41 protein-coding genes and 1 pseudogene are annotated in these 49452 nt (G+C 42.9%); 17 read left to right on the plus strand and 25 right to left on the minus strand.

The window, feature by feature from the left end:
* The first annotated feature begins 101 nt into the window (after positions 1-101).
* Positions 102-1637, plus strand: a complete 1536-nt coding sequence (locus AAEZ02_RS13395) for an MFS transporter (protein ID WP_124014033.1) — start codon at positions 102-104, stop codon at positions 1635-1637.
* Between the two features lie 372 nt (positions 1638-2009).
* On the plus strand, positions 2010-2240 hold the full coding sequence (locus AAEZ02_RS13400) for a hypothetical protein (RefSeq protein WP_351123559.1): 231 nt from the start codon (positions 2010-2012) through the stop codon (positions 2238-2240).
* An 80-nt stretch (positions 2241-2320) separates the two neighbouring features.
* On the opposite strand, the gene AAEZ02_RS13405 is transcribed toward AAEZ02_RS13400, so the two are convergent.
* The 4 genes from AAEZ02_RS13405 to AAEZ02_RS13420 all read right to left on the minus strand — a co-directional run bounded on the left by AAEZ02_RS13405 (position 2321) and on the right by AAEZ02_RS13420 (position 9565).
* Positions 2321-4714 (minus strand): OmcA/MtrC family decaheme c-type cytochrome, encoded by a 2394-nt coding sequence (locus AAEZ02_RS13405; RefSeq protein ID WP_351123562.1) that lies wholly within the window; start codon positions 4712-4714, stop codon positions 2321-2323.
* A 421-nt stretch (positions 4715-5135) separates the two neighbouring features.
* A complete protein-coding gene (locus AAEZ02_RS13410; protein WP_351123565.1) occupies positions 5136-7493 on the minus strand; it encodes an OmcA/MtrC family decaheme c-type cytochrome in 2358 nt (785 codons plus the stop codon).
* Between the two features lie 337 nt (positions 7494-7830).
* Positions 7831-8787 (minus strand): LysR family transcriptional regulator, encoded by a 957-nt coding sequence (locus tag AAEZ02_RS13415; protein ID WP_124014030.1) that lies wholly within the window; start codon positions 8785-8787, stop codon positions 7831-7833.
* Between the two features lie 70 nt (positions 8788-8857).
* Positions 8858-9565 carry a 16S rRNA pseudouridine(516) synthase gene (locus AAEZ02_RS13420; protein ID WP_351076934.1) on the minus strand — a complete coding sequence of 236 codons (708 nt, stop codon included), beginning with the start codon at positions 9563-9565 and terminating at the stop codon, positions 8858-8860.
* 81 nt (positions 9566-9646) lie between these two features.
* Here AAEZ02_RS13420 and glnD point away from each other — a divergent pair, with 81 nt between their 5' ends.
* On the plus strand, positions 9647-12298 hold the full coding sequence (gene glnD, locus AAEZ02_RS13425) for a [protein-PII] uridylyltransferase (RefSeq protein WP_351123568.1): 2652 nt from the start codon (positions 9647-9649) through the stop codon (positions 12296-12298).
* 523 nt (positions 12299-12821) lie between these two features.
* Positions 12822-13322: a YcxB family protein gene (locus AAEZ02_RS13430; protein WP_351123571.1), complete on the plus strand. Its 501-nt coding sequence runs from the start codon at positions 12822-12824 to the stop codon at positions 13320-13322.
* Between the two features lie 101 nt (positions 13323-13423).
* Here the strand turns inward: AAEZ02_RS13430 and AAEZ02_RS13435 are convergent, their stop codons facing one another.
* Positions 13424-14017, minus strand: a complete 594-nt coding sequence (locus AAEZ02_RS13435) for a uracil-DNA glycosylase family protein (RefSeq protein ID WP_502959592.1) — start codon at positions 14015-14017, stop codon at positions 13424-13426.
* Positions 14018-14133: 116 nt separating this feature from the next.
* On the opposite strand from AAEZ02_RS13435, the gene AAEZ02_RS13440 reads away from it, so the two are divergent.
* Positions 14134-14379, plus strand: a complete 246-nt coding sequence (locus AAEZ02_RS13440) for a hypothetical protein (protein WP_124014025.1) — start codon at positions 14134-14136, stop codon at positions 14377-14379.
* Positions 14380-14442: 63 nt separating this feature from the next.
* Here the strand turns inward: AAEZ02_RS13440 and AAEZ02_RS13445 are convergent, their stop codons facing one another.
* Complete coding sequence (locus tag AAEZ02_RS13445; RefSeq protein WP_351123577.1) at positions 14443-14826, minus strand: MAPEG family protein; 384 nt, start codon at positions 14824-14826, stop codon at positions 14443-14445.
* Between the two features lie 448 nt (positions 14827-15274).
* On the opposite strand from AAEZ02_RS13445, the gene bufA2 reads away from it, so the two are divergent.
* From bufA2 to AAEZ02_RS13460, 3 genes are all read left to right on the plus strand, one after another.
* Entirely contained in the window at positions 15275-15733 is a 459-nt protein-coding gene (gene bufA2, locus AAEZ02_RS13450; RefSeq protein WP_124014024.1) for a BufA2 family periplasmic bufferin-type metallophore, read from the plus strand.
* Positions 15734-16018: 285 nt separating this feature from the next.
* On the plus strand, positions 16019-16963 hold the full coding sequence (gene bufB / locus AAEZ02_RS13455; protein ID WP_124014023.1) for an MNIO family bufferin maturase: 945 nt from the start codon (positions 16019-16021) through the stop codon (positions 16961-16963).
* Positions 16964-16965: 2 nt separating this feature from the next.
* The gene (locus tag AAEZ02_RS13460) at positions 16966-17775 is read left to right on the plus strand and encodes an HvfC/BufC N-terminal domain-containing protein (protein WP_124014022.1); all 810 of its coding nucleotides are present in this window, start codon (positions 16966-16968) and stop codon (positions 17773-17775) included.
* A 179-nt stretch (positions 17776-17954) separates the two neighbouring features.
* Here AAEZ02_RS13460 and AAEZ02_RS13465 read toward each other — a convergent pair whose 3' ends face one another.
* From AAEZ02_RS13465 to AAEZ02_RS13500, 8 genes are all read right to left on the minus strand, one after another.
* Positions 17955-19340, minus strand: coding sequence for a sensor histidine kinase (locus AAEZ02_RS13465; protein WP_351123625.1), 1386 nt, complete (start codon positions 19338-19340; stop codon positions 17955-17957).
* A gap of 2 nt (positions 19341-19342) precedes the next feature.
* Positions 19343-20746, minus strand: a complete 1404-nt coding sequence (locus AAEZ02_RS13470) for a sigma-54-dependent transcriptional regulator (protein WP_351088838.1) — start codon at positions 20744-20746, stop codon at positions 19343-19345.
* A 147-nt stretch (positions 20747-20893) separates the two neighbouring features.
* A complete protein-coding gene (locus AAEZ02_RS13475; protein ID WP_351123581.1) occupies positions 20894-22102 on the minus strand; it encodes an FtsX-like permease family protein in 1209 nt (402 codons plus the stop codon).
* Between the two features lie 10 nt (positions 22103-22112).
* Positions 22113-23426, minus strand: coding sequence for an ABC transporter permease (locus AAEZ02_RS13480; protein ID WP_351123584.1), 1314 nt, complete (start codon positions 23424-23426; stop codon positions 22113-22115).
* An 11-nt stretch (positions 23427-23437) separates the two neighbouring features.
* Positions 23438-24142 (minus strand): ABC transporter ATP-binding protein, encoded by a 705-nt coding sequence (locus tag AAEZ02_RS13485; RefSeq protein ID WP_124014018.1) that lies wholly within the window; start codon positions 24140-24142, stop codon positions 23438-23440.
* Between the two features lie 96 nt (positions 24143-24238).
* Entirely contained in the window at positions 24239-24460 is a 222-nt protein-coding gene (locus AAEZ02_RS13490; protein WP_101032596.1) for a hypothetical protein, read from the minus strand.
* Positions 24461-24540: 80 nt separating this feature from the next.
* Positions 24541-25800 (minus strand): efflux RND transporter periplasmic adaptor subunit, encoded by a 1260-nt coding sequence (locus tag AAEZ02_RS13495; RefSeq protein ID WP_351088876.1) that lies wholly within the window; start codon positions 25798-25800, stop codon positions 24541-24543.
* A gap of 1219 nt (positions 25801-27019) precedes the next feature.
* Positions 27020-27274, minus strand: coding sequence for a GNAT family protein (locus tag AAEZ02_RS13500; RefSeq protein ID WP_351123587.1), 255 nt, complete (start codon positions 27272-27274; stop codon positions 27020-27022).
* Between the two features lie 216 nt (positions 27275-27490).
* On the opposite strand from AAEZ02_RS13500, the gene AAEZ02_RS13505 reads away from it, so the two are divergent.
* The gene (locus AAEZ02_RS13505) at positions 27491-27640 is read left to right on the plus strand and encodes a hypothetical protein (protein WP_351123590.1); all 150 of its coding nucleotides are present in this window, start codon (positions 27491-27493) and stop codon (positions 27638-27640) included.
* A gap of 187 nt (positions 27641-27827) precedes the next feature.
* Here the strand turns inward: AAEZ02_RS13505 and AAEZ02_RS13510 are convergent, their stop codons facing one another.
* The 7 genes from AAEZ02_RS13510 to AAEZ02_RS13540 all read right to left on the minus strand — a co-directional run bounded on the left by AAEZ02_RS13510 (position 27828) and on the right by AAEZ02_RS13540 (position 35666).
* Positions 27828-28805 (minus strand): transposase, encoded by a 978-nt coding sequence (locus tag AAEZ02_RS13510; RefSeq protein ID WP_351123593.1) that lies wholly within the window; start codon positions 28803-28805, stop codon positions 27828-27830.
* Positions 28806-29308: 503 nt separating this feature from the next.
* The gene (locus tag AAEZ02_RS13515) at positions 29309-29494 is read right to left on the minus strand and encodes a hypothetical protein (RefSeq protein WP_124011561.1); all 186 of its coding nucleotides are present in this window, start codon (positions 29492-29494) and stop codon (positions 29309-29311) included.
* 7 nt (positions 29495-29501) lie between these two features.
* Positions 29502-31505, minus strand: a complete 2004-nt coding sequence (gene feoB, locus AAEZ02_RS13520; RefSeq protein WP_351123596.1) for a ferrous iron transporter B — start codon at positions 31503-31505, stop codon at positions 29502-29504.
* 49 nt (positions 31506-31554) lie between these two features.
* A complete protein-coding gene (locus AAEZ02_RS13525) occupies positions 31555-31860 on the minus strand; it encodes a FeoA family protein (RefSeq protein WP_351123599.1) in 306 nt (101 codons plus the stop codon).
* Between the two features lie 267 nt (positions 31861-32127).
* Positions 32128-32889 (minus strand): hypothetical protein, encoded by a 762-nt coding sequence (locus tag AAEZ02_RS13530; protein WP_351123602.1) that lies wholly within the window; start codon positions 32887-32889, stop codon positions 32128-32130.
* Between the two features lie 755 nt (positions 32890-33644).
* The gene (locus tag AAEZ02_RS13535) at positions 33645-34514 is read right to left on the minus strand and encodes a cobalamin-binding protein (RefSeq protein ID WP_502959593.1); all 870 of its coding nucleotides are present in this window, start codon (positions 34512-34514) and stop codon (positions 33645-33647) included.
* Positions 34515-34604: 90 nt separating this feature from the next.
* A complete protein-coding gene (locus AAEZ02_RS13540) occupies positions 34605-35666 on the minus strand; it encodes a T6SS phospholipase effector Tle1-like catalytic domain-containing protein (RefSeq protein WP_351123605.1) in 1062 nt (353 codons plus the stop codon).
* Between the two features lie 122 nt (positions 35667-35788).
* On the opposite strand from AAEZ02_RS13540, the gene AAEZ02_RS13545 reads away from it, so the two are divergent.
* Genes AAEZ02_RS13545 through AAEZ02_RS13555 form a run of 3 tightly spaced genes read left to right on the plus strand, consistent with a single transcriptional unit; the run spans position 35789 to position 38611 of the window.
* Positions 35789-36331 carry a hydrolase gene (locus AAEZ02_RS13545; RefSeq protein ID WP_351123608.1) on the plus strand — a complete coding sequence of 181 codons (543 nt, stop codon included), beginning with the start codon at positions 35789-35791 and terminating at the stop codon, positions 36329-36331.
* Between the two features lie 60 nt (positions 36332-36391).
* A complete protein-coding gene (locus AAEZ02_RS13550) occupies positions 36392-37438 on the plus strand; it encodes a sulfotransferase family protein (protein ID WP_351088828.1) in 1047 nt (348 codons plus the stop codon).
* An 18-nt stretch (positions 37439-37456) separates the two neighbouring features.
* Entirely contained in the window at positions 37457-38611 is a 1155-nt protein-coding gene (locus AAEZ02_RS13555; RefSeq protein WP_351088826.1) for an aspartyl/asparaginyl beta-hydroxylase domain-containing protein, read from the plus strand.
* A gap of 46 nt (positions 38612-38657) precedes the next feature.
* Here AAEZ02_RS13555 and AAEZ02_RS13560 read toward each other — a convergent pair whose 3' ends face one another.
* Positions 38658-40232 carry a tetratricopeptide repeat-containing sulfotransferase family protein gene (locus tag AAEZ02_RS13560; protein ID WP_351123611.1) on the minus strand — a complete coding sequence of 525 codons (1575 nt, stop codon included), beginning with the start codon at positions 40230-40232 and terminating at the stop codon, positions 38658-38660.
* Between the two features lie 161 nt (positions 40233-40393).
* On the opposite strand from AAEZ02_RS13560, the gene AAEZ02_RS13565 reads away from it, so the two are divergent.
* From AAEZ02_RS13565 to AAEZ02_RS13580, 4 genes are all read left to right on the plus strand, one after another.
* Positions 40394-41740, plus strand: a complete 1347-nt coding sequence (locus AAEZ02_RS13565; RefSeq protein WP_124013706.1) for an ABC1 kinase family protein — start codon at positions 40394-40396, stop codon at positions 41738-41740.
* 89 nt (positions 41741-41829) lie between these two features.
* Complete coding sequence (locus AAEZ02_RS13570) at positions 41830-42213, plus strand: VOC family protein (RefSeq protein ID WP_351123614.1); 384 nt, start codon at positions 41830-41832, stop codon at positions 42211-42213.
* A 267-nt stretch (positions 42214-42480) separates the two neighbouring features.
* A complete protein-coding gene (locus AAEZ02_RS13575) occupies positions 42481-43419 on the plus strand; it encodes a hypothetical protein (RefSeq protein ID WP_351123617.1) in 939 nt (312 codons plus the stop codon).
* A 169-nt stretch (positions 43420-43588) separates the two neighbouring features.
* Positions 43589-45295 (plus strand): RluA family pseudouridine synthase, encoded by a 1707-nt coding sequence (locus AAEZ02_RS13580; RefSeq protein ID WP_124013696.1) that lies wholly within the window; start codon positions 43589-43591, stop codon positions 45293-45295.
* 157 nt (positions 45296-45452) lie between these two features.
* On the opposite strand, the gene AAEZ02_RS13585 is transcribed toward AAEZ02_RS13580, so the two are convergent.
* The 3 genes from AAEZ02_RS13585 to AAEZ02_RS13595 all read right to left on the minus strand — a co-directional run bounded on the left by AAEZ02_RS13585 (position 45453) and on the right by AAEZ02_RS13595 (position 48559).
* Positions 45453-46034, minus strand: coding sequence for a hypothetical protein (locus tag AAEZ02_RS13585; protein WP_101032610.1), 582 nt, complete (start codon positions 46032-46034; stop codon positions 45453-45455).
* Positions 46035-46315: 281 nt separating this feature from the next.
* On the minus strand, positions 46316-47110 hold the full coding sequence (locus AAEZ02_RS13590) for a 2OG-Fe(II) oxygenase family protein (protein WP_351123620.1): 795 nt from the start codon (positions 47108-47110) through the stop codon (positions 46316-46318).
* A gap of 81 nt (positions 47111-47191) precedes the next feature.
* Complete coding sequence (locus tag AAEZ02_RS13595; protein ID WP_351123622.1) at positions 47192-48559, minus strand: aldehyde dehydrogenase family protein; 1368 nt, start codon at positions 48557-48559, stop codon at positions 47192-47194.
* Positions 48560-48680: 121 nt separating this feature from the next.
* On the opposite strand from AAEZ02_RS13595, the pseudogene AAEZ02_RS13600 reads away from it, so the two are divergent.
* Positions 48681-49050: pseudogene (locus tag AAEZ02_RS13600) on the plus strand (winged helix-turn-helix transcriptional regulator).
* Positions 49051-49452: the final 402 nt, after the last annotated feature.

The raw sequence follows: 49452 nt of genomic DNA on the forward strand, positions 1-49452 counted from the left end.
TTGCTGACACGCTCGGTGATACAATTAATGATAACTTTCAGAAATTAAAACCTGCAGTTTGAATTCACTTGAGTATAGAACATAAAATAAAAGGGTGACCTATGAGCACTAATTCACATTCAGGCAACGATCTGAGTGAAGTAAAACAGTTGGGCATGTGGGCCGCGATATCCAGTTTAGGCTATATTTTTTGGCTTGTAGGTGGCATGGAACTGGTAGAGCGTATTGCCTATTATGGCGTCAAAGCCAGTGCGGGTTTATATGCTAAAACGCCAGTATCTGAAGGCGGACTAGGCATCAACTTAAGTGACTATGGTCTAATCGTGTCAGTCTGGGCGTTACTGCAAACCTTCATTCCAGTGCTAACTGGCGGCATATCTGACCGAGTAGGCTACAAAGAAACCATTTTCGTTTCAACCATAGTCAAAATTTGTGGTTATTTAACCATGGCTTTTTTCCCTAGCTTTTGGGGATTTCTCGCCGGCGCCATGTTGCTAGCTATTGGCACCGGAGTATTTAAACCGGGCATTCAAGGTACCTTGGTGCTGTCTACTAATCGTAATAACACCTCCATGGCTTGGGGCATTTTTTACCAAGTGGTTAACATAGGTGGTTTCTTAGGCCCATTAGTTGCGGTGCACATGCGCCAATTGTCTTGGGACAATGTGTTTTTTGCTTGTGCGGCGATTATCTCATTTAACTTTTTATTTTTACTCGCTTACAAAGAACCGGGAAAGGAAGACCGACTTGAACGCACCCGTCAAGTAAAATCCGGCGAAGTGAAACAAGAAGCGTTGTGGAAAGATGCCCTTAAAGAACTGAAAAAGCCAATAGTGATTTACTACATGTTAGTGTTTGCCGGTTTTTGGTTTTTATTTAACTCATTATTTGATGTGCTACCTATCCACATTGCTGAATGGGTTGATACCAGCGTCATTGTTACCTCGTTATTTGGTCCAGAAGGCACTAGCAATGGCATATTACAATTTTGGTTGGGGCTGAGTAACGACGGTACCAAAGTGATGCCAGAAGGCATGCTCAATCTCAATGCCGGGATGATCATGACCACTTGCTTTATTGTCGCGGCACTCACCGCTAAATATCGCATTACCACCACCATGTTTGTCGGCTGTTTACTGAGTATTTTAGCCATTGCCTTAGTCGGTGCTTTTAATGCGGCTTGGATGATTGTACTGGCTATTGCCATGTTTTCCGTCGGTGAAATGATGATTAGCCCTAAGAAAAATGAATTTATGGGCAATATCGCGCCAGAAGGTAAAAAAGCCATGTACTTAGGCTTTGTGATGCTACCTCAAGGCATAGGTTGGACTTTAGAAGGTTATTTCGGCCCAAAGCTTTATGACATATACGCCTCAAAAGAGCGTATTGCCCGTGAAGTCTTATCAGATAATGGTATGAGCTTAACCGATATAGCCAACATCCCCCAAGGTGAAGCCTTTAGTCGCTTAGTCAGTTCTACGGGACAAGATCCCCAAGTTCTCACCCAAGCCCTCTATAATGCCAACAACATCGGCATGGCTTGGTATATTATTGCGGTTATTGGTATTACTTCGGCGGTAGGGATTTTCATCTACGGTAAATGGTTATTAAGGATGCAGCGCCAACAAGTCGCTTAGTTCATCGTGTGCAATTTGTTAGCATCAGCAACTGATTTAGCAACAGGGAGGCAGCAATACCTCCCTGTTGCTATCCACAATAAAATAACAATAAATGGTCATCAAGTTGCCATACCAACGCCATTAATTAACCATTCTGTTTACGACCAAATCACTAGCAAATCACTAGCAAATAGCAATCCATAAGCGAAATAGCGCACTCGACAAAACGGCAACCTCAATGATTTTCCGAGCTAAAAGTCCAGACTAATTGTCCAAAAAGAAGTCTGACCAATAAGTCGCCGTCGAGTACAGCAACAAACCAAGATACTAAGATACTAAGATTATGCAGCTCACCTAAAATACAATTAACACCCATTGAATGACTCATAAATGGCTACAAATCGAGCTGATGACATCGGCAGAATGAGCAGGAGAGTGAAGCTTACTGGTCTTTATCGACCTGGTGTTTATCGACGTGGTGTTTATCGACTGAGTGTTTTTCGCGGCTTTTGTTGCCGTGACATTGTCGCTAGAAAAACATTAATAACCGATAGTCATAAGTACTTATTACTTGATCCAGCTGCACTGAGTTACAAAAAATCAATTAAAAAAATCAGTTAAAAAAACAGGGAGGCATTGCGGCCTCCCTGTTACTGACGTTGTAACTTTCTTAATTGATGATTAACACCTTATCTTAATAACTAGTCCGCTGCAGCTGAGTGAACTTTATCAATACCGTAAGTTTTACCTTCAGCATGACAAGTCGCACATGATTCAATTGGCACAGCATCTGCTGAGGTGATGTTATCACCAAAGACTGTCGCGCCATTACTCTTAAAGTGAGAAAGAGCAGCAGCGCCAGAGTGAGCGTGACAGCTACGACATGCTTCAGAGACTGGGGAGATAAACTCGCCAGGAACACCATCAAATTGATTCACATCGACTTTAATTGCAGTTCTACCTGAGGTTAATGCGCCAGTGCCAGAGAAGAATGGCATAGCATCTCCTGCAGCATTGGTCTCTTTATGACACGCTTGGCAATAGGTTTGCACAGCAGGATAGTTAACTAACTCGCCATCTGTGTCTAAGTAAATGCCAGCACCTTCATCATCTGCAAACAAGCCACTGTGAAAACGGTGAGCAACAGTGGCTAAATCACGGTTGTAAAACTCTAGGCCTTCAATTACTGCAAACGTCGGTTTACCATCAGCATCTACACCGGATTGCTTATAAACATCACTATGGAAAGAACCGGCATAACTGTTGTTATGGCAATCTGCACATTGGGTAAAGTTAGTCACACCATGGTTAGGTGATTTAACGTGAGACAAATTGTCATGACAAGCATTACATTTTGCTTCATCAGCCGTTGTACGGTCGTTACCCACCTGTGTAGGTGAACTATAAGCGGTCAATGCAGGGCTGACAAAACGTAAGTTATCAGTAGTTTCAACACCTGTTGCAGCAACAGCATCAAACTTAAAGAACTTAGTAACAATGTTAGCCGGAACCGCGACATCACAAGCACCCGTGTCGGTACCAGCACCATCAGCTAACATAGTGTTAATAACAATCATGTCAGTTGTAGTGTTGCCACACATGTTCATTTCAGAAGACACTGACAGTGTTTTGCCACCAAGTGGAGTCATGGCAACGTCTTTGGTTAAGGTTAACTTACCACCTAGAACCATAAACATTTCTGGATTATCTTTCGTATTAATACTTAATCCACGTACATAGTCACCATTGCCATCAAGTGTACCGATTAAGATATCATCACCTGATTGGAATTTATTTAAGTACTGGGTTAAATCAGTAGCATCAGCCGCAACCACACCATTTAATGTTACATCAATGATGACAGTTAATAGGTCTGCAGCCACTTCAGCAGAAGCGACGTTTAACACTAAGCCATTTTCAAAAACGTCACGGCGATCAACACCATGTGCCTGGATTGGGCTTAAACTACCTGCGCCATGACAGCCAGAACAAACCGCATCACTTGACGGTACAATGCCTCTATGGTTTTCACCGGTCGCTAAGTTCACATTTACGTGACAAGACAAACAGGCTTCAGCATAAATATTGTCATTCCACTGGGTGCCATTATCATGACAAACAGTACATTCATTTAGCTCAGCAGGAAATCCAATGCCACCAAACTCTGCTTTGGCTTCGCCAGTAAGCGCGTCAACAATATGGTGACCCGCATGAATGGTGTGGATCATAGCGTTGAAGTTAGCATTAAAGCCTTTTTCAGGATCGTCTTGTCCACCCGCATAAGCAGGGTTATGACAAGCGACGCAGTTTTCAACTTTTTGGTAATTACCATGGGCACCTATGTTGGCAATACGCATATCAGTATCGGCGTAACCTTCCATTGGACTGTGACATTGAATACATGCCGCATTAGACACAGCATCTTTTGCTGACACTGCAGGTTCGCCAGTAGCAGGAATAAAATCAAGAGGAGTCGATAAAATCTTACCACTTACCCCTGAACCATCAGCCATCACAACATCATAAGCACGAATAAACACCCGCGCTAAGTCATTAACATCGCCACTGGCTAATACCACAGGCGCGTTACCATCGTGTGCCCAAGTACCAGTATAAGTACCAGGATTGGCGGCATCCTCAACTAATGTACACGCATCAACTACAGCGCCGCCTCGCGCTTCAGCTGTACCCGTTAAGGTACAATACATGCTGCTGCCAAAATCATTGGCTAGTGTATGGTTTGTCCATAACATGGGTGCGCCAGTATCTGTCGTATTAGCAGACTGGCTAGTCACATATAAGGCAACTCTTTCAAGTCCAGAGAAGGGAACGCTAGCGGCATTTTTTGCAGTAAATGTAAGCGTAAATGGATCCGCACCAACGACGACAATATCTGCTGGAGCCAGTGTAATGTTTAAGTCAAATGCATTTTCAACGCTTGTTGCAACCGAACCAGCGGGAGTACCCGGAGCGCCATCAGCACCCGGAGCACCATCAGCACCATCGACACCATCACTGCCGTCAGAGCCACAACCTGTCACAGCCAAAGCTGCCATAAACGCTGCAGCCAATAATGTTCTATTATATTTTTTCATCTTAAATCCCCCGATTTAGATTTGTTGATTAGCAGACTTAAAATAGAAGCAAATAGACCATAACACCCACAATATGCTTCAATTATGTGACCGATGTTGCAAGCTAGTTAACTAAAATAGTAATTTCAGTCTTAAGTCTCCGTAAATAAGTCGCCGTAAAATGGAATCGCCAGTGTCATATCATATAAATCTAAACAGGAGTTTGTAGAGGGGAAAATTGATGTGCGAGGAAGAAACAAAAATTTATAGCTAACCAATTGAATTATAACTATTAAGAAAATGTAACTAGTAAGCAAATGTAACTAGTAAAAGTACACTTAAGTACACTCAGGTACAAAAAATCAATAAAAAAGAGGGAGACATTGCTGTCTCCCTCTTGGTTTCTTACTTTCTTAAGTGATGATTAAGAAGTTTTCAATATCTAGTGAGCTGCACCAGCGTGAACTTTATCAATACCGTAAGTTTTACCTTCAGCATGACATGTTGCACACGATTCGACTGGTAGGTTAGACGTAGATGATGGAGCACCATCAACTATTGCACCATTGCTCTCGAAATGCGCCATCGCAGCGGCATCAGAGTGAGCGTGACAAGTACGGCATGCTTCAGCAACTGGACTGATGAACTTAGTAGCACCACCATCAACAGCAATTGCACGCTTACCAGAGGTCAGGCCACCATCAGCAGCGAACAGGTTCACACCGTCTTTATGACAAGCTGCACATTGAGTTGCTACCGCAGGGTAACCTTGAGTTTCCATATCAGCATCAAGATGGATTGCAGGGAAACCACGGTTGTCGTCCCATAAGCCACTATGGAAACGGTGAGCTACCGCAAAGATGTCGCGAGTGTTGTAGTTTAGACCTTCAATCGCTTTGAAGATTGGAGCACCGTCAGCATCAACTTCGTCAGTTTTATACTCTGGTTGTGGATGATAAGAACCGCCCCAAGTATCATTATGACAACCAACACATTGGTCAAAACGCTCATTACCGTAATGCTTAGCGATACCTAGCGATGTATGACAAGTATTACACTTGGCTTCATCTGCGGTAACACGCATTGGGTCACTTAAACGAGAGATGGTTGCGCCGCTACCGTCAGCATTGGCAAGATTCCAATACGTTGGAGCCATAGTAATTGCAACATATCCGACATCGTATTGTGCTTCACCACTTGCATCTAGACATTCGATTAACATGCCTTTTGAATCAGTACACACTGAGAAACGAGGAGTAATCGCAATGCTCTTAGCGTCGAGGTCATAGTTGGCTACTTGAGTAACAACTAACTTGCCACCCGCTGCAACAGTACCATTTAGATTGACTGACTCACTGCCATAGTAAGTACCATCGGCATTGACATAGCCCGTCTTCATTTCGTCGTACTTAGTGAACTTGGTAAACTCGAAGCCATCAGCAACAGGAGCGCCATCAACAGTCACATCAAATGTCACAATGATTTCATCTTGTACTTCATCATGCTCAGCAGTTACTGTGCCATCCCAACCTGTGGCCGCTGGAATAGTAACTGTTACAGCATCTTCAGTATAAGAAACAGAACTAACCGCAATCTCAATTGAATCTGTCGCCATTGCACGCACGCCAACATTATGCGCCTGCACAGGACTTAAACTACCCGCGCCATGACAACCAGAACAAGCGGCGTCACTTGAAGGCACAATGCCCTTATGACCGTCACCAGTCTCTAAGTCAACATTTACGTGACAAGACACACAAGCTTCAGCATAAACGTTGTCGTTCCACTGGGTGCCATTATCATGACAAACAGTACATTCGTTTAGCTCAGATGGGAAACCAATTTCTCCCCATCCTTCTTTTTTAGCGTCGCCAGTCAATGAGTCAGCAATATGATGACCAGCATGGATGGTGTGGATCATGGCATTGAAGTTTGCATTAAATCCTTTTTCAGGATCATCCTGTCCACCCGCATAAGCTGGGTTATGACAAGCGACACAGTTTTCAACTTTTTGATAATTATGGTGAGCACCAATGTTGGCAATACGCATATCAGTATCAGCGTAACCTTCCATTGGGCTGTGACATTTAATACAAGCAGCATTAGACACAGCATCTTTTGCAGAAACAGCAGGTTCGCCAGTAGCAGGAATAAAATCAATCGGCGTTGATAAAACCTTATCACTTATATCTGTACCGTCAGCCATGGCAACATGATAGGCACGGATCATCACACGGACTAAATCGTTAGCATCGCCATCGGCTAATACCACTGGGGCATTACCATCATGCTCCCAAGTACCAGTATAAGTTCCAGGATTGGCTGCATCTTCAACTAATGTACACGCATCAACTTCGGTCCCACTCCATGTTTTGGCTGTCCCCGTTAACGAACAATACATGCTGCTACCAAAATCATTGGCAAGGGCATGGTTGGTCCATAACATTGGCGCACCAGTATCTGTGGTATTGGCTGATTGGCTGGTCACATATAAGGCAACTTCATCAAGTCCCGAATATGGCACATCCGCTCCGCCAGTACCTTTAGCTGTCACGGTAAATTTAACGTTAAATGTCTCGGTACCCACAACAACAATTTCTTTAGGATCCAGTTGTAAGTTAAAGTCATAGGCATTTTCAACTGTAGTAACAGTTAACCCTGCTGAAGTACCATCAGCACCAGCAACGCCATCAGTACCAGCAGCACCCGGAGCACCATCACTGCCGTCAGAGCCACACCCCGTCACACCCAACGCTGCAATTAATGTTGCAGCAAGTAAAGTTTTATTATATTTCTTCATTTTAAATCCCCCGATTTAAATTAGTTAGTTTTACCCATACAAAGTAAAAGGAAACAGACATAAATGCTTGCTTGCTGTAACAAACCTGTGAACCTTGGTTGTAAATTCGTTAACAGGAATCAGTAATTTCAGTTTTAAATATCCGCAAAAATGAAACTGGCAGTTTTACTTTCAGTAATCCTAAAGAGGTACCTAATGAACTAGAGGCAAGTAGCAGAACAATGAAATACAGACAAAAAAACACCTAAAACATTGAATTTAGAGGGTTTAATATTTAAAAAAAGATCCAACTGACAAACCTCGTCGAGTTGAATCTCATTTAAAACTCAATTAAAGTTCACACCAACAATGACTTAGTGATATCTATTATCATTTGTTTGGTTTTTAAAGAATAACGACGGTAATGCTCTGCACGCTCAATTAAGCAGTAACTGGGCATAGGCATGACCGTATTAAGCTTATTAAATTCGCTACTAGGAAGTCTTTCAACCCGTAGATGAGGGATTTTTTCGGCAACAGACGCTTCATTACAAATCGTTAAGGCTAAACAGTCCATAGTGAGCATGTGCCAGTACCAATCTTCTAACTTTTCAACACATTCAATATCTTCAATTAATAAACCATGAGTTTGGCAATAGAGTTCTAATGGATCAATGCGGTTATTAAATCCTTTACAGCGCAAATACACGATAGGATGTTGAATAATGTCATCTAAGTTAATATTAGTGGCAGTGTCCCAAAATAGATGATGACTCTGACCCACCACACACAGGGAGGTGACACTCGCAATCGAAGAGGACTCTAAACCATGAGTATCTTGAGTTTCAAAGCCAATACCAAAATCAAGCTCACCGTTATAAATCAGCTCTTCAGTGTCGTCTTGCCAGCTGTGAAGTTTAACTTTGCCGATAACATCACGCTTAAGATGACTCAAGGCAATCGCCACACTGGTAATAATGCTAGGGGAGACGGCAATATGCAAAATAGGCATTTGTTGATGATTTAAACGGTCATCTGTCACTCGCTCAATTTGACCTACCATGTCACATAATTGGCATATAGGTTGATACAAACGTTCTGCTAACGGTGTCGGTTTTAATCCTTGTTGACGCCGAAAAAATAACTCATCATTAAACATGGCTCTTAATGATGTTAAACAACGGCTAATTTTAGGTGCAGAGACAGCGAGCTCTTTGGCTGCAAAATTAGCAAAACCCGTCTCGTAAATGAGCTTAAAGACCAACAAACTAAAAACATCTAACTCACGGACTTTTTTTAATGCTTGAATATCCATATATCACTTAACTTGTTGCAATGAAGGCAATAAATTAACATGTAATCAAATAAAAAAAGTTGATCTAGTGCTAAATAATACTATCAACTTCAGCTTTTGTTAATGAACGAAATTCGCCAGGTTTTAGCTGATTATCAAGGTAAATGTCACCAATCGACTCACGATGAAGTGCCACAACAGGATTACGAAAACGGCCAAACATGCGTTTAATTTGATGATACTTACCTTCACGCAATACAACGCTTGCTTGATGACTAGACAACAGCGTTAATTGAGCCGCCAAGGTGGTCATGTTTTCATATTCAAAATACATCCCATTGGCAAATGCCTCGACATATTCTTGGTCGATAGGATTAGCCAAGGTGACCAGATAATGTTTAGCAACCTTATGTTCAGGCGCCATTAATGCCGCTGACCATTTAGCGTCATTAGTGATTAATAACAGCCCAGTAGAATGCAGATCTAATCGACCCGCAATATGCAACATATCGTGTTCAACACCGTGTAATAAAGACAATGCCGTCGTATGTTTATCATCAACCGTTGCACTCACCACGCCGTCAGGTTTATTGAGCATAAAATAACAGGGTTGATATTGACGTAACACCACACCATTACATTCAATATGGGTAAATTCATCAATTTGTAAGTCAGGTGATTTGGCAAATTGACCGTCGACAAGCACTTTATGGGTGATTAACAATCCACGGACGGTTTTTTTCGAAATTTGTAACGTGCCAGCAATAAATTGATCAAGTCGACCTCGTTTAGACACCATAAAACTTCACCAATATAGAATGATACCAATTTGTTTAAGAATACCTTATTCTGTTAATGCACAACATCATTAAGGAGTAACATGCTTTCGCAACCTGCTTGTACAGATTTGCGTCCAGATATGACCTGCGCTGAATTAAAACAGGCAATTAAGTCACTGGATCAATATTTACAAGATAACATTTTTCAAAGTGCCATTATTGACACCTTGAACAAGCGCTCGCAGTTCTTCGATGCATTATTATGCCAACTTTGGCTGCCTTTCGAATTAGATCCCGCGCGGATCTCGCTCAATGCTGTCGGGGGTTATGGTCGACAAACCTTACATCCTTTTTCAGATATCGACATTTGCATTATCCATGATGGCCCATTAACGCCTACCGAAGCATCTCGTATTAGCCAATTTCTTACCCAACTATGGGATCTTAATCTCGATTTAGGCCATGCTGTACGCAGCTTGGACGACACCTATCAAGCGTGTAAAGAAGACGTCACCATTGCGACCAGCTTACTGGAAACTCGTCACTTATTTGGTAATAATCAGCATCAACAGCAGGTTCTTAATGCGCTGTACGGCCAAGATTTATGGCAAAGCCAAGCGTTTTTTAATGCCAAACTCAGCGAACAGCAAGAACGCCATGCTAAAGCCCAAGGCACCTCATATAGTATTGAACCAAATCTTAAAACCAGCCCTGGCGGTATGCGCGATATTCAAACCCTTAGCTGGGTGGCCCGCAAGCATTTCGGCGTCGCCAATATGCAATCACTTCGCCACTTTGGTTATTTAACCAATGATGAATACGCCGAATTAATGGAGTGCCAACACTTTTTATTTAGGGTGCGATTTGCCTTACATCAAGCAGCCCAACGCTCCGAAAATCGTTTATTACTGCAATACCAAGCTGAAGTCGCTAAATTAATGGGGTTTGGTGATGGAATGCCCATCGGCGAGAGCGGCAATATTGCCATCGAAAAAATGATGCGCCAATTATTTCGTGCCATGAAACGCATCAGTGAATTAAACAAAATTTTAATGGCCTATTTTCAACGGGAAATTATTCCAGAGCGCAATCCAGAAATTATTGTGATTAACGATAATTTTGAAATTGTCGATCACTATATTCACGTTCGAGACGAAACCGTTTTTATCGATCGCACCCAAATTATGGCGTTATTTGAGTTTATCGCGATTCATCACGACAAAATAATCGGCATTACCGCTGAAACATTACGATCACTGCGCCAAGTAAGACGCCGCTTAATGGGCGACCTGCAAGATTTTGAGCGTTGTCGCGAGCAATTTAAAGCCATCTTTGTTCATCCTCAAGGCATGGGCTTGGCCATTACCTTAATGCATCAACACGGCATTTTAGCGTCTTATTTACCCCAATGGCGTGAAGTGGTTGGCCAGATGCAATTTGACTTATTCCATGCCTACACCGTCGATGAACACACCCACAAGGTGCTTAAAAACATTTACACCTATGATAAAGACATCAAAACGTTAGATAAAGATCTGGTATTAGCCGCTGATATCTATCAGAAAATGTCAAATAAATCGACACTACTCTTTGGAGCATTATTCCATGATTTAGCAAAAGGTCGCGGCGGTGATCATAGTGAATTAGGGGCTGTCGATGCCAGTTTGTTTGCCAAGTTTCATGGTATTAAAGCCTCGCAAGAAGCACTGATTTGCTGGTTAGTAGAACATCATCTGTTAATGTCTATTACCTCACAACGTATGGATATCTACGACCCCGAAGTCGTCAACGCTTTTGCCAAAAAAGTAGGTACCTTAACTCGTTTAGACGCTTTATATTGCCTGACCATTGCCGACATTCAGGCAACTAATGATGACCTGTGGAATGACTGGAAAGCGTCATTATTAAAAGACTTGTATTTTGTTACCCGTAAAGCACTTCGTAATGGTTTTGAAAATATTCTACAACTGCGTACTTTGGTGCGAGAACATAAACAAGAAGCCCTAAACTTATTGGCCGCTGATGAAGACAGCAGCGTATATATCAAGGCATTATGGCGTCGATTACCTATCGCATTTTTCAGTAATGCCGAAGCCGATGATATCGCCAGATATACCCAAGCGATGATTAATCACGATCTTGCGCCAGTAACCGATAATCAATATAACACCTTAATTTTACTCGACGATGCAGTAGTTAAAGGCTGCAGTGACGTGTTTGTGTACACTAAAGATCGCTCAGGCTTGTTTGTTAAATTATTTAATACTTTAGCGACGCTGCGTATTTCGGTAAAACAAGCACAAATTGCCCGTACTAAAGATGGCTACGTGGTTGAGTCATTTAAGGTCCTCGATTTTGATGAAAAACCGATCACCAGTACACAACGTCGTAAACAAGTGATCAATAAACTGCATCAAGTACTGGATAAAGGCATGATTTTATCTAAAAAACGCCAATCCAGGCGCCATCAAAGTTTTGATAATCAACCCAATGTCGAATTTTTACATTCACGTAAATCAAACCGCAGTTTAGTCAATGTATCAGCCTTAGACACCAGTGAGTTTATGGAACAAATCGCCAGTACGTTTAGGGAATTAGATTTGCATATTCATTCGGCTACCATCAGCACGGTCGGTGAACGGGCAGACAACGTGTTTTTATTATCCAACAAAGATGATCAGCAATTAACCCCAGATCAACAACAACAATTGTCAGCGACGTTAATGCAAGTCATCAGCGAAGACGATATCTGAGATGATAAGCGGTGACAAGCGATGACAAGCGATGACAAGCGAAAGAGCCTAGAACGCTTCGCGGCTAGAGGCTATAAAATCAACAGCCTAGTCGCAAAGCGATACTAGCAGGACGCAGTCCGCCCTAGCAGCGAAGCGATACTAGCAAGACGCAGTCCGCCCTAGCAGCGAAGCGATACTAGCAGGACGCAGTCCGCCCCAGCAGCAAAGCGATACTAGCAGGACGCAGTCCACCCTAGCAGCGAAGCGATACTAGCAGGACGCAGTCCGCCCTAGCAGCGAAGCGATACTAGCAGGACGCAGTCCACCCTAGCTGCGAAGAGATACTAGCAGGACGCAGTCCGCCCTAGCAGCGAAGCGATACTAGTATCTCGACATGCTGGCCTGTATTTTGAGGTCGTTTGGGCATCACTTATTAACGACGATCTTTTGCGACACCGTTTGTGCCAGCATTCTTCATACTTTGAGCAAATTGATGACTATGCGATACTTATGCTAATCAACTGCCGTTAATTAGGTCATCATGCCACAAGCCTTTAGTTACACTACTGAGTATGTACTGGATAAAACCTACTTTGAAGAATGCTATCAGCAATCAATTAATCCCAACCCATCACCAAAACGCTTTATTAAAACCACCCTATTTGCACTGGTTGGCTTGGCTATTTTAATGCTCGACTCACTAAGCTCAGCAGCAATGAGTACTAAAGAAACCTACTATTTGGGCTACTTTTTCATTGGATTGGCCGTGGTAGAATTTTTGAGTATTCGCTTTAATAAAACCTGGTGGTTATGGCGTCAAATGATGAGTAAAGCGGCGGGTGAACATGTTAATCTTACTATCGATGATCATGGTATCAACAGTCAGTCTGCCCATGTTAATCAACAGATTTTGTGGACCGATGTGTATCGGATCATTGAAACCGATGTCGGATTTTTAATTAAACTACAAAAAACGACCACTTATTTATCTAAACGTTGCTTAGATGAAAACGCTATCGACTTTATCAATCAGAAACAATAATTAGAAACAATAATCAGAAACAATAATCAGAAACAATAATTAGAAACAATCATTAGAAACAATCATTAGAAACAGTAATTCATAATATCGTTTCGCTATCGTTACGCTAACGCCATGGCGACGCGCTGACGAATATCGGTGAGTAATTCAGCCTCAAACCATGGATTACGGCTAAGCCAAATATTATTACGCGGACTAGGATGCGGTAAGGGAATATAACGAGGTCCAAACGTGCGCCATTGCTGAACAGTTTCGGTTAATTTTTTCGGTTTATGGGTTAAATAATACTGCTGTGCATATTGCCCCACCAGCAATATCAACTGCACGTTGACTAAGTGCCGCAGCAATAAACCGTGCCATTTTGGTGCACATTCTGGCCTAGGAGGTAAGTCGCCAGACTTGCCCTTACCAGAGCCGGCATAACTGCCGGGGAAACAAAAGCCCATCGGCATAATGGCGATTTGCTTGGCATCGTAGAAAACCTCTGTCGTTACACCTAACCATTGTCGTAATCGGTCGCCACTGGCATCATTAAACAAAATACCTGACTGATGCACTTTACGTCCAGGGGCTTGACCAATGATCAGTACTTTTGCTTGCGGATCAATTTGCACCACGGGGCGCACGCCATCGACTAAACTTGATGCACAAAGCTGACAATTTTTGACTTGAGTCAGTAACGGAGCCATGTCCACTACTACCCTACTGTTTGCATATAAAATCATAAAAAGCCCGTAAATTGTTATATCCACCGGAACTAAGAGGCAGTAATATTGGTCTAATAACAAAGTTCTCCCAAGAAGGAACAACCATGCAATCATCACGTCTCACCCATATCACTTTAGTCGCAATGTTAATAAGCAGTACAGCAATAAGTTTTAACGCTGCCGCCCTTCCCCAAGCGCCAATGGAAGATGTGTTGTCTTTAAAAGGGGCCTGCCAGCAAATTGCACTTGAAGATCAACTCCCAGAAAACGAAGTCGCGACATTTTTGCTTGATTGCGTGAATGACCAATTAACTGAAATGGGCTACGAACGCGTTGCTAGTCTAGATTAATAGTATCAACTAACCCGATAAAAAAACGCCGTTAAGGCGTTTTTTTAGTTGCGCTAATCGATCTTAAAACCCTTGGCACAATATCCCTATCGATGCACCTATGCCTACAAACCAAGTCAACGAGCGTAATGTACCGAAGTTCAATAAATACAGAACATGGTAAACCAACCGCGCCACCACATGCACAATCGCTAAAAGCGCGACCAAATCGGTAACATTATTGGTGACTAACGCAGTTAATACTGCAATACCAAAAATGATCAGCGATTCAAATGCATTTTGATGCCCCGCTAATGCTCTAGCACCGAAACCGGTTAATTGAGCTTGCTGCTCCCGCGGATGGTTATTGTCATATCGGCCCAATTTAGTCATTGCCATTGCTAACGGTACTTTTGCGGCATAAGGCAATAAAACGGCTATTAATAAACAAATAAGTATCGTCTGCATATAATCTGTCCTTAGTTATCAATTTTTTATTATGTGTTTGCTATGTGTTTTTTAACTCCGATTGAACCCGCTCCTGTTGGCTGTCGACATTGTATTGATCACAATGTGGGCAATACAGCGTGATCAATACAATGTGATCACATTCGCCGCTCAACACCGCATCAATAATAAGCCAAGTCATATCATGCTTAAGCATTTATTGAGCAAATAGTATCCAGTAAATCGTAAACTTTCTTTCTCTTTACAAATCAATCACAAGTTAACACATCTACAACATTTCAGTCACTAGTCTACACTTTACGTTGAAAGATTTTTGATCGCACCACGGTCAATACTAATAACGCCTAACGAGAATGATGGGGGTCATCCACGATAGTATCCATCAACCTTGTCATGGGTAAACATGAATAGCAGTAAATATAATAACCACCAATGCAAGGAACACATCATGAATATTAAAGCACAAAGCAGCTTAACTGGCGCAGCATTAGCACTCGCAATGGCAAGCTTGTCAGGTCAGGCTATGGCTGCTGAAACAAGCTCTGCACCTATGGCTGCGGGTCAAACCGATTTAGTCCATTGTTACGGCGTTAACGCCTGCAAAGGCCATAACGATTGTAAAACCGCAGACAATGCCTGTAACGGTAAAGCAAGCTGTAAAGGTAGCGGGTTTGTTGGTATGCCATCAAAAGCCTGCGCTGATGTTGGCGGCACTCAAAAAGATGACTGGGTTGGCAAAGTGACCAAAGCAGATTTAGTCCATTGCTATGGCGTTAACGTATGTAAAGGTCATAACGACTGTAAAGGCGCAGATAACGCTTGTGGTGGAATGGCAAGCTGTAAAGGCTCTGGTTTTGTTAACACCACAGCAAAATCATGTGCTGACATTGGTGGCAAAACCAGCTAATTCAGCTTAAATTTAATGACTCTGTCTCTAATCTCTATTCAGAGTCATCAAATTATTTATATTACCGCGTCATAAACTTATTTATACCTTAGTGCCATTAACGTATTTTGATCTTAGCGCGAGCACATCTTTGCAGCGCGAATGCCAGTAACTAAGCAAATAACTAAGCAAATAACTAAGCAAATAACTAAGCAAATAATTAAGCAAATAATTAAGCAAATAATTAAGCAAATAATTAAGCAAGTAACTAGGTCCGTTACTAGGTCCGCAGAAATAGGATACCCCATGCCAGATACGCGTATTACAGAAGACTTTCTTGGATTTGGCTTAGGTTTGCGTACTGACCACTTCGAATATATTTTACAACACCAACCAGACATTGACTGGTTTGAAGTCCTGTCTGAAAACTACTTAGTGGCCGGTGGTAAACCCCGTTATTATCTTGAAGCGATTGCCGAACAGTATCCGGTGGTGATGCATGGCGTATCGATGTCGATAGGCAGTACCGATCCTTTAGATATGGATTATCTTAAAGCACTAAAAAAGCTCAGTAACGACATTCAGCCTAAATGGATATCCGATCACATTTGCTGGACATCACTCCACGGTGTCAACAGTCACGATTTACTGCCCTTACCTTATACCGAAGAAACCGTTAACCATGTGGCACAGCGAGTTAGGCAAGTACAAGATGTTCTAGGTCGTCGTATTTTACTGGAAAACGTGTCGAGTTATTTGTCTTACCAAGACTCGACCATGGATGAATGGGACTTTTTAAGCCAAGTGGCTGAAGCGGCAGATTGCCTGATTTTACTCGACATCAATAATATTTATGTCAGCGCCCGCAATCATCATTTTAATCCGCTCGATTATCTTAACAAAATCGACCCACGTCGAGTACAGCAATTCCATTTAGCGGGTCACAGTGATTATGGTGATTACGTCATTGATACTCATGACCACGATATTACGCCGTCAGTGTGGACCCTATACCAAGCCGCACTTGAACGCTTTGGTGCCGTCAGCACCATGATTGAGCGCGATGCTAATATTCCACAATTTCCCGCGTTATATAATGAATTACTTGAAGCTAAGAATATTGCTCAGTTAACCTTACCGGACCACCCAGCATTAGCCCGCTCACACTTTGGTACTCGCACACTTAGCGAGACGAGCAAGCTCGCCTCAGCAAGCCCCCATCATGATTCACCGCAAAAAATCAGGGGATAGACATGAGCCGTTTAGCTGAAATACAACAGCAATTTATGCAATTTTTACTTTCTGATAAAGCAAATGATAACCATGGCCAAATTCAGTCGGTGATGCAAAAAAATGTGTCTGATCAAGCCGGGATCAGTGCCGAGATCCGTCTAGCCATTTATGCCAACGCTTATCGCATCCGTTTAAAAGAAACCATCGAAACCGATCATCAGATCCTCGGGCTGTATTTAGGCGATGATTTGTTCGACAAAATGGCCGCAGATTATACCCGCGCTTATCCTTCGAGTAATAAGTCATTGCGCCAATTTTGCGATGCACTGCCCGATTTTTTACAACAAGATGATTTTTTTAAACAGCACCCAATCATTGCTGATTTAGCCCGATTTGAACGCCGGTTGCTTAATGCGTTTGACGCAGCCGATAGCCCACGCGCTAGCTTTAATGACTTACAAGCATTACCGCCACAACAATGGCCTAATTGCTGTTTACGTTTTCATCCCAGCGTGCAAGTGTTTACTTGTCATAGTAATGCCGTTGAAGCTTGGCAAGCCTTAAAAATAGACACCCCGCCACCTGCGCCAGACTATTTGTCACCTCGCGCGTGGTTACTATGGCGCGGTGGATCTCGCTTAACCGAGTTTGTGTCATTGTCTGCTGAACAACATGGATTATTGCTCGGTTTTATTCAGGGAAACAACTTTGCCAACCAGTGTGAACACATGCTTGAATGGCATGACGAGCAGTCAGCGCCACTGATGGTATTACAAACCTTACAAGCTTGGTTTCAACAAGGGTTAATTCGAGCGGTAGTGAGTCGCTAATAGTGAATTGTTAAAGTTGATTCGTTAGAAGTGATGGGCTAATAGTGAACCAATAGTGATGAGCTAACAGTGAACCAATAGTGATGAGCTAACAGTGAACCAATAGTGATGAGCTAACAGTGAACCAATAGTGAGTGAACCAATAGTGAGTGAACCAATAGTGAGTCGCTAATGACGTGTCAGCTTTGTTGAGCAGGTAACCAGACTTTGACGCTTAAGCCGCCTTGTGGGCGGTTTTGCATGCTAATCCGTCCGCCGTGGGCCTCAATAATTTCGCGGCATAATGGCAAGCCAATGCCAGTGCCAGACTGTTTGGTCGAATAAAAAGGCAATAACGCCTGCGATAATACTTCGCTCGACATCCCGCTGCCTTGATCATCCACTTTTATCAATAAACCCGCAAGCGGATGAATCGTTTCGTCAAAGCTCAGCGCCACATTATCGGCACTAGAGCCGGACTCATGGGCATTTTTAAGTAAATTAATCAGTACTTGTTCTAATTGCACTGCATCGAGCTTAATCGCGGTTTGCGGTAAGGCTGATAACAGACGAAACGGATATTGCTGCGCCAGCTGCTGGGTCATCTTAGTCCAATCAATCAGCTCTTTTTGTGGCAGTGGCAGTTTGGAAAACTGGGCATAATGGGAAATAAATTGACTTAAATGAGTGGTGCGATTTTCAATAGTATCAAAAATTAATTGCAGCTTATCATTATCTAAATGTTGGGTTAAAAACTTACCCGAATTGACCATGGAGGCAATGGGCGCGACCGAATTATTGAGCTCATGGCTGATAATTCGAATGACCTTTTTCCACACAGCCACTTCTTGACGATTAAGCTCTTTAGTCAGCTGTTTAAGTAGAATTAAATGGTGCTGCTGATTGTTTTGGGTAAAACGCCCACGAGAAATATGCCAGGTTTCAACATCGCTACTATCAGCGTTATTATCAGCGTTACTACCAGCGTTACTACCAGCGTTATTATCAACATCATCCGAAGTGCTATCGCTGCTGCCCATCGAAAACAAGCCTTCTTGTTCACTGTTTAACGCCGTTTTAAGCGCATCGGGTAACGTAACGACAAGTTCTGGTAACAACATGCCTTCTACTTTGACACCCTGATTAAACAAATGCCTCGCGGCGCCATTCGCATAAATAACCCGTTGATTATCATCAATTAACAGCATGACATTAGGCGAGTTTTGAATCACCTTATCGAGCATTAACTCACGCTGATAAATAAACTGTCGCTCGCTGCGCAATTTTGCCGACGCTTGGTTATATAAGCTCACTAACGCATCTAACTGTGGCTCGCCGTAAGGATGCAGCGACACACTAAAGTCATTATCTTTAAAGTTAAGTAGACCGATTTCTAATGCTCGTAGACTGTCACTCAATCTGCGGGTAAGCCACATGCTGCAAAAATAACACACGGCCAGCATCACAATAATAGCCAGCCATAAGGTGTCGTCACCCAATGTAAGCCACACTAAAGCCCCTGACACTGAACCCAAAAGGCAGCTCAACATGTTACTGAGCAGCAATTTAGTGCGTAACGATAACATCATTATTTAGTCACCCTAAGGCCGTATTTCTCCATCCGGCGATACAAGGCTTGCCTACTTAAGCCAAAGGATTTTGCCACTCTGGCGATAACGCCATTATATTGCACTAAGGCATCTTCTATCTGTTGCTTATCTGGTTCGCAAATCGACTGAGTATCATCCATACCCTGCTCTCGTTGGCCAAAATGATGTTCAACGACAAGCGCATGCTGGGTAGCCGCGCCGCCATTAGCTATCGCCATCAAGCCAAAGTCATCAATCGTTAATTGTGGTGACTTGGCTAATAGCGCCGCCCTTTTGCAGGCATTTTCTAATTCGCGCACATTACCCGACCAACTATGATTAATTAACGCCTGCTGGGTCGACTTATCAAGGCTAAAATTAGCACCAATAAAGTGTTTCACTAGCGGTAAAATATCATCTTGGCGTTGATGCAATGGCGGCACACTCAGTTCAATCACATTTAAGCGGTAAAATAAATCTTCACGAAAGCGGCCATGGGCAATGTCATCGGCCAAATCGGCATTGGTAGCACTAATCACCCGCACATTCACTTTGCGGGTTTGGTGACTGCCTAAACGTTCAAACTCACCGGTTTGCAGCACCCGCAATAACTTAACTTGACCAGACAAAGGCAAGTTGCCAATTTCATCTAAAAATAACGTACCGCCGTCAGCGGCTTCAAAACGCCCCATGCGGGTTTTATTAGCGCCCGTAAACGCACCGGCTTCTGCGCCAAACAGTTCGGCCTCTAATAAATCCATTGGTAATGCGCCAATGTTAACCTTAATAAACGGCTGGTCTTTTAATGGCGAGTTGGCCTGTAAAATATCGGCTATTTTGTCTTTTCCGGCACCATTAGGGCCGGTGATCATCACGGATACATCGGAGCGGGCAACTTGCAACGCCAAGTCAACACAACGCTGCATTGCACCACTACCAAAAATCAAGCCACATAAGTCGGCACCATTAATGGCCGACATCCGATCGCTGTGAATTCGACTTAGTTGGCTATTTTGCTGTGACAATCGATAAATAGATAATAAGTTACTAATGCTATTTAAAAGCTTAGCGTCATCCCACGGTTTACCCATGTAATCGGCCGCACCCGCTTTGACTAACTCGACAGCGGTTTCTAATTGAGTCCAGGCGGTCATTAAAATAATCGGTAAATTAGGCTGCAACTGACGCAAAGCATAAAACAGCTGTTTGCCCTCTTCACCCGAGGTGGTGTCGCGGCTAAAATTCATGTCTTGAATAGCCAAGCTGATCTCTTGCTTGGTGACAATTTCAATGGCCGCTTCTGGTGTGTGACAAAAAACAGCTTGGTAGCCATGCAGCTCAATCATTAGCGCAAGTGCTTGGCAAATTGGGTGATTGTCATCAACAATTAAAATAGTGTCCATTGCAGTATGCTTGCGTCCAATTAGGTTATCTCTAAACAACAGTATGTTTAAACGGCAGTATGTTTAAACAACATTAGCATGACGTAATAACAAATCGTCACGCTATCGTAAATAATTTAAATGAAAAATATCGCCATGTTAATCTCTTTACACACTGCGGGTCGCCATAGCCGGTGAAATATTGGCGGCTTTGGTGGCGGGCACGATGACCGCCAGCGTGGTAACCATTAACAAACCCATGACCGATACGATAGGATACATTATCGGCACCATAGGTAAGCTGTACAGCTTCATCAATTGCTGACCCAGCACGAGCGACAACAGGCCGCCTATCACCCCGCCAACAATACAAATTAAATAGTTTTCGATCATAAAGTATTCAATGATGTCACGCTTATTAGCGCCTAGTGCACGACGAGTACCGATTTGTTTAGTGCGACGTTGAATATTAAACATCACCATGCCCGTTAATCCTAGCGCAGTAATAAGTAGCAGTAACACCACCATAATACTCAGTACCGTCGCCATTAGTCGGTGATTACCGTAGGTAATGGATCTTATCTCTGACAGCGTTTGAAAGTTATCAAACACGCGATTGGGGTTTTCAGCATGCAATGCTTTGCGGATCGCTTCTTCTAACGCGGGAATATGCTCAGGTAACGCTCGCACCATGTAAGACTTGTTGCTACCATTGCCACCAAAGTCGATATTTTGGATCACGCTATATTCAAAGTTTTCATGGTCAACCCAAGCACCTTGCAACTTATCCACCACGCCAATAATCGTCACAGCTTGCTCACCTTGATATAGGGTTTTACCCAGCGGTGACTCATCGCCCCAAAAGGCTTTGGCTAAGGGCTGTGACACTAACGCCAGCATGCCACTGTCATCTAAGTTGCTATTGATTTCGTCGGCAGTAAAATTACGCCCGGCAATTAACTTAGCCCCCATCACATCCAATAAATGTTCATTGCCCAAGTAAAAAGCAAATCCAGGGGTACTTTTAGCCGTATCTGGATTAGGGCCATCAACATAACGGTCCATCCAGCCACTGTCGCTTAAAGGCAACATATTGCTGGAACTGGCATCGATGACGTTCGGTAATGAACGCAAAATGAGTTGATCAACCTGATTTTGCTTCGCATTATCGATGGCGGGGTCAAAGTTATACACACTAAATGTGAGTATTTGATCTTCAGCATAACCAGACTCACGCTGCATTAACGACAAACGCTCGTTAATTATAAAGCTGGCATTGGCCACAATCGCAACAGAGAGAATAATCTGTAATAACAATAAAATAGGTGCACTTTTACTGCGCATTAAACTGGATAAAATCGGTTTAATATATAACATGATGATGTCCTTATTGGGCTTTTAAATACACACTGGGTTTAGTGCGGCACACCACCCACGCAGGGTAAATACCAGCCAAAACCGCGGTAGAAATCGCTATTAACGGGGTGATAAACCACATACTGACATCAAGTCCTGTCACACTTTGGTCCATGTCAAAATAGCTGTGCAACGCCGTCAACGAGCCCCACGCCCACAACAACCCGACCACGCCACCGATAAAGCCAATCATGCCCACTTCGACCATGTACTGACTAAAAATCTGTCCACGACTGGCGCCAATGGCACGGCGAACGCCAACTTCTGGCGCACGCTTTAAAAATTTGGTCAGTAATAACCCGAGGATATTCACCAAGCACACACTTAAAAACAGTAAGCTTAATCCGACTAATATTTTGTTATCTTTAGGTACCACATTATTGTCTTCAAGCCATTTGTCGATATCACTGATTTGCACAGATTCTGCGGGGGTTTTAGCGGTGTCAGTAAAGCGGCCAATGGCTCGTTGCTGCTCGACATAACGCGTTAACCAGCCGAGATAGCTTTGCTTTTTCTCGTCGGTGGCCAGCTCGGTCCAAAATTGAATCCACACTTTTTCAGACACTAATCGATCCTTGTAAGTCAGCATAGGTTCAAATTTCCAACCCATGGTATTGCCCCACACATCAAATTCTTCTTGGCCAGTTAACGAGAAAGGAATAAATATTTCTTCCGCGTCATTAAATGCGCCATTGAGAGGATCGTAGTATTTGGGCTGTGGATTCCAGTCATCAATCACCCCGACGATTTGGTAAGGTTTACGGTTTAAAAATACCGTTTTACCCACACTGTTTTTACCTTCAAAAAAGCGTAAGTTTAATTTTTGACTAATCACCACTTGATAAGCGGGGCGTAAATCGACGCTAGCATCCCAGTAACTACCATATAAAAATGGCACCGAAAAAATTCGGAAAAAGTCCCTATCGGTCACTCGAACACCGTTCAACACTGGCTCAATTTTTGGGTTGTCAGACTGCAGGGCTAAGCCAGTACGGTAAGTCGCTGCCTTAAGGCTTAATTCATTGTTATTACGTAAATTAATCGCATCGGTATAAGTGATATTTGCCATTAACTCATCCCACGTATCCAACCCTTGGCTCCATAACTGCACCGAGTTAATCACCTCACTGCGATCGCCCGCCGGATTATAAGACATGGTTTTGTAGACATTGAGCGTGGTGATGGTAATGCCGATACCAATCGAAATCGCTAACACCATTAACATTGATAACATGGGCGTTTGTCTAATGCTTCGCCACGCTAAATCGCAATAATAAAAAAACATCAGTATTCCCCTTAGCGGTTACGAGTGCCGGTGGCAGCGTGTTGATACATCGAAAAATCACATACTTGACCATCAACAATCTGAATATTGCGCTGAGCGCGGCGGGCCAATTCTGGGTCATGGGTCACCATGATAATGGTGGTACCGTTTTGATTGATATTTTCCAGTAATTCCATCACTTGGCGTGCCATTAAGCTGTCTAGGTTCCCTGTGGGTTCGTCGGCGAGTAAAAACCGTGGCTCCCCCGCTAATGCACGCGCTATCGCGACGCGCTGTTGTTGCCCGCCAGACAATTGGGTCGGCAAATGCTTCATCCGCGCACCTAAGCCCACTTGTTCAAGAGCCGATTCAACTCGGCGCTTACGCTCGCTGGCATTCATACCGCGATAACGTAATGGTACTTCGACGTTTTCGGCTAAATTAAGATCGGTGATTAAATTAAAACCTTGAAAAATAAAGCCGATTTTTTCATTGCGCACTTTGGCACTTTTGTTATCGCTTAAATTAGACACATTAACGCCATCAAGACGATACTCGCCAGCAGTAAACCCTTCTAGCAGACCAGCAATATTCAAAAAGGTGGTTTTACCCGAACCAGACGGACCGGTAACCGCGACAAACTCGCCTTCGTTAACTTCAAGATTAAAATCGCGCAGGGCATGGGTTTCAACTAAATCAGTTTTGAACACTTTGCTGATGTTTTTCATGGATAACATAGTGACTTTCCTTGGTGAATTTGGGGTAACATCCCAGCGGCTATGGCTGCTAATGCAAGTGCTGCTAAACCAAATGCTGTTATGTTAATAAAAGGGCTAAAACTGTAGCTTAATGTGTGCAATTGAGCTGATATCAATATGTAAACTGACTATAGGGTTGTTATCCCACAGACGAGTCGATACCTGGCTGCTCATATCAATTAACTGCAAACTGACAGATAACCAGTCAGTATGATTATCAATACGATAAATAACGGCTATGGCCAAAAGAACCAGCGCGGCTAACGCAATAAATTGTCTACGTTGAGTGAATGTCATGGGATATCCTTACTCGATTAGTATTTGTAGTTATCGACTTACGCTGTCAGCTTAAGTTCTCGACCTGTTTATCAAATTAGTTATCGGATCTGAATCTTGGGTTCATGTTTAAAGGTTTCGGTGCCCGATATCACCCACACCTCACCTTCTTCACCCCCTTCAAGCACTTCAACTTGGCTCATACTGCGTGCGCCAAGCTTGACCGTTTTATGGCGGGCAACAGACTCACTCACTTGGTAGGCCATTTCACCGCCAAGATTGAGAAAATCACCGCGCTTTACCATCAACACATTGGGGCGATTTTCCAGTAATACTCGGGCAGATAAACGTTGGTTTTGGCGCAAAGATAAGGTGTTACTGTCGGCAAAACGCACTCTGGCAGTCACTTCACGGTTGCGTACTTCAGGTGATATTGACGACAATTGCCCTACCACATTGACGTTGCCAAAGCTCAGCTCAACATCCATACCCAGTCCCAACTCATCAGCATAAGACTCTGGCACAGCCAGTTCTGCTTCAAAGGCCGTTAAATCGACTACGGTTAACATCGGCTGGCTCGCGCCAATACGGGCCTTTTGCTCCACCAGCCAATTACCAATAATGCCGCTAACAGGCGCAATAATATTGAGGGCATTGGCTTGGCGGGTTAACTCACTCACTACCAGTGCTTGGCGTTGTACTTCAAGGGTACGGTTTTTAATTTCAAAACTGAGGGTGTCGCGCATCAACTCGACTTCTTGCTGGGCGTGCTTATGCAGTAATTTTGCTTTGTGTAAGTCATCTTTGCTTTTTTCAAAATCGATTTTGCTGATCAAACTCGACTCTATCAATTGATCGCCACGACGGCTTTCGCGATCAGCGGCTTCTAAATCCACTTTCGCCATGTCTAATATCTGGCTCACCCTAAGCTGCTCACGGCGAGCATCCAACTTAGACCGCTCTAAATTACCTTGCATACCTTCAAGTAATGACTGCTGCTGTTGCAGCTCACTTTGCAAACGCGGGCTTTCAATCTTGGCCACCACTTGTCCCTGCTCAACTTCATCGCCGGGCAGACTGAGTAACGTCACCACACCTTCTTCAGTGCTGTATAAAATCGGCGCGTTAGCCGCCACAATTTTACCTGTGGTGGCGATATCACGAACCAAGGTGCCACGGGTTAGCGTTGCTAAGCGTAAGTCAGCACCATCAACTGAACGCACTGAGCTGTCATGGCCTAAACTTGCCCACACCAATGCACTCATCAAAATAGCACCGCAGCCTATTATCAAGGGTAAGCGCAACTTATTGCCTAACTTCGGCGCGATAACGGTATCTTGGCTACTTGTGTCTTTAATCATCTCAGTTCCCCAGTCGGTGCTGACAACACACACCACTTCACGTATATACCAAGGTAAAGCACAAGCCATGCCAATAGTTATTTATTGTTATTTTTCATAATGATAAGAATTAAAAAAGATAGCCGAACAGCATAAAAGTGTCCGCGGACAGCTTTAAAACTGTCCGTTCAATAGAAAAGTGTCCGAGCGGACACTTTTTGTTTTATGGATATAGGGGGCTATCTACTTCGCGAACAGAAACGATTGATGCCTGTAGGTAATATATTTAATAGTGATTAAATCATTTTTGGTCAAAAGTGTGTTTAAGATATGGCCTGCGGCCACTAACGCTTAAGATCGCAAGGTTCCACCCTGCACGGGCCAAAAGGGGATCAACAGCAATCCCCTCTTGGATCACCCCTGCCGTTCCGGCAACATTTTCGCTGTTTAACCAAACAACAGCAGCGAAAAAATTGCGACGGAAATTGATCCAGCTTTAAACCGTATTTGTAGCCGTCTTCGGCCTTATTCGAAAATGCTAACGCTTCCGATGGGGCGTCCCTTCCCCTCGAAAGCTAGCTGGCCGTCCATGGCCAGCTCACGTCATTTTCTTCAACGGCCTCAAGTCCAGAGTTGAATTTAGGCATTTTCAATCAAGACTTCTAAGTAAATTATGGACAAAAGTGGGTTTAAGATATGGCCTACGGCCACTAACGTCGTGGCGCTTCACCCACACCAGACCAAGAGGAAACCAACGGCCGTTCCCTCTTGGAACTCCCAGCCGCCCCGCGACATTTTCAAACAGCGAAAAGGTCGCCACGGGGATTTATCCAGCTTTTAACTTCATCTGTAACCGTCTTCGGCCTTATTCGAAAATGCTATCGCTTCCGATGGTACATCCTGTACCGCGAAAGCTAAGCTCACATCCATGTGAGCTTCACGCTATTTTCTTCAACGGCCTCAAGTTCAGAGTTGAATTTAGACTTTTGCAAGCGTTACTAACTCGTTTATGGACATTAATCAGTTAGATCTTAAGCCCAAAAATATACGTTTCGCATTATCATTAGTAATGACTATCTTAAGAAAGCGGGTTTATGTTCACTGAGAGATGGATCGCAGTTCATTACCTAACCATAAAGTTTAGGTTAGGCGTTCTAAATGAACCGCCCGGTGCGGAGCAGCATGTAGGGTGGTGCGAGGCTGGAGGTTAGATACCTCCGGTTACCCGATTATATTTTTATTACCACTGAACCAAGCAAAAATAATGGTAAGCATTTTCACCTGAAACGTCATCAGTAATTTCTTCAAACTTATCTGACAACAACTTGTTCGCTAGTTTTTGTGATGCTAGATTATCAATACCAACAACGGCTTCAACGTAGAAGCTACTTATACCTTTCCGCTGAAATTCGGCCTTAACCTCATCAATACTTTTTTGAACTATTTCAGTTGCTAAGTTCTGCCTCCTATATTCAGGGGGGTACAGCATATCCAATGTTTAAACGCGGAACTCCCTTTGTAGGATCCTCAAATACGAACGTTGTAAAAGCTTTAATGATATTTGATTCAACTTTCACGAACGTCAAACGATAACATCCGTTTGGCTGGTCAACAAACATCTGTAGTTCTTTGTGTACCTTACATACCCGTAATGGAATCCCGTTAAAAATCTCAGCTTGTAAACTAGTTAACGCATCCATAGGATTTGTCATTGAACCCATCTGGTATCTCCATGCTCAAGAAATATAACGCCAACCTAAACCGCAGCTTGCTGGTGCAGGTTTTGCGCCTTTTGCTTATTGCAAAAAATGCGACAGTAAGCAACAATGCAAGCAACAATGCCACCCATTTTTCTAGCTAATTAACTTAACCTCTTTCAACCTAGATGACGATAGCCTTCTATGACTAGCCAAATGGGAAGACAATAGATTTCATCAAAAAAATACGCTCGCAATGTTTAGACGCGGTCAATATAATAAATCCAACACAACATAAAAACCTGATATTAATCAAGTAGAAATTAAGTGGCAGGTTTTATAAATTAACGGTTAAGCGCACAGCCAACGCTGGCAGTTTGATGCACCTTGTCGTCGTTTTCTATCTAGATGCTCACAATATTCAGTTAATGCCGGTAACGCACCGACCGCACCTTTGAATAAATGACCAAATTCGGTGGTTATTTTTAACCAGTTTTCTGCGGGAATATTGAGTCTGTTTAGGATATGTTGGCTACTTGAGCTAATAGCACCCCGCTTGTCTTCACGGATAATACGGCCGGTATCTTCTACAAGTACAATATAGTCTTCTACACGGAACATCAGTCCTTTAGGCATTCCTTGACGTTCATTACCAACAAAAGGCAGTAACTCTGCTGGTTGTTCACCTTTTATCGCTGAGTTTATTCGACGTTGAATGCTAGTGTAATCTGAGGTTTCGGGGGTTGTTGCCATTTTTGCGCGAATAGGGTTTAAATCGACATAGGCCATGCAAGCTAATACCGCAGCTTCATCTAATAACGCCTGGGATTTAAAACGTCCCTCCCAGAACCTGCCAGTGCATTTATCTTCTTTATTAGCCATTCTGGCAATCGGCTCACTCAAGGAACGCATAAACCAACTGATATCGACCAAGCGTTGTCGGTATTGAGTAATACAATCATTCACTGTTTTAAGCTCAAATTCGTTTAGGTCTTCACCTTTGATAAACTTTTGCGTTAACAATGTGCCCTTAAAGCCTTTGTGCCATTGAAAAAGTACGTCTTTATCTGACCAGTTTTTGGCTTTGTCTGCATCAACCTTAACCACAACATGCAAGTGATTACTCATCACCGCATAGGCGCAGATATCAACTGCAAAAATGGTGGCAAGTTCAACAATGCGTGAATCAACCCACTCTCGTCGATGTTCGAAGTTTTCACCCGTCGTGTTATCAATACCGCATAGAAATGCTTTACGAACAACACGTGAACAGCAGTGATAATAGGGCGTGTCATCTAAACTGACTATTGTTTGTCTTGGTCTGGCCATCATTCATTACCTGCAAGTAAATAAAGATAACTAAAGACTAGACCAATGCTTAAATATTCGCCAATAATCATGGGTGACTTGGTCTTAACTAAAGACTAGACCAATGCTTAAATATTCGCCAATAATCATGGGTGGCTTGATCTTACTTGTGATGACCCTGTAGCAGAGCCAGGGCGACCGCATTAGTGCTTAATAATCCACCTATGTGATGAAGGTGGACTCGATTGCATTAATCCGCGCTTGTTTGTTTTCAGCTTAACGGCCGTACAATTATTGAATATTTATCGGACAATTTGTGAGTGAAAAACGTTCATGCGGTTGCCCTGGTAGCAGAGCACTCTGTTTTTTGATAAACAAGCTTACATGATGGAGCGGGCGAAGCTATTTAGTCCCTATCCACAACATCATCTCACTATGTTCTTCAGCGGCTAATTAGAATGCCACTTCTTGATAGAGCAGCATTCTATATTTTCATGAAAGGTTCTGCAGAAGCTAAATTGCTTTCACTTCAATTCTTTGATATTTATCTTTGTGCCCCTAATTTTCATGCCTTTATTTTTTTTAGAGGAGCACTCACCACTAAGATGGCAACCAATACATTTATTTCCTCTACGCTTTTCGCTAACTATTTTGCCAATCGATAACGTGAGAATAATAATAATAGTTAAAGCTACAATTACATCTGTCATATATATCCTAGTTAAGACCCTTGTTGAGTTTTAGATCTTCTTGCGTACAACCTTTTCTAATTAGGTATATTAAAATCCCTAAAAGTCCTAAACAAGTGAGAAGGCCGTATACAAAACCTTGACCTAATGACCCAGTAGTAAAAAGTGTGCCGATTTGATAAGTTATAAATGCAACAAAATAACCCATGCCAAACTGGAATATAACGCCTCCCCACAACCATTTCTTATCTTCTAACTCAGCATTCATCGCACCAATTGCTGCGAAACAAGGAGGGGTAAAAAGGTTAAACATGAGATAGGATAACGCTGCGACAGTTGTTAACCCCATTATACCTGCCACATCGGAGCTTCCAGAAACTAACGCAAGTTTTTCTGTATCAATGAAGTTAGTAATCCCGTATACAACTGCAAGTGTCCCTACTACATTTTCTTTGGCGATAAATCCTGTGATAGCCGCTGCCGCAAGCTGCCATACTCCAAAGCCTAGGGGGATTAATATCATAGCAAATGGCGAAGCTAGTCCGGCTAAGATACTTGAGCCCTCAGCACCTTCAGCAACAACTTGGAACTGCCAATTGAAAGTTTGCATAATCTGAACCGCTGCGTTACATACAAGGATTATGGTACCGGCTTTAATAATGAAAGCTTTAGCACGTGAAAGAGTTGACTCTGTTGCTCTTTTGATGCTGGGAAATCGGTATTCGGGTAATTCCAATATGAAAAAAGGTCGTGAATTTTTTTCTCCTGTAATTTTTCCTATTATCAATGCACTGATAATAATGATAGCAATACCTACAAAGTACATGAGGGTCCCTACCCATGCAGAGTCATTGAAAAATACTCCCGCAAACAAAGCTATTACAGGCAGTTTAGCTCCACAAGGCATAAAGGGAGTCAGCATTGCAGTCGTTCTTCTTTGTCTTTCGTTTTGTATCGTCCTGGTTGCCATTATTCCAGGAATAGAACAACCAGTACCAATAACCATTGGAATAATGGACTTACCAGACAGGCCTACTGTTTTGAAAAAACGGTCCATTACAACAGCTACTCGAGCCATATAACCACTATCTTCAAGCAGTGCTAATAAGAAAAAGAGAACCATTATTAGAGGCAGAAAACCAACAACTGCACCAACGCCTCCAATAATACCATCTAAAAGTAATGATCCTAATAAAGGGGAAACGTCATCACCAAGTAACTGCTCTACTAGAGAGTACAGACCATCTATCCATCCACCTAGAACATCAGCCAAAACTGGACCTAAGTGAGTTTGAGAAATAGAGAAAATGCTCCACATAACCAATGCAAATATCGGAAGTCCCATCCATTTATCAGCTAAAACCCGATCTATTGAATCTTGTGTCGTCTGCTTAGAGCTTTCAACTTGCCTTGTTTCGACTGCTTTCACTATATTTTTCACAAACTCAAATCGTTTCGTATTACCCACTTCTACTGAGTTTCTATCATTTAAATCAATGTTCTGAAGGCTGAATGGGGCTGTTTGCGATTGACCTTTTATCGCTATAGATTTAGCAATTAATGTGTCCAATCCATTGCCTTCACTTTGTAATGAGATTGTCTCAACTACAGGGCACCTCAACAACCGACTTAACTCCTGTAAGTTGATCACATTTTTTTTGTCCCGAGTTAAATCATATTTATTTAGTGCAACAATAACCGGAACGCCAAGATCTAACAGCTGCGTTGTAAAGAATAGGCTTCGATTCAGGTTTGTTGAATCAACAACATTTATAATAACGTCTGGGGCTTCGCCCTTTATAAAATTTTGAGTGATTGTTTCTTCGGAAGAAAATGGTGACATTGAATAAGAACCAGGTAAATCTACGACTGTAATAGCATTAGTAGTTTGAGTTAAAGCTTCTTTGATTATGCCTTCTTTTTTACTAACGGTTACACCAGCCCAATTGCCTACATGTTCCATTTTTCCAGTTATGGCATTAAATAGTGTGGTTTTACCGCTGTTTGGATTGCCTGCTAGTGCTATTTTCACGATTTATTCCAATTTAGATTTTAAGTTAATTTATGTGAACGCTTTCTATTTAAACGAGTATGATAGCTTTTGCTAAATCAGCATCAATACTGTACCTAGCATCCTTTATAGCTATAACGTAATTGCCAGATAAATGAGATATCACGGTTACCTGTTGTCCTTTGAAACAACCCAAAGTGAAGAGAAAATCATTCATCTTCGGATCATTTGAAGCGACGTTTTCAATTGTGTACATCCTACTCAGTTCAGCGTTATATAGTTTTTTTACTTGACGATTTTGTATTGTCGTCTGATTTTTTGAGCTTGACAGTTTTGCTAAGATATTCGGTAATAGACTAAACACGGCTTTGATCATAATTTCAACTCCAACAAATGGGTCTACTTATTCTTGAACGCTTGTTGAAAATCAGGCGTTACGGCTGAGAACAAGAAGCTTCAAATGGTAATAACTATTACAACCGAATCTAAATGATAATCATTACTATTGCAGTTTATTTAGTAGCTTCTAAGCTAATTTTTATTAGTAATTTGGAGTTATTTGATATAGATCAATTTTCCCTGATAGGGGGGAGGCATTCCTATAAACGAGAATGCACACATTCTTTGTGTCTCCAATATGATTCTAGAACAACCAGTTGATAGAAACCCCAGCAAAGGTTTCATTAAGCTTTGAGCTGCTATAACCAACTTCTCGCTCGATATCTTGCTGGGCGATACTTTGACTGACATGTCCTGAAATGTTTAATGTTGGCGTCAGCGCATATGCAGACTCTACGCCAAACTGCAAGTTGTTACGGCCGTTATGAGTCTTGGTTACATATTGGTAATCGATACCTTGAGTGAGATAAGGTGCGACGTTCCAAGCTTTGGAGAGATCCCAAGAGCTGTGTAAGCTTAGCTCGATAAAATAGCCGCCTGCTTCAGTTGAGTAAGTGTAGTTAATCGATGGAGTCAGCCATTCAATGCCCGAGTAAGTAATGGAGCTGAACAACTCATTGTCGCTAGCACGTTCGTCGCCATAAAATTCTAAACGTTGGTAGCCAATCGCTGCTTCAAAGTTGTCGCTGAGTGTAATGCAGTACTCTAATCCAAGTTGCCATTCAGTGTAGTGTTCGCTGTCGGCACTACCAACTCTGGCGTAGGCATTTACATCTTGATACTGAGCAGCAATACCGCTCCAATAGATCCCGCCACTGTCGAGGTTGTCGCGTCCCTCTGATACATATTTCGACTCCCAACCTAGATCTACCGAAAGTTCGACTTGGGAGTTACCTTGGGGAACCACATGATGTGAATTATGCATATCGTCTTCAGCAAGCACGATGCCACTGTAGGCAAAAAAAATAAAACTAGTGGTGATAGCAAAGGGTTTAAAATACGACATATTAACCTCTATAAACAGAAATAAGGCGGCATAACAGCTTCCTTTTGTGGGGTGAATGATAATGATTCGTATTATCGAGTTCTTTGTTCTGGATCAACATAGTGATAAAAAATAATGGATTGAGATAGGGAAGTTCATAAATGTTAGATCAATCAAGTTCCACCTGAAGTTCGTGGTAATCATCATAAAGCCAGACTGATCTAGCGTTGTTTAAGATCAGTGGCCTTGTAGATGATAGATAATCAGTGATTCGCCTTTATCTATGATTTAGATAACCATGTGGTGGTATCGCAAATCGGTCCATTCTATTGGAAGTGGTATTACATTTTTGAGAGGAAATGCAACGAGTCTTACCTTAAGTGATATCAATCTTAAACTCACTTTGGGGCATAAACGTGTCAGATATACTGACTTTAAAAGGGACAAATTCAACTCTGAACTTGAGGCCGTTGAAGAAAATAGCGTGAGCCTGACAGGACGTCAGGCTAGCTTTCGTTGGCCAAGGATGGCCTATCGGAAGCGTTAGCATTTTCGAATAAGGCTGAGGCAGAATACAAACAAAGTTAAAAGCTGGATTAATCCCCATGGCGACCTTTTCGCTGTTTGAAAATGTTGCGGGGCGGCTGGGCCAATTTTTGATAAAGAGTAAAGAGGGAACAGCCGTTGGTTTCCTCTTGGTCTGGTGTGGGCGAAGCGCCACGACGTTAGTGGCCGCAGGCCATAAGAAACAGTGCCAAACGCACCAGTTCAATAATCTACCCTCTTACTTTATCTAACGCCCCACAAACCGCATTAACGCCTTGAATCGCCCTTGGGGTTGCACGATGAAGTAAATCGGCATCAAACTGATAAATATGGTGGTTTTTTACCGCGGGTAATTCAGGCCAATCGGCCCAGTTAATGCCTAATACATTGCCTTCATCTTGGCTTTGTAAAATCACTTCTGCACCGGTTAATAACACATTCTCAATACTGATTTGCGGGTACTCACTCGCAGCGTCATAAAACACATTTTCACCGTGGCACACTTCTATAAGGTGTTGGATCCAACTGCCTTTTGCAACGGTCATTAGTGGTGTAGACCATAACTGATAAAACACTTTGACTGCGGGTTTGGCTTGGTTTTTTAGCCTGATTTGGGCTAGTTGTTGACGATAATCTGTCGCCACTTGCTGCGCTTGCGCCTGGTGACCCGTCAGTTTACCGAGCGCTTCAAGATCAGTGGCCACATCGGCTAAGTTTTTAGGGTCGCTATTAAACAGACTAAAGCCTAAATCACGCAGCTGATTAATGTCGCCCTGTTTGTTGCCACTTTGCCAAACGATGACCAAATCTGGATTTAGCTCAATCACCCGCTCTATTTGAATACCATAATAGCCACCAATACGGGGAATATCTTTAGCCGCTGCGGGATAATCTGCATAATCAGTAGTAGCTAAAATTGACTCCCCCGCACCAATAGCAAACAGCATTTCAACCCCATGAGGTGACAAGGCAATAATCCTTTTGGCTGGTAGCTTTTGTTGTTGAGCTTGTACTGAAGTGAGTTCAGCCCCAGGTAAAATCAACGACACCGACAATAATCCAATGACAATGCTCAGCGATAAAAATAGACGCAACAAGATGTTTTCCTTAATACCTGATGTTAATTAAAAGTGGTTAATCAAAAGTGGTTAATCAAAAGTGGTTAATCAAAAGTGGTTAATCAAAAGTGGTTAATCAACCAGTTTATCGGGCCAGCCATAGTTATCAATGTAATTTACTAAGTTTTGAGGCCGGTAACGGTCGTCATTTAACCAACGGGTTTTAACCGATTGATGGATCTGTATTGGCGAAAGCTCAGACTTAAGTGCTGGCTCAAGTACTGGGTCTAATTCACGGTAAAAACGCTTTTTGATCCGGTAAAAACTGCGATACGAATCTTCGATATCTGCCATAGGATTAGGCAACAATGTATCAGCTAAGTGAAATTCTACCGTTAAATCAAATGCCTTTGCTTGACTAATCATCCACTGCAATCCAATGTCCGACAAGGTACTACCGTCTGAATTGGGCGCAACACTACCACCAATATTACTGTGGGCGCCAGCAAACCACACTTGCTTAATATCAATGCCACTTCGGGGTTGCCAAAGTGTCGGCTCAAAGTCGCTGCGATGTTCATCAAGCGCTAAAGCATGACGCGCAACTTTCACATTGCGACCAAGTTTAGTGTCGTAAAACTCATCTTTGTCTTCAAACATGCCTAAAAAAGATAGCGGGATCCCCATTGCGCCTACCGTGTCCCACACGCCAACAAACGCCACATCACGTGATGAATGAGAATGCTGCTGACGAAACTGCAGCGAACGTTCACCCTCTGGAGCAAAGGGTTTAGTTTTCATTTTATAGTGGTCAAAGGCTTGCTGGATAAGCTTGGCATCTGGCCGAGTAACAATACCGCAATTGTTAATTAGGCCACACAAACAACGCACTGTGTAAGCACCTCGGCTAAATCCAAACAAATATATTTGGTCACCGGCGGAATAGTTTTGCACGATATAACGATAAGCATCCATAATATTTTTATGCAGCCCTCGCCCCGTCGCGCCGCCGATCACCGAATCATAGTACGAACCAATCCCCCAATCATAAAACACCTGCTGGGGCACACCATCATCGGCAATGGGTTTGATGGCTCTGGCGAGTTTAAGTACATTAGTGGCGTGATCTTTTTCAAGATTTTTTTCTGGCCGATTCCAGGTACCATCGGCACAAATGACAATTCGTTTGTTCATATCAATCCCTGACGCTCCAGTGTAAACAATCTCATAAAGCATAATAGACTAAATGCCTATTTTCACCATCGCCAAAATAATCAATACTCGAAAGCTCACTTAATCTATTCGAGTAACTGACCATGATAACAGCAGAACAAAGTGTATTAATGATTGTGGACGTTCAAGGCAAGCTCGCCCAAGTGATGCAGCAATCGGCCCCGCTACACCAAAAACTTGGCATATTAATTCAAGGTGCACAACTATTTGATATTCCGATTATTTGGTTAGAACAATTACCCGATAAATTAGGCCATACTAGCGAAGAACTCTCACAATTGTTGTCGCAAACCACACAACCCATCGCTAAAAAGCATTTTAGTGGCTGGCACTGTGAAGAAGTAAAACAACAACTTAACTCATTAAAACGTCACAACGTGATCCTAGCCGGTATTGAAACCCATGTTTGCGTTTACCAAACCTGCCAAGACTTATTGGCTAACGACTATCAAGTGCATCTTGTCGCCGATGCGGTGTCATCTCGGGGTACAGACAATAAAGTACTTGGAGTGCAAATGATGCTCAATGATGGCGCTAAACTTACCAATGTCGAATCACTGCTATTTGAACTACAGCATGTTGCCCAAGGTGATCGCTTTAAGGCCTTACTGAAATTGATAAAGTAGCCATAGGTTGCCAGTGTGGGTATGATGTTAAAATAAATATAACAATAACATCATACTGCTATGCACCCATTTGATCGGCCCATTATTATTTTATCCGCGCCCCGTTCTGGCAGTACCCTGTTGTTCGAGGTGTTATCAAAAAGCCAGTCAATATTCACTATTGGTGGGGAGAGCCATGCGCTGATTGAAACCATTCCCAAACTGAATGTTGCCTACCGTCAATTTAGTTCTAATGCCTTAACGGAACAGGATATTGATGCCGATTTACGTCAGCAATTATTGCACCGTTTTAGCGATGCGCTGCAAGATAACCAAGGCCATAAGCCCGAAAAAAATAGCGATGCGAGTATTCGTTTTTTAGAGAAAACCCCCAAGAATAGCTTACGAGTCGATTTTTTTAATGCGCTATTTCCTGACGCCTTGTTTATCTACCTCGTCAGAGAACCCAAAGAAAATATTAGCAGTATTATGCAAGCTTGGCGGTCGAATAAGTTTGTCACTTACCCTAACTTACCGGGGTGGGATAAACACAATTGGTCGCTACTGCTTCCAGAAAAATGGCAACAGTTAAATCAGCAACCATTGCAGGCTATCGCCGCATTTCAATGGCAAGCGGCTAATGAAGCGATTATGGATTCATTGCAAAAGATCGACAGCAATCGCTGGTGCATGGTGTCTTATGATCAATTAATTGCCAACCCTGCGAAAACCGTTAAGCAACTCTGTCAATTTACCGGTACGGATTTTGACCCAGCTTTAGCGCAATTATGCAGTAAGCCATTAGCGCATTCTCGCTACACCATATCGACACCCAAACCCAATAAGTGGCTCGAAAACTATCATGACATTGCCAAAATTTGGCCGAGTACTTCTACGACACTGAACAAAATCAATCATCATTTACACGAACGCGGTCATCCAATATATGACACTCAATGGCAGCAACACGACATTGCTGAGCCAACCGTGCCATTAGCAAAACCGCAAGCCGCACCATTAACAAAGCCATTAACAAAAGTCCCTATCTATAATAATGTGGCTCGTAACAGTCCCTGCCCTTGTGGGTCTGGCAAACGATTTAAACAATGCCATGGTGCGTTAAGCTAAACAGCAGAGAGCCAAATTATGAAGTTACCCCATGAGTTTTATCAGTTACCTTTTAGCTTTGATGTTGGTCAATTAACCAAAGAGATCGAGCAATTTACCGAATCAGATTGGGTGACTCATCATGAAGGTTTTCAAGGCAATTCTGCCATTCCGTTAATCTCGGTCAACGGCGAATTTAATAATGACTTTAAAGGGCCAATGAAGCCCACATTGGCGCTAGATAAAAGCCCTTACATCAAACAAATATTAGCCTCATTTGGCGAAGTACTCAGTCGTTCACGCTTAATGCGTTTATCCCCTGGCGCACAAGTACCACTGCATTCAGACATCAATTATCATTGGTATAAACGCGTTCGCGTACATATTCCTATTACCACCACCGAACAAGTACAGTTTTTTTGTCATGACAAACAAGTCCACATGGGTGCGGGGGAGTGTTGGATTTTCGACTCTTGGAAACATCACAAAGTGGAAAATAACAGTGACCAGTATCGAGTGCACTTAGTGATAGACCTTGCTGGTTCAAGCCAATTTTGGCGCACTGTTTTTCAACACTCTCGCTCAATAGTAGACGATCAATCAACCGCATTAAGCAGTCAATTCGTCGGCTTTAACCCAGACTTACCTGCAACATTCATCACTGAGCAATTTAATTCCCCGCTGATCATGCCTGCGGCAGAGGTTGAATATTTAACCAATGAGCTGTTAACTGAAATTAATCACAATGCCCAAAACACAACTGAAGAAGTGAGTGCATTTAGGTTGCTGATGGCTGAGTTTGTTGCCGATTGGCGGGTGTTATGGCTGCAATTTGAGTGTACTAAAGCCGGTTGGGCGCATTATCATGCCCTGCGCCAGCAAACCATGGTCAAAGCCTCCCAATGCGCTAAATCGCTGCAACTAATGCATTCGGGCTCGGCGATAAAAGCCTTCGAACAATTGGTTGTCGTGGCGTGTATGAATATTGAACTAAGCGAACAATATCAAGGTAGCAACAAATCGGCAGCCGCGACACCTAACGTCGTCTCCAAAAGTGGCGTTGGTAAAAATCACCCCGCTAAAGCGGCGACGGCAACAACCGCCAGTCCTATCGCGGCACCACAATCACGCAACAGTCCTTGCCCATGCGGCAGCGGCGAACGCTATAAAGCCTGCCACGGTAAAGTGAGTTAGCATTAATCCTAATCAGATAAAATGGCGCCTTATTGGCGCCATTTTATTAACCAAAAAATTGCTGCGATGCTTTTTTGGCAATCGCATCAAGTTGCGCAATTTCCGCCGCAATAAAAGGCTGGTACTTAGCCGCTTGACCAATAGCCTTAGGGTTCATAGGCTGCCTAACCTGACTGGCACTGGGCGTTAATACGGCGCGATCTGACTCATAAAAAGTAAAGCATTGCGCCTGAGTAGTTAAGCCACAATAGTCCAGCATGCGCTGAATTTGCGAGTCTGGTTCACGCACCAGTTGCTCAAAACACACATGTAATATCTCGTTCGGGTACAGTTTGTCCCAATGCGCCATGATGTCTAAATAATGCTGCCAGTAACTGGTTATTCCCGTAAACGAATACGAATAATCGTGACCAAAACTGAAAAACTGCTTAAACACGCTCAAACCATTGTCGACCGTGTTACGCACCACGTTAATGATTTTTGCTTGGGGAAATAAGCTTTTAATGAGGCCAATATGCAAAAAATTATTCGGATTTTTATCAATCACATAAATCGGTGCCTCGGTAAAATAATGATCCACTTCGGTTAAATAACGTTGGCGGAACTGCATAATCTCATTAGCAGAAAGCTGGCTTAATTGAGATTGATAACCGCCCGACATGTCCATTTGTAGCGCAAATCGCTCCATAAATGGTAACTCATCGGTAGCACCTACCTCACTATGACAGGCTAAAATCTGTTCAACCAAAGTGGTGCCAGAACGCGGCATCCCGACAATGAAAATGGGCGTTTGGCCAGTTGTCGGTAAACTATCAATATGTGGCGACGGAGTATGTCCAAGTAAAGACAACACAATTTTAGCGAACAAAGGCTGCTTAAATGGCCGATAAACCGCCATAATTTGATTGGCTAATAACATCGACTCACAGGCTTTATCGATTTGCTGATGTTGTTCATAGGCTTTACACAAGGCGAAATAAACTAACGCCTGATTTTGCTTACTGAGCGACGCGTCCGAAGCAAAGTGTTGTAATAACGCTAAATCATTAGCGCTAAATCGATACTGCTTTAAATCAGCTAAGCTCCAATAGCCAACACCGACTTGCTTTGGGCTTAATTGAATATACTGATGATAAAAATTAGCCGCGCGCTCAGTATCACCTTTCGCTTTATAAATATGACCTAAATTGAGCTGCACCGCTGGCTCTTCAAAATCGTGTTCCACACACCATTCAAAACTGTGTTCAGCTAATGCCATATCGGCCACTTTAGTCGCGACTAGCCCCAGTTTATAACGGTATTGGCCGACCTGTGGTTGCAGATTAATTAATTGTTCTAAATAACCTTTAGCCGAGAAAAAGTCTTGTTTCACTTCAGCTATAGCCAGTAACCCCGTCAACACTGAAACCGTATGAGGTTCAATCGATACAGCGCTAACAAAATAGCTTTCGGCTTGGGCATATTGTTGCTGCTGTAAATGAATGTGGCCTAATAATGCTAGGGCGCCAACGTGCCTATCATCACGCTTAACCACTTTACGAGCATATATTCTGGCCGACGAATAATTTTTAGATTTAAACAGCGATTCCGCTTGGCTCAAATATTGATTAATAATACTCAAACGAGGGTCCTTTTCTTATTATTAGTTTATGAGTCCCAATAACATTAACATAAAATACCGCTATTTCTGACTAGGGCATCAGCGCATATTGAACGAAATAATCAACTTAAGCGTACAATGACTACATGCGTTCCCCATTTACGCGACACAAGTGAGTGATGATGAAAAATAATGAAGCCAAAGTGCCAACTAGCCGTTTATCTCGATTATCAAAAATGGGTGGGCTGGCTTCACGCCTAGCGGGTAACGTCCTGTTTGAAGGCGCAAAACAGTTTAGCCAAGGCAAATCACCATCAATGCAACAACTGATGATGACCCCAACCAACATTGGCCATGTAGCAGACAAGTTGTCACAGCTGCGCGGCGCCGCGATGAAAGTGGGTCAAATGTTGTCAATGGATGCGGGCGATCTCGTGCCTCCCGAGTTAGCAGACATATTCGCAAAACTGCGTTCAGACGCTAAAGCCATGCCACATAAGCAATTAACCCATTTATTAGTTGAGCATTGGGGCCCAGACTGGCTTGCTCCGTTTGCTCAATTTGAATTACGCCCATTTGCCGCGGCCTCTATTGGCCAAGTGCATTTAGCCTATTTAGAGACTGGCGAAAAACTGGCAATCAAAATTCAATACCCAGGTATTCGAGACAGTATCGACAGCGATATCGACAACGTTGCCACATTATTAAAAGTCTCACGCCTTATTCCGGCAAACGTTAAACTCGATACCTTATTGGCTGAAGCTAAAGCGCAGCTGCATAACGAAGCAGATTATCACTTCGAAGCACAACAAATAGCACTTTATCAGCAGCAATTGGCTGACGACCCAAGCTTTATTGTGCCCAAGGTGTATAAGCAACTCAGTAATGACAGTATTTTGTGCATGCAGTTTGTCGAAGGGGTGGCCATTGAGTCATTAGCACAATCACCACAAGAGGTGCGGGATCAAATTGCTACCACGCTAATGGCCTTGTGCTTTAAAGAGCTATTTGAATTTAAATTAGTCCAGTCTGATCCTAACTTTGCCAATTTTCAGTATCAAAAAGATACTCAAAAAATCGTTCTATTCGACTTTGGCGCTACGCGAGCGATCAGTGATACGTTATCAGATGGCTACCTAGAGCTCATGCTAGGAGCCGCTGATGAAGACAAGACTAAAATGACGGCTGCAGCCAAGCAAATTGGCTTTTTTCAAGATCAAATTGATCCCGCCCAGCAACAATTAATTATTGATATTTTCTATCAAGCTTGCGAGCCACTTCGCTTTGACGGGGATTACGACTTTGGCGCAAGTAATTTAGCTAAACGCATTACTCAAGCAGGTAAAGTCATGAGTACCCAACAAAATGAATGGCATACCCCGCCAACCGATGCTATTTTTATACATCGAAAATTGGCAGGTATGTATTTACTGGCGGCAAAACTTAATGCCAAAGTAAACGTAGCAACATTATTTTCTGTTTATCAAACCTCAAATTTGAGCTTAACTAAGCTCAATGTTAGACAATAAAAACACATCAATAAGCTAAACCCGTCGTGAAGATATAGATGGGCCTGATAACCATTGAATTCAGTTGAGTTCATACAAGGAGAGTTACTATGTTTAGTCACATTATGATCGGCGTTAATGACATCCAAACATCAAAGAAGTTCTACGATGCAATTTTAGCAACATTGGGCCACGCCGCTGGCAAGATTGATGACAAAGGTCGGTGTTTTTACATGACGCCAACGGGTATATTGGCATTAACTAAACCGATTAATGGTGAGTCAGCATGTCATGGCAATGGCACGACTATCGGTTTTGCCGCTGAAACACCAGCATTGGCTGATGCATGGCATGCTGCAGGTATAGCCAATGGCGGCACGGCCTGTGAAGATGCACCAGGGATACGTTCAGGTCCAGCGTTTGACTTATATTTAGCTTATCTTCGCGATCCAGATGGTAATAAAGTTTGTGCCTTGCACAGAGTAGCAAAGTAATCGCTAGCTAAACTAACAACTGAATAGGCCAAGTCTTTGTACTTGGTCTATTTTTATTTAAATAAACACTTTTATACACGATATTGGCTAACATATTCACTTATATTTAAGACCCAGAAAACCACTGAACTTACCGCCAAAAACCCTCAGATCTTTCATTAACATCTTTACGCAATGTAATTAAATGTAAACTTATGGACATTTGATTGAAGCTCCCAAAGTGAACGCTTAGTATTGTGGCTACAATGCATTCAAGTGGAATAACCAATGCAATTTCGAATATTATCATTTTTGATGCTCGCCAGCTTTACAACTGTCGCAGTGCCACTCAGTTACACAGGTACAGCACATGTCATTGAAGGCCAAGCAACAGTAACAAAAGCTAACTTATTTAGCTGCCAAAATGGTCAGTCGCGTCAATCACCTATCGGCATAAAAACCGACAAAGACCAAGAGTTTGCGGTACCTGCAGCGCTTCAATACCAAGAGCAATATTTCACTACTGACCTTTATAATGAATGTTCTGGGGTCACTCCTGCATCAATAGATGATGTTGATTTATCGTCAGTACCTGTTATTGAAGTAGACCATGACGGTGAGATAATTACGGGTTATATCTTTGCCGATAATTACTTTGAGCTGTTTATTAATGGCAAGCTTATCGGCGTAGATCCAATTCCCTTTACGCCATTTAATTCCAATATCGTCAGATTTAAAGTCAAAAAGCCTTACGACATCGCTATCAAAGTAGTCGATTGGGAAGAAAACTCTGGGCTGGGAACAGAAAATAATCGCGGCAAAAAATATCATCCTGGCGACGGCGGCTTAATTGCCAGCTTCTCCGATGGCACAGTAACTAACTCAGACTGGTCAGCGCAAACTTTTTATACCGCGCCAATTTATGAGTTAAGTTGCGCCACTGAAATTGGCCAACAACGATTAACTAAACGTTGTGACACCGACGGTAGAGACAGCTACGACAAAGCTTATTCGCTTCACTGGCAAATATCTCAAGATTGGCAGACTAACAATGAGTACGTCACTTGGCCCAAATCGGTTAAATTTACTGAACAACAAATTGGCGTAGATAACAAAAAAGCCTATATGAATTTTCAACCACAATTTTCAGGCGCTGGCGCATCGTTCATTTGGTCAAGTAATGTCATCCTAGATAACTTAGTATTGTTTAGATATCAGGTTAAATAGCCAAGTTTTTACTCATTGAGGATGCCAATAATGTTGGCATCCTTTTTCTATAATGAATATGTTAGCTTCTTTTCCCTGTCAAAAATCGCCCAACAGCTGAACACTTATAGATGCATCATAAACCGCTACGGGGTAAAATAACGACCCTTTTGTACTGTGAGTGTGTGTAATGGCTGTTAACGACCCGTATTTTATTCCTTTTAATCACAGTATTGCTGAGCACAGCCAGCCTGAGTCGTTTACCTTTCCGTTCTATTATCAGCCACACCCAATATGTTTGCAGGCTGCTGAGCAGTTGCAACAAGACTTACTTATATCAAACCCTTGGCAACATAACTTTGGCTTAGACAGCGTAAACGATCGCGGTATGGTGATTGGTAAAATGTTTGGTGTGTTGGTGGTAAAAAATCCTCAAGGGAATATCGGTTTTTTAGCAGCTTTTTCGGGTAAATTGGCTGATAAAAATATCTTGCCACCGTTTGTGCCGCCAGTATTTGACATGCTAACCCAAGACAGTTTTTTTAGTGCCGAGAATAAACAGATTAATCAAATTAATCTGTCGATTAGTCAGCAACAAGCCAATCCATTACTGGCGACGCTAACCGCGAAATCACATCAGCAACAACAGCAATCTGCCACCGAACTTGAGCAGCAACGCGGTTTAATTGTGGCAAGTCGCAAACAACGAAAAATAGAGCGTGAGCAAGCAGATTCGGCATTAGCGCTATCAAACATAAGTGCCGATGAGTATAAAAGATTGTCGATTGAGTTAAGCCGTCAAAGCGTGCAGCAAAAGCACCAGCTTAACGGGTTAAAGCAACAATGGCAGATTCTAATAGACGCGACACAATCACAACTCGGTAGCCTGCAACAACAGATTAAGCAGCTTAAATATCAGCGTAAACAACTGTCTAATGGCTTACAAAAAAAGCTATTTGCCCAGTATCAATTTTTAAATACCTTAGGTGAAGCGCGGGATTTAAACGATATTTTTAATGATGCTCCCAATCATTTACCGCCCGCTGGGGCTGGCGAATGTGCTGCACCTAAGTTGCTGCAATATGCGTTTAGCCATCAATTAACCCCCATTGCCATGGCGGAGTTTTGGTGGGGGTCATCACCTAAATCTGAAATCAAACAACATCAAAACTACTACCCTGCTTGCCACGGAAAATGCCGCCCGATTTTGACTCATATGTTAACAGGCATGCAGGTTGATGATGACCCGTTACTGATTAATCCAGGTAAAGACTTACCGATTGATATTATTTATCAAGATGAGACGATGGCCATTATTAATAAACCCGCTGAACTGTTATCGGTTCCGGGTAAAAACATTACCGACTCGGTATTTAGCCGCATGCAGCAACAATATCCTAATGCAACCGGGCCATTAATTGTCCATCGCCTCGATATGTCGACCTCTGGTTTAATGGTAATAGCGCTCACCAAAGAGGCCAATAAAGCCCTGCAACAGCAGTTTATTCAGCGCGTTGTCACCAAACGATATATTGCCCTCATTGAAGGTGCGCCGGACCAAGATGAGGGCGACATTAGCTTGCCGCTTAGGGTTGATTTAGACGACAGGCCGAAGCAACTCGTGTGCTATGAATACGGTAAGCATGCCGAGACATTTTGGCAGGTGTATCAACGTCAAGGAAAACGCACTTTACTGCATTTGTATCCTAAAACAGGTCGCACCCACCAGTTGCGCATCCATTGCGCTCATCATGACGGATTGCACATGCCGATTGTGGGCGATGATTTATACGGGGTTGTCGCTAATAGACTGCATTTGCACGCCCAGTATTTAGGCTTAAATCACCCGGTGAGCGGCGAAGCAATGGTGTTTGAAGTAAAAGCCGATTTTGAATAATGGCTTAACAGCAAAGCGCTTTAGTTTATTGCCCACAGCACTAAGCCCACAGCATTAGGCCAAAGCACTAAGCCAAAGCATTAAAAACAGCAAACCGATATTGGGTCAGCAATATCGGTTTTCATTGTTAACTCGCCTTGATGATGACTTACGCTAACTAGAACTGACGAGGCTGCTCTTCTAAATGCATTTGCTCAACCAAACCTTGACCGGTTCGTTGCTGATACTGAGATTCAGCTTGCTGCATTCTAGTGCGACCGTTGGTGAGCATATTTTGACCTTGTTCAATGGAACTCTGGCCTTCTGCTAGGTTGGTATTACCGTCTTCGATAAGTTCTTTACCGTCTGCATACATGTCGTCGGCATCTTCCCAAAGATCGGCAATATCGTCTAATCGTTCAACTAATACCAGTGCTCGTGCGCCATTTTGAGCACCGTTTAACGTGCTCGCCATCAATTGAAATGCAACACGGTGTTGTTGTGCCGCTTCTTTGGCAACGATAATCAGCTTTTCTCCTTCACGGATTTTCGTATTACCTTTGCCGATCAAATTCCGGCCATCAACTAACAAGCTGCTGCCATTTTTAACGTCTTTTTGACCTTGTTCCCATTGCTGGGACAAGTCGAGGTGTTGCTCACCTTCAGCTTTCACTTTGGATGCAAAATTATTTTGCGTTGCTGCACATCCAGACAGGCAAACAACACTCACAACCAACAAACTACACAGCACAGCTCTCATGTAAACGCCTCTTTAAATGTGGTGGAGAAAGCGGCACAATTAGATAACCTCGTCACTAAAATAGCAAGTACTGAGACGGATTAAATTTGGTTAATAAAGAGTTAATTGAATAGCGCTGATCGCCTCTAGAGATAGATAAACGTAACGTTTGTTCTCTCTAATATAGAACCACTCTCCGTTAAGCGTAACGGACGCTACACATCATTTATATTGCCCCATAAAAATGGGTTAGCTTATTGTTAAGCTAACCCATCATATTATTTATCGCTTAATCGTTATGTCTACAGCTCAAACAATACATCGGTGCGGATAATGTATTTAATCCCTTGATAAATCGGTTCAGAGCTATGAATACAATGCAGCGGATGCATACCGTGAGGGAAACAAAGCACACTCCCCGCTGGGGTTCTGACATCCACGGTCTTAACATTATCGCCGTGTTTTGCCGGTAAGTTAGGGTTATCCGCATTGACTAAAAATCGGGTGGCACCACCTTCAAAGTCTTCAGTCAGTAAGATTAAAAAAGTCAGCTGACTGTAACGATCGCCAAAAGCATCTCGCACTAATTCACCGTCTATCACTTGGCTGCCTGGCCACGAACCATCTGAATGCGGCTTAAAGAAATCGCCTTCGTTATAACGGTAAAAACGGAAACGGTTATTTAATCCTAAGGCGGCTTTACCATCAAAAATGCCTAAGGTGTCATCCATAAGATGCTTAACCCTATCCCAAATGACTTGCTCAGTGGTGTTATCAACCACCCAAGTTAAGCTGTCGTTATGACGAACATGACGAGGCAGTGACACTGCGGCATCCGGTAAAAAGCCCATCGTCTCGCTGGCCGAAATTAACCGTTTACACTCATCGGCCGACAACACATTGAGTAATTGAAAAGCACCAGGCACTTCGGCTAACATTTTTTTGCTCACCTTAGTTCGCTCTGTTTGCGTCAGCTCTGCATCGTTAAGCGCTGCGATATTGGCTTGATAATTAGCCCACGTTGGCAACGCCGGATGCTCTGCGCCGGGTTCACGTGCCACCACAAAATAAGCTGAATTTTCACTTGTTGTGTTCATTTTTTTATACCTTTAACCATAAAATGGGCCAGCGATTGTTCACCAAAAAATGGGTTAATCAATGTTGCCCAGCTCAAAAATTTAATAACTCATTACGCGTACTTGGGCAAATTGACGATGCCCTGCAGCAGTACCATGAAAGCCAAAACCACTTTGCTTAGCGCCAACCCATGGCGCATTACCGGCACCCGCACCTTGGTTAACCCCCACCATGCCAGCCTCAAGTTGCTCAGCAACCGCTTTAGCGCCCTGGCCACCAAACACCACTGCAGCTAAACCATAATGGCTATCATTCGCTCTGCTTATGGCCTCGTCAATGTGCTTATAACGACTGATAGCGACCACAGGGCCAAAGGTTTCTTCGCGCTCGATTAACATCTCTGGCGTTATTCCGCTAACCACGGTTGGCTGAATAAACGGTAATGGATAATCATCGCTACCAAGTAAAAAACTCGCCCCTTTGGCTTTAGCATCTTGCAATTGCTCAAGTACTTTTTGGTGCTGCATTGGGTTCACTAAAGGACCAATATTTACATTGGCTTCATCCCATTTACCGACTTGATAACGGCTGGCCAGCATCACCACCTTCTGTTCAAACTCATCGGCAATACGTTCATCCACGTAGACGCGCTCTGTTGAGGTACACATTTGTCCGGCGTTTTCAAACGAACTGGCTACTGCAAACCTGACCGCTGCGTCAATGTTGGCCGTCGCCATCACAATCATGGGATCGTTGCCACCAAGCTCCATCACTAAGCGTTTTAAGCCCGCTGCCGCATTGGCCATAATGTGCTTTCCTGCCGCCATAGAACCCGTAAATGCCACCATATTAATGTCTGCCGCCACCAGAGCTTGGCCAAGGGATCTATCGCCTTGTGCCAGTTGCAGCACATTTGTTGGCAGTACGCTATTCAATGTATTGATAAACAACTCAGCCACTAATGGTGTCTGTTCCGACGGTTTTAATATCACACTGTTACCGGCCATAAGTGCTGGCATCAGCAAGTTATTGGCCATGGCTAACGGATAGTTCCATGGCGAAATCACCGCCACAACACCTAATGGTCGATATTGTATTTCAGTGCGGTTATCAACTTGCTCAGTGGTTAATGCATCGCTTATTTCACTGGCAAAATACGCTGCATTTTGTACCGTACCACCCACTTCATAAGTGGCACGGCGATAATCTTTACCCATTTCTTGGCCGATTAATCTTGCCAGCTCATCTTGTACCGCCACAAGTTGCTGGTAGGCCTTGACCAGATACTGTTGACGTTCAATGAGCGACAAACTCGCCCAACTTTTTTGCGCGACTCGGGCATTGGCAATGACCTCAGGTAACTGAGATATCGCTAAGGTTTCAACACTGCCAACCTCAGTGGCTTCAATATGTTGGCCGTCATCGGCTTTGTGATAACTCGCCGGATCGTAAGAGGTTAATACTGCCATGGAGAAATATTCCTTAATGGGACAAAAATGACACTAGCCTGAATTAAGTCTATTTTGATACAATAGGATACAAAAGCAACCAGTATACTTTTAGTAACCTAGGCTAACTTAAGTTGAAAAAATGAAAACAACAATTGAAACAATGAATAACGGTCAAAAAAAAGTTATCAACCCTTGCGCAGAACCCTTGCGCAGAACCCTGCTCAGTTGAGCGTGGAATGCGAGTGTTAGGCGGAAAATGGAAAGCATCAATACTATGGCACTTGCAAGATGGTCCAGTACGATTTAATGATTTATCTCGCATGTTAGGCGGCGCCAGTAAGAAAATGGTCGATCAACGTCTTAAAGAATTAGAAACCCAAGGATTAGTGAGCCGCCATGTGATTAGTGATCGCCCTATTGCAGTGTCTTATGCCATTACCGATCTTGGCCGTACCGCATTGGATATTTTAGAGCGCTTAAAAGATTGGGCAGACGAATATGTGGTGTAACTGAATCAGTGGTAAATAAATCACGATAACAAAGACATAAACTAAAAAACCAAAATAAGAAACACCACTGTCTACAACTTTTCAACATCCAGTAATAAACTATAATGAGTAGGATCGTTGATATATACAATAAATAGGATAAGATGCGCGGAAAATTCGGCTTAAGGTAATCCTATTTCATAATTAGGTCTCTTTTCACTTTTATAACTATTGTGGTGATATCGCTTATTTCGCTCGTTAGTGAAGCAAAAGAAAAAGTGACTTTTTATACTGAGGCATACTCGCCATTTCAATCTCAAAATCAGCAAGGTCAATTAGTTGGTTTATGAACTACTCGTAGCTAAAGCTATCGAGTTTCCAAGACAAAAACTAAGTTAATGTCCCTTGTTGTAAGAAAGCTTG

The sequence above is a fragment of the Shewanella sp. T24-MNA-CIBAN-0130 genome (assembly GCF_040310185.1).
Classification (GTDB): Bacteria; Pseudomonadota; Gammaproteobacteria; order Enterobacterales; family Shewanellaceae; genus Shewanella; species Shewanella psychromarinicola.

Coding starts and splice junctions, on each gene's coding strand:
- AAEZ02_RS13510 (WP_351123593.1), bottom strand. CDS start 28,805: ATGGCCAGACCAAGACAAACAATAGTCAGTTTAGATGACACGCCCTAT.
- AAEZ02_RS13420 (WP_351076934.1), bottom strand. CDS start 9,565: ATGGTGTCTAAACGAGGTCGACTTGATCAATTTATTGCTGGCACGTTA.
- AAEZ02_RS13480 (WP_351123584.1), bottom strand. CDS start 23,426: ATGTTTTTTTATTATTGCGATTTAGCGTGGCGAAGCATTAGACAAACG.
- glnD (WP_351123568.1), top strand. CDS start 9,647: ATGCTTTCGCAACCTGCTTGTACAGATTTGCGTCCAGATATGACCTGC.
- AAEZ02_RS13555 (WP_351088826.1), top strand. CDS start 37,457: ATGAAGTTACCCCATGAGTTTTATCAGTTACCTTTTAGCTTTGATGTT.
- AAEZ02_RS13585 (WP_101032610.1), bottom strand. CDS start 46,034: ATGAGAGCTGTGCTGTGTAGTTTGTTGGTTGTGAGTGTTGTTTGCCTG.
- AAEZ02_RS13410 (WP_351123565.1), bottom strand. CDS start 7,493: ATGAAGAAATATAATAAAACTTTACTTGCTGCAACATTAATTGCAGCG.
- AAEZ02_RS13575 (WP_351123617.1), top strand. CDS start 42,481: ATGCAATTTCGAATATTATCATTTTTGATGCTCGCCAGCTTTACAACT.
- AAEZ02_RS13405 (WP_351123562.1), bottom strand. CDS start 4,714: ATGAAAAAATATAATAGAACATTATTGGCTGCAGCGTTTATGGCAGCT.
- AAEZ02_RS13565 (WP_124013706.1), top strand. CDS start 40,394: ATGAAAAATAATGAAGCCAAAGTGCCAACTAGCCGTTTATCTCGATTA.
- AAEZ02_RS13475 (WP_351123581.1), bottom strand. CDS start 22,102: ATGTTATATATTAAACCGATTTTATCCAGTTTAATGCGCAGTAAAAGT.
- AAEZ02_RS13570 (WP_351123614.1), top strand. CDS start 41,830: ATGTTTAGTCACATTATGATCGGCGTTAATGACATCCAAACATCAAAG.
- AAEZ02_RS13595 (WP_351123622.1), bottom strand. CDS start 48,559: ATGGCAGTATTAACCTCTTACGATCCGGCGAGTTATCACAAAGCCGAT.
- AAEZ02_RS13545 (WP_351123608.1), top strand. CDS start 35,789: ATGATAACAGCAGAACAAAGTGTATTAATGATTGTGGACGTTCAAGGC.
- AAEZ02_RS13525 (WP_351123599.1), bottom strand. CDS start 31,860: ATGATCAAAGCCGTGTTTAGTCTATTACCGAATATCTTAGCAAAACTG.
- bufA2 (WP_124014024.1), top strand. CDS start 15,275: ATGAATATTAAAGCACAAAGCAGCTTAACTGGCGCAGCATTAGCACTC.
- AAEZ02_RS13590 (WP_351123620.1), bottom strand. CDS start 47,110: ATGAACACAACAAGTGAAAATTCAGCTTATTTTGTGGTGGCACGTGAA.
- AAEZ02_RS13415 (WP_124014030.1), bottom strand. CDS start 8,787: ATGGATATTCAAGCATTAAAAAAAGTCCGTGAGTTAGATGTTTTTAGT.
- AAEZ02_RS13530 (WP_351123602.1), bottom strand. CDS start 32,889: ATGTCGTATTTTAAACCCTTTGCTATCACCACTAGTTTTATTTTTTTT.
- AAEZ02_RS13470 (WP_351088838.1), bottom strand. CDS start 20,746: ATGGACACTATTTTAATTGTTGATGACAATCACCCAATTTGCCAAGCA.
- AAEZ02_RS13430 (WP_351123571.1), top strand. CDS start 12,822: ATGCCACAAGCCTTTAGTTACACTACTGAGTATGTACTGGATAAAACC.
- AAEZ02_RS13395 (WP_124014033.1), top strand. CDS start 102: ATGAGCACTAATTCACATTCAGGCAACGATCTGAGTGAAGTAAAACAG.
- AAEZ02_RS13550 (WP_351088828.1), top strand. CDS start 36,392: ATGCACCCATTTGATCGGCCCATTATTATTTTATCCGCGCCCCGTTCT.
- AAEZ02_RS13400 (WP_351123559.1), top strand. CDS start 2,010: ATGGCTACAAATCGAGCTGATGACATCGGCAGAATGAGCAGGAGAGTG.
- AAEZ02_RS13490 (WP_101032596.1), bottom strand. CDS start 24,460: ATGACATTCACTCAACGTAGACAATTTATTGCGTTAGCCGCGCTGGTT.
- AAEZ02_RS13495 (WP_351088876.1), bottom strand. CDS start 25,800: ATGATTAAAGACACAAGTAGCCAAGATACCGTTATCGCGCCGAAGTTA.
- AAEZ02_RS13460 (WP_124014022.1), top strand. CDS start 16,966: ATGAGCCGTTTAGCTGAAATACAACAGCAATTTATGCAATTTTTACTT.
- AAEZ02_RS13540 (WP_351123605.1), bottom strand. CDS start 35,666: ATGAACAAACGAATTGTCATTTGTGCCGATGGTACCTGGAATCGGCCA.
- AAEZ02_RS13515 (WP_124011561.1), bottom strand. CDS start 29,494: ATGACAGATGTAATTGTAGCTTTAACTATTATTATTATTCTCACGTTA.
- AAEZ02_RS13445 (WP_351123577.1), bottom strand. CDS start 14,826: ATGCAGACGATACTTATTTGTTTATTAATAGCCGTTTTATTGCCTTAT.
- AAEZ02_RS13580 (WP_124013696.1), top strand. CDS start 43,589: ATGGCTGTTAACGACCCGTATTTTATTCCTTTTAATCACAGTATTGCT.
- AAEZ02_RS13440 (WP_124014025.1), top strand. CDS start 14,134: ATGCAATCATCACGTCTCACCCATATCACTTTAGTCGCAATGTTAATA.
- AAEZ02_RS13485 (WP_124014018.1), bottom strand. CDS start 24,142: ATGTTATCCATGAAAAACATCAGCAAAGTGTTCAAAACTGATTTAGTT.
- AAEZ02_RS13465 (WP_351123625.1), bottom strand. CDS start 19,340: ATGTTATCGTTACGCACTAAATTGCTGCTCAGTAACATGTTGAGCTGC.
- bufB (WP_124014023.1), top strand. CDS start 16,019: ATGCCAGATACGCGTATTACAGAAGACTTTCTTGGATTTGGCTTAGGT.